The organism is Gordonia sp. AC31 (assembly GCF_031844505.1).
GTDB classification, from domain to species: Bacteria; Actinomycetota; Actinomycetes; order Mycobacteriales; family Mycobacteriaceae; genus Gordonia; species Gordonia hongkongensis.
The window spans coordinates 1-56851 of record NZ_JAUZVK010000001.1; the positions used below are offsets into that span (position 1 = coordinate 1).

Here is a 56851-nt window from a genome sequence, read left to right on the forward strand (position 1 = left end):
TCCGGAGGCGAAAGTCACCAACGGGCCGACCCTGGACCCCTATTCGCGGTTGGGCTCCGAGCAGAACGCGCAAAGCCGACTACAACGAAGTACGAGAAGCGTGTCTTGCTTTGCTCCCGGACGGATTGCGCACACTACAGACGTGCCTGACCGACCAGGCGTGACCGGAAGCGGCTCAGCCGTCTCCGCCCGTGCCCGCGAGACCTACGTGTCCTCACGCCCTTACCAGTGGAAGTCGGCATTGTGGCCAGCGCAGAATCCACGCGGTGGCGAAACCAGCGGAACGGGTTCACAACCCGTCCAGTGTCAGTTCGAGTTCGACCGGGGCCCCAGTCACACCAGAGCATGTCGCGCTCACGGACCAGGTCCTACTCGCCACTCACCAGGACAACACTGGTTCAGTGTCGCCGACGACGATCCCGACATCGCCGTGGTCCACCGTCCGAACCCCGAACAGCCGGTCGAGAAGCTCGTCGGCCGCCAGGTCGGTGTGCGCCTCCCAGCGCCGGACGCGGTGGCGTGCGCGCGACGACGCGATCGTCACCGACGCCGACGGCGTTCCGCCGAAATCCACCGTCACCTGGCCACACTCCCCCGGCGCGACCTCGACGGTGAGCCGTGCGAGCGAGTCGCCCGAGAAGACCACGGACCCGGTGATCTCGAGGACGAATCTGCACCGCGACAGCGTCGACGCGTCCGGGCTACCGGTCCGGATTCGCGAATCGTGCACGCCCAGCTCGGCGAGCAGAGTGTCGGCACGTGCGCCGACGAGCCAGATGGCCGCATCCACGCTGCGACCGTCCGCCCCACGCAGTACGCTGCCGACCGTTCGCATCAGCGACGCCGCGGTGTGTCCCTCGGCCGACATCACCACGACGACGTCGGGGATCGAATACAGGAGTCCGACTGTCCGGGCCGCCGGATCGGTGACGAGCGGCGCGAGCGCCAGGGCTTCGGCGTTCTTCTCCGAGATTCGTTCTGAAACCGGACGCTCGGCCCAGTCGGGACCGTCGTGCCACGCGACCGCTTCGGGTTGATGCGCGAACACCGCTCCCATCATAAACGCCCGGTTCGCGAACTCCCAGTCCTCTCCCCCGTACCGGACGAACGACGGATCGAACCCACCGATGTCGTCGAACAGCTCACGGCTGCAGGTCATCACCGCGCTGATCATGTACTTGTAACCATCCCAGCCAGGGGCCAGGAGATCGGCCGTGCGATCGTACGCGTCGACCAGCCACCCGGGTTCGCACTCATGCGAGCGTTCGAGATGCCCCTGTGCGCACAACCATTCGTGCATCCCATCCGGGCTGACCTCGCCGAGATCAGCATGTTTGCGCCGACCGACGACGAGCGCGTCGGGTGCCGCGGCCGGCAACCGGACCGCGTGGCGGATGTACCCGGCTGTCGGAATCGTGTCCGCGTCGAGGAAACACAGGATCGCGCCGTTGGATGCGGCGACCCCCAGGTTGCGGGCGGCCGCCGCCCGAAAGCCCTTGTCCTCCTGCGACACCACCGTGATCGTCAACCGGGACGTCCACGCGGTGACGTCCGGCGAACAGGACGAACCGTCGTCGGCCACGACCACCTCCAGGCGATCAGCCGGGTAGGTCTGGGCCGTCAACGCCTCCAGGACCAGCGCCAGTTGACGAGGTTGGTTGTAGTACGGGATGACGACACTCACCAGCGGCGTCGGCGCGGCATCGCCGATCAGGTCCCACCGGTTGTCGGGCACGACGGTCCGACCATCACCGAGCCCGACGACCGTCACGCACTCCACCGCCGCAGCAGCCGCTCGTGCTCCAGCCCGACATCGACGGCCGTGGGCGACGGAACCACGGACGGATCGATCCAGGTGCCCGCAGGATGCGCGAACGCATGCTCGATGGCGGCCTGCAGCGCATCGTCATCGTTCGCGTGCATCGTCAGCACGCCCGGGGACCGCGCGGCGAGTTCCTCGGTGTAGGTGGTGCGCGGGACCAGTGGCCTGCGCCCGGCGGAGATCCAGGAGTTGATCGAGCCGGATGCCGACATGTGCCGGTGATAGGCGACGGGGACCGTGACCTCGGCCGACGCCCGCCGGAGTTCGTCGTCGGTCAGGTAGCCGGTGATCTCACACCGCCTACCCATGTCCGCCGCCAGCTTGGCCAGGTCGTCGGCCAGATCCTCGTGTCCGGGAGACGGGGTGCCGAGTGCGACGAAGCCGATTGACGGATCGAGACCGGACATCGCCCGGAGGGTCTCGAGATGTCCCTTCCCGGGATACAGGTAGCCGAGCACGCCGACCGTCGATTCCGCTGTCGCCAAGGGCTTGTCGACCCGTCGGGAGTCGATCATCAGCGGAACGACCTCGACATCGATCGTCGGGTCGACGAATTCGGAGAACAACGACGCCTCGTGACGGCTCGACACGATCACGCCGGTCGCCGATCGGGCTACCGACCGGAAGAACTCGATGCGTGCCTGCATCGACCGCCCGTCCGATGGCTGGGGCAGGTCGTGCAGCGTCACCGAGACCGGTCGGCGCAGACCCGCGATCATCGCGAGCAGATTGTCGCGCGCCTGCAGGGGCGTGCGCCCGAACAGACGATCTGTCACATGCAGGTGCACGAGCGCGCAGTCGGCCAGTCCCGCCGGCAGGCCGGCGCAGGGTGTGCGCATGTGCGCCAACCGATGATGGCCGCCCTCGGCGGTCACCGCGTCGTACACCGACTGCGCATACCGCACCACACCGTGCGACCGGGGCCCGACGAGGAGGTGTCCCAGGGGCCTCGTCATGCCAACCCCAGGATGTCGACGAGCTCGACGTAGCGGTCCAGCACGGCATCGATGAACTCGGGATGGTCTGCGTACCACTGCATCTGACTGCGGTGGACGACCTCCTCGGTCATCACCGCACCGTCGACGTCCCAGGCGATCCGCGCGGATGCGTCGATACCGAGCGCATCGATCACGCGTTGTTCCAGGGGCGCGCGAATGTTGCCGAGCAACTCCCGCGTCGGTGGGATCGGCGCCGACGCCCCGAGTGCATCGAGGATTCGACGACCGAGCGTCAGCAGCACCCGGTTGCCGGGATGGTTGATCGTGTGGGCGGCGTCCGCCCCGGCGTCGAGCAGGATGTCGGAGATCGCGATGTCGCACTGGCGGCGTTCGCGCATCGCGAGCTGTTCCACACTCCAGCGCTCCGCTTCTCGGAGGTGTTCGCCCGTGACGTGGACATCCCATTCGTCGAAAGATCTATGTCCGTCCCGCACGGCCAGGACCGTTCGCAGATCGTGATACGGCACAGCAGCGGGTACCGCGGACGGCTGCGCGGGATGTCGCGCGATGACCTGGAACGGATACAACCCGCCATATCGGATGACCGGCCACACGATGAACCTCGCGGACGGTGCCAGGTCGACCAGGTCCGGTCCACCGATCGGGAGTCCCCGGTAACCGGCGCGCACCGGCTGGGAGACGATCACCGCGGCTCGACGGACGAGGCGTTCGACGTGGTCGACGTCGGAGGACTCGAGTTCGTGGACCGGTGGGACGCGGACGGTACGAAACCGAAGGCCCGGGGAACTCGCCAGCACGATCCGCAACGCTTCGGCCTGGCAGTTTCCCCAGACCAGCAGTAGCTGCCTGTCGTCGGCCAGCGGGGGTTCGGTGACGCCGTAGAAGTCGCCGTAGTGCCTGGTTCGACCGTCGACCGGCACGTCGTCATGCGGAGTCACGGTTGCTCTGAAGTGGTCGAGAGACGCGATGGTCGCTGTGACATCGTCAGTTCTGGCTCCCCTCTGGAAACGCTTCGGCCGTACCCCCGGCTCCCCGTATAGCCGTTCAGCCCGCTAATGAATCATCGACTTGATCACTCCGGGGACCACCGGGACGGCGACGGCCCCGGTGAGCGGGTCACCGGGGCCGTCGCCCAGACGGGAGTCGTCACATCGTCACAGTGTCCGCGCGATGATCTCCTTCATGATCTCGTTGGTGCCGGCGTAGATCTTCTGCACACGATTGTCGGCCCACAGGCGAGCGATCGGGTATTCGTTCATGTAGCCGTAGCCGCCGAACAGCTGGAGGCATTCGTCGGCGACCACCATGGCGCGGTCGCTGGTCCACCACTTGGCCATCGCCACGGTGGGGATGTCGAGTTCGCCCTTGATGTGCTTGGTGATGCAGTCGTCGATGAAGACCCGGCCGATCCGGGTCTCGGTGGCCGCCTCCGCGAGTTTGAACTTGGTGTTCTGGAAGCTGAAGATCGGCCGGCCGAAGGCCGTGCGGTCCTTGGTGTAGGCGATGGTCTCCGAAACTGCCTTCTCCATTCCCGCCACCGACGCCACGGCGATGATCAGACGTTCCTGCGGGAGCTGCTGCATCAGCTGGATGAAGCCCTGCCCCTCCTCGGTGCCGAGCAGATTCGAGGTGGGAACGCGCACACCGTCGAAGGACAGCTCCGAGGTGTCCTGCCCGCGCTGGCCGACCTTGTCGAGCACCCGGCCACGACGGAAGCCCTCGCGGTCCGCCTCGACGAGGATGAGCGAGATGCCCTTGGCGCCCTCGGACACGTCGGTCTTGGCGACGACGATGATGATGTCGGCCTGACTTCCGTTGGTGATGAACGTCTTCGAGCCGTCGATGACGTACTCGTCACCCTGCTTGATCGCCTTGGTCTTGACGCTCTGCAGGTCCGATCCCGTACCGGGCTCGGTCATCGCGATGGCGCCGACGGCCTCGCCGCTGGCCATCTTGGGCAGCCACGTGGTCTTCTGCTCCTCGGAGCCGTACTCCAGGATGTAATGCGCAACGATGCCGTTGTGCAGGCTGACGCCCCACGAGCTGTCGGCGACGCGCGCCTGCTCCTCGATCAAGACGGCCTCGTGCGCAAAGTTGCCGCCCCCGCCCCCGTACTCCTCCGGGATCGACATGCAGAGAAGACCCAGCTCGCCGGCCTTGTTCCACAGGTCGCGGTCGACGTGGTGCTGCTCGATGAACTTATCGGCGTTCGGCTTGATCTCCTTCTCGCAGAAGCTGCGAGCCAGATCGCGCAGGGCGCTGAGATCGTCGTTTTCCCAAGAGGACCGTTCGGCCATGGTGCGAGTACCTATCCACGATTGACAGTATCAATGGCGAGCGTAACAGTGCTTGTTGGCAACGTTACGTTGGGATGACCGGAACGCTTTGTGTCAGCTGGACGCCCCACCACCGCGGAGCACGTTCTTCTGGATCTTGCCCGTCGACGTCTTCGGCAGTTCCGCGAACACGATTTCTTTCGGCACCTTGAACCGGGCGAGCGTCTTGCGCGCGAACTCGACGAGACCCTCAGCGGTCAGGCTCGCTCCGGCGCGCACGCTGACATAGGCGATCGGCACCTCGCCCCATCGTTCATCCGGACGGCCGACGACCGCCGATTCGACGACGTCGGGATGGCTGTCGAGCACCCGCTCCACCTCGACTGACGCGATGTTCTCGCCACCGGAGATGATGACGTCCTTGCTGCGGTCCCGGATCTCGACGTACCCGTCCGGATGCATCACCGCGAGATCACCGGTCCGCAGCCAACCGTCCAGGGTTGCCGCGGCAGTGGCCTCGGGATCGCGGTAGTAGCCGAGCATGACGTTGTTGCCGCGCACCACCAACTCGCCGATGGTCTCGCCATCGGCCGCGACATCGCCTCCTTCGTCGGACACGACTCGGACACGCCCTGCCACGATGTTTCCGATTCCCTGTCGCGCCTTGCGTACGGCGCGCACCTCGTCCGTGGCGTCATCCCACTCCGGCTGCCACTGGTTCACGACGATCGGGCCGAACGTCTCGGTCATCCCGTAGAGGTGGGTGATCTCGATGCCCAACCCGGCCATCCGGGCGAGGAGAGCAGGCGATGGTGGTGCACCTCCCGTCGCGGCCTGGACGACTCGATCGAGCCGAGCCGCCGACGGGTCTTCGGCGATCATGGTGAGGACCGTGGGTGCCGCGCTGAAATGAGTCACGTCGTCGTCGACGAGGTGACGCCAGATGAGTCCGGTGTCGATGCTGCGCAGGCAGACGCTCGTGCCGCCCGCGGCGATGACCGCCCACGTGAAACACCAACCGTCGCAGTGGAACATGGGGAGTGTCCAGAGATACTTCGACCCCGGACCTAGCCCGGAGTGGTAGGCCATCGCCACCGACTGCAGATACGCCCCCCGATGGTGGTACATCACGCCTTTCGGGCGTCCCGTCGTCCCGGAGGTGTAGTTGATCGCGAGCAGACCCCGTTCGCCGGTGTCCCGACGAATCGGGGCGCCCGCGTCTGCGAGCAGACGCTCGTACTCGTCCGAGCCGTCGGCCGAACCACCGATCACCACCCGAATTCCGACTGCTTCGCCGACCGCTCGTGCGCGATCAGCGAACTCGACCGTCGAGACGAGAACCGACGCGCCACTGTGTTCCAGGATGTAGATCAGCTCCGGTTCGGAGAGCCGGACGTTCAACGGCACCAGTACGGATCCGTGAGCGGGCGCAGCACTGTGCAGTTCGAGCATCACGTGCGAGTTCGCACACAACGCGGCAACACGGTCACCGGGACCGACACCGAGCTGTTCGATCACCGCGGTCAACCGCTGCACCCGATCGTGGAACTCGGTGTAGGTGAAGGAACGTGACCCGTCGATCACCGCGATTCGTCCGGCGAATGCCGCAGCGGCTCGATCCAGGAACGTGGCCGGACTGAGTGCGGAGAAGGCGAACTCGGCCGCGGGCGGCACCGGACTCCGGGCGCTGTCGATGTCCGGGTCCGGGCCGTGGTCAGTCACCATCGATCGCCGCCTCTTTCTCCACCTGTTCGATGGCCGCGATGATACTGGGGACCGATGCGTCGACCCAGGTGTTCGCGACGTGCGGCGCCGACGCCGCGGCGACAGCCAGAGCCTCGATCTCGGCGTTCGACGGTTCGCCCATGTCCAGATCGGCCAGCGAGGTCGGGAGACCGAGGGCACGGAGGAAGCTGCGGATCTCGTCGTGGTCGACCTCGGGATCGTCCTCGAGCGCCAGATGGACGAGCAACCCGTAGGCGACGTGGTAGCCGTGCAGGTGCGCCGACGACCCACGACCGACCTGCAATCCTCGCGTCATACAGTGCGCGATCGACAGGCCGCCGTTCTCGTAACCGATGCCCGACAACAGGATCACCGCCTCGACGACCGCCTCGAGCTCGGGGGTGACCTGGTGCGCGAGCGCATCGCGCACTGCAGCCTCCCCGTCGCGCAACAGGATTTGAGAACATCCATCGGCGACCACCTCGCCGATGATCAGCGGACGGGTGCCCTGCGTGGTGACACCGCGCCCTCGCGCACACGAGCGGGCCTCGTACTTCTTCGCGAGCGCGTCCCCGATGCCCGATACCAGAAATCGGATCGGTGCCTTCGCGATCACCTCGGTGTCAACGACGACCGCAGCCGGATTCGCGGGCAGACGACCGAGTTCCGACAGCCGTCCGAACTCGTCGTAGAGCGCGAACACACTGGCGGTGGGGCCGTCATTCGACGCGACCGTGGGGACCGAGACCATCGGCCGTCCGACGGTCTCGGCCACGCCCTTGGCGATGTCGAGCGCCTTGCCTCCCCCGATGCCGACCACCACGTCGCCCTGCCCGGCTGACACACGCGTCAGGGTGTCGGCGATGACGCCGCGCGTCACCGGTCCGGCCACCGGGATCACCTGGGCCCGTAGTTCGGCAGCGGCGAGCGACGCCTCGATACGCGCACCGAACAGTCCCGAGATGTCGGCGTCGATGACGACGATCGGCGCTCCCCCGATCTCGGCCACCACCCCACCGACGTCGTCGAGAACCCCTGGGCCCTGCAGATACTGTTGCGGTGCCGCGAACCGACGGGCGGTGCGGGCGACACCGATCCCGTCCAGCAGAGCGCTCATGCGTGCGGCCAGTTCCCGGTGATCACCGCGTGCGTGATCGCCGTCTCGTCGAGACCGAACAGGGCCTCGTTGTAACCCTGGGAACCGCAGGGGTGGAAGCGATCTCCCAGCCCGATCCTGGTCACCGGCACCGAGATCCCCCGGTCGGCCAGTGTCTCGACGACCGCGCTGCCCAGACCGCCCGAGCGCAAGCCGTTCTCGACCACGATCACCCGACCGACGTCTGCGGCGACTGCGGCGATGGCCTCGGTGTCCAGTGGCTTGATCGTCGGAACGTGCAGCACTGCCGCCGATACCCCGGCCGCCTCCGCGGACTCGGCCGCTCTCAGCGCGCGAGCCGTCATGAACCCCGTCCCGATGACGGCGACGTCTCGACCCGGACGCAGCATCCGTGCGCGGCCGATCTCGAACTCGAAGTCGTCCTCGTCGAACACGACGGGCACCTTGCCGCGCAGGTTGCGGATGTAGAAGGTACCCGGCGTGGCCGCGGCAGCGCGGATGACGTGACGGAGTTCCACCGCATCGCACGGATCGATGACCGTCAGATCAGGGATGGACCGCATCACGACCAGGTCCTCGAGGGACTGGTGTGTTGCGCCATAGGGATTTACGAGCCCCGGCGAACCGGCGACGATCTTCACGTCGGCCTTGCTGTGTGCGCATGACACGGCGATGAAGTCGAGGGCCCGGCGGGTGAGGAATGCTGCGTAGGTCGCGCAGAAAGCGATCTTGCCGACCTTCGCCAATCCCGCGGCCATCATCACCGCGTTCTGCTCGGCCATGCCGGCGTTGAAGTAGCGCTCCGGGAAGCGATCCCGGAACGGGATGATGTCGGAATACTTCGACATGTCGGCACTCAGTCCGACGATCCGCTCGTCGCGGGCACCGAGTTCGGCGAGTTCGGTACCGAAAGGCGCCCGCTCGTAGGGTCCCTCGACGTCGGCGATCTCGCCCATGCCGCCGGCACGGTTTTTGAGCTCAGCCACGATTCTCCTCCAGTTCGGCGATGAGTCCGGTCCACTCGGTGTCGTGGACGCGGACGAAATGTGCCCGTTCCCGGGCGACCAGCGTGGGCACGCCGGTCCCGGGAGTCGTCCGGGCGATCAGCACGCGCGGGACGTCTGCCGGCGCGGCTGCCAGCGCATCGAACGCCCGGACGAGAGCCTCGATGTCGTTGCCGTCGACCTCCTCGACCGCCCACCCGAAGGCGGCCCATTTGGCCGCGATCGGTTCCATGTCGAGCACGATCGGACCGTCGGCCTGGATTCCGTTGCAGTCCACCACGGCGGTGAGGGAGCCGAGACCGAAACTGGCGGCCGACATCGCCGACTCCCAGGTCGACCCCTCCTGCAGCTCACCATCGGAGAGTTCCACGATGATCTTCTGATCCCCACCGTCGAGGCGGAGCCCGAGCGCCATCCCGACACCCTGCCCGAGACCGTGTCCCAGTGAGCCACCGGCGATCTCGACTCCGGGCGTCTCGTCGAAAGTACTCATCGGCAGTTCGCTGCCGTTGAGTCCGTAGTCCGCGATCTGCTCCTCGGTCAGGATGCCCAGTTCGGCGAGCACCGCATAGAGCGCGATCGAGTAGTGCCCGGTGGACATCAGGAACCGGTCCCGGGAGGGCGAGTCCGGATCAGTGGCGTCGAAACGCAACTGCCGGAAGTAGATGACCGCGAGCAGGTCGGCGATCCCGAGCCCCTGAGCGATGTATCCCTCGCCTTTGTCCGCTGCCATTCGCATCATCGCCGACCTCAGCCGGAACGCGGTGTCGGCCAGTTGCGCGGTCGACGGGCGATCGATGTCGTTGTCTACGAGCATGTGTCAGGTGCCCTCTCTGGTCATCTCGGCGTCGGCCGAGTGGAATGTGCCGTCGATGGTGATCCCGCCGTCGACCCGGAGCACGGTGCCGGTGACGAACGACGCGTCCGTCGACGCGAGGAAGGAGGTGGCTGCAGCCACCTCGTCGGGAGAACCGAACCGGCGCATCGGTGTTCGATCTATCAGTCGCTTCTCATCGAGTGTTCCGGTGTCGAGACCCGTCCGCATCATCCCGGTGTCGATGTATCCGGGGGCCACCGCGTTGACCCGGATCCCGTGCGGTCCCCATTCGGCCGCGAGTGTGCGTGTGACACCCAGGACGCCGGACTTCGCGGCGGTGTACGCCAATCGTCCGGGTAGACCGAATGTCGAACCCACCGAGGCGAGATTGATGATCGACGCGTTGGGCGCCTCGCGGAGGAGGACGAAGGCCTCCCGGCTGCACCGCATGGTGCCGCCGAGGTGGACGTCGAGTTCGGCCTGCCACCGGCCGGAATCGATTGCCTCGGCCTGGGTCCGCGAAATGATACCCGCATTGTTGATCAGGACGTCGAGCCGTCCGAACCGCTGTCGCACGGCCTCGACCGCGCGGCGGACGGACTCGTCGTCGGTGACGTCGACGACCAGCGCGGACCCGCTGACGTCGGCGGCCGCCTGATCAGCACGTCCGGCGTCGATGTCGGCGATCACCACCTGGTGTCCGTCGGCCCGCAACCGTCGCGCCATGGCGAGGCCCAGACCCTGTCCGCCACCGGTGATCAGCGCCACCGAGCCGGGGATCGTCACACGTGCCCCGGTCATCGTCCGTACACCTCCCGTACCGTCATGTCGCCCTCGGCCGCGGCGATCTCGTTGGCGTCGTGCGTGGTGTCGAACGGCTCCCAGCGGATCAGCATGCAGATGGCCGCGCCGATCAGCGGCACCGCGACGAAGATGGTGATGGTGGTCGACAGCCCCAGCGACTCCGACATCCGCGGGAACGCGTACAGGCCGACGATTCCGCCGATGCTCTGCGAAATGGTGGCCAGCTGTCCGCCGCGACCACGCAGATCAGACGGGTAGGCCATCGCCGCCATGGTCAGACCTGACACACCGGGGCCCGCCGAGTGGAAGAAGATGAACATCGCCGGGACGATGAACGCCAGGAGCACGGGGAGCGAGTCGAAGAAGACGCCGAGGATCAGGATCATCGCGGCGACTGCCAGGAAGCCGTATTTCGCGGCGCCGTTCGCACCGAGTTTGGAGGCCACCCAGATCGACGCGATTCCGCCGACGATGCCGAACACGTTGAAGACGATGGAACCGAAGGTCGCCTCGCCGAAATTCTCACCGAACAGGCTGAGCGCGATGACCGGCAGGTAGTAGGCGACGGCGTAGTACTGCAACGCCTGCATCATGGTGACCACGTTCGCCAGGATCGTTCGTGCGCGGAATCGCGTGCTGAACAGTTCGGTGAAACGTCGCTCCTTCTTCGGCTCCTCGATGGCCGCGTCGAGATGACCGGTGGGATAGGTGGCCTCGATCCCGTACATCGCCTTCAACGACTTGGTCAGCTCCGGGAGTCTGCCCTTCTTGGCGAGCCAGCGCGGACTGTCCGGCATCAGCGCGAACTGCGCGATGGCGACGACGAAGGCGAACACGGCGGCGGTGACGAGTCCCCAGCGCCAGATGCTCAGTCCGACTTCGAGGTGGTACAGGCCCAGGACGATGGCCAACGCGACGACGGTCGAGATGTACCACTGGGCCTGCCAGAAGTTGAGCAGGTACTGCCGCTTCTTGGGCAGGTTCTCCGACAGGTAGGCCATCGCGACGCCCAGGTCCACGCCGTAGGCGGCGCCGGCGATGCAGCGCGCGAGGACCAGCATCGCGAAACTCGGCGCCGCGGCCATCATCAGCGCAGCGACGACCGCGACGATCTTGGCCACCACCATGATTCGCACTCGTCCGTAGCGGTCGGCGAGCAGACCACAGGTCGCGGCTGCGATGAGGGTCGCGACGTATCCGTACGCACTGACCAGCCCCACGCCGTTGGCGTCGAGGTTGAGCTGCTCACTCATCGGCGCAGTACCGGAGCTGAGTACCGCGAGGAAATAGGCCTCGAAAGCAATGCCGGCGAGTCCGAGCACCAGCATCAACTTGTGTCTGCGGGTCTTGATGTCCTCCGTGTCGACCAGGTCGTCGACCTCGGCGACCGAGGTGAATGCCCGATTCCGGGCAGGGAGTAGTTGGGTCATGAGGAATCCGTTCAGGAGCGCCCGCAGTTCCGACGGCGGGCGTGTCAACAGGTCACTGAATCGAGAAGTGTTGCGATCCAGCGTTTCAGGGACGGTTCAGCGCCTCATGGCGCCGGAACCGTGAGCGGTGAACTAGAGGTGCTTCAGCAGGTCGCCCAGTCTGTCGAGGAGATGGTCGGGTTCGTGATCGGCGAGTGTGTCGTGTCCGTAATATCCGTAGGCGGCACCCATCGTGCGGGTGCCCGCGGCGGCCCCGGAACGTATGTCCTGAGGGCCGTCACCGATGTACCAGGTATGGGCCGGGTCCAGCCCGGCCCGCTCCAGTCCGAGCAGGACGGGGGCTGGATGTGGCTTGCGTTCTCGGGTGTCGTCGGCGGTGACGATGGTTGCGAAGAGGTCGATATCGATGTCGAGGTACTCGAAATCCTTCTGCACCCGACTCATTCGCTTGTTCGTGACGATGCCGACGGTGATGTCGCGGTCGGCGAGCGCGGTCAGTGTCTCGCGCAGTCCCGGGTAGGCCGCCACCCGTTGATACGCACTCGAGATGTAGTGCGCCCCATAGGCACGTTCCAGATCGACCGGATCCCCGTCCGACCACCGGGCGAAGATCTCGGGCGGTCGTGGCGCCATCAGTATGCTCGGGTCCTCGAGTTCCCCGGGCAGCGGCCGGTCGAGCTCGTTCTCGAACGTCGCCCGATAGGCCTCGACGATCGCGAACCTGGAGTCGATGAGGGTGCCGTCGAGATCGAACAGCACCCCGTTCGTTGAAGTGGGAACACCGGTGTCCGCGCGGGCGGAATCGGTCTCTGCGGTGCTCGTCGGGGAACTCATGCCTGCCCCTCCCGGGGGGTGAAGGCGAAGAACTCGCGCGGATTGTCCACGAACACCCGCTCCGCGATATCGGCGGGCAGGCGATCGCGAATCTGCTTGAGCAGACCGGCGATTCCCGGCCCACCTCCGTGGTGGGGCTGATAGGAGGGTCGGCCGAGATCACCGGAGACCATGATCTTGGTGTAACCCTCGTCGAAAAGGCGTCGCACATAGTCGACCCGTAGCTCGTCCGATGGGTATTTCGGCTTGGTCCAGTGATCGAAACCCAGCCAGACCCCGGTCCGCGCGACCTCGCGTAGGTAGCCGAAGTCGAGGTTTCGATCCAGGTGCCCGATGAGGACGTGGTCCGGATCCACGCCCAGATCGGCGAAGCCGTTCGCCTGTAGGTCGCCGAGCGTGCCGGCCTGACAGTGCGTGGAGATCGGTGCACCGGTCATGAGATGCGCTCTGGCGACTGCCTGCTGGACCTTGCGCTCGTCGTCACGGATCTCGTCCGTCCGGCAGGTGCCGAACTTGATCACGCCGGCCGGTGCCGAGGTGTTGTCGATCCCGGCGGTGACATCGGCAACGAACCGCGCGGCGATCTCGTCGATCGATTCCGTGGCAACCGAGTCCGGATAGTAGATCCCCTTCTGATAGCCACTCGCGCTGACGATGTGCACGTTCGAGGCTTGGGCGACCGCCAGCAGTCCGGTTGCATTGCGCCCGTAATCGGCGGTTGTCATCTCGATGAGCGCGCCGCCGCCCAGCCCATCGAAGTCCGCGACCTCGGCGATGGCCGCGTCGACGCGATCGAGGACCATGTCGGGGTCTTGGTCCTGCGCCCACTTGGGCGGGTTCGTGAAGAGGTGCTCATGGCACAGGGTCACTCCGAGATTCTCCGGGGCGATGTCGCCGAGCACGGTTCTGATGACGGGCACGAGTTCTCCGTTTCGGGGTCGAGAAGGGTGAAGGCCGGTCAGGCCGGGGACAGTTGGTCGATGTCGGCGGTGGCGGCCCACACCTCGCGCAACGGCTCGAGAACGGCGCGATAGACCGCGAACGCGTCGTCGTACAGGGCAGCGGTCGACGGATCGGGCTCATGCACTCGTCCGGGCCGGACCAGACAGGTGGTCACGCTGTCGAGGTCGGGGTACTGCCCGGTGGCCACGGCCGCGAGCATGGCCGCTCCGAGCGCGCCGGACTCCGGGACATCGGGAGCCACGATCGTTTTCTGCAGGACGTCGGCAATGATCTGGCTCCACTCGACGCTGCGAGCTCCGCCGCCGGTCAGCCGGATTTCGTTGATCTGCACCGGCATCGCCGCATAACAGTCGCGCACCGACAACGCGGTGCCCTCCATGACCGCCCGCACCAGTTCGGCGGGTGTGGTGTCGCCGCGCAGATCGACGAAGCTGCCGCGCGCATTCACATCCAGGAACGGGGCCGTGGCGCCGGCTGTGTTGAGGTATGGGTGGAACACCAGTCCACGGCACCCCGGTTCGGCGGTACGGGCGAAGTCCCGCACCACGTCCCCGAGGGTCGTCGCACCGCGGGTGATGCGATCGACCTCGGCCGGACAGAACGTGTTGATCACCCAGTCCAGGCACAGCGTCCCGCCCCCGGAATTGGTGATCTGGCGCTGCCAGCGGTTCTCGGGCATGAGGAAGCCAAACCCGACTCCTGCCGGTTCGAGCAGCGGGTGATCGGTGGACGTGCCGTTCATCAGGCTTGTGCCGATGGTCGTGACGGCCTGACCGTCGTGCGCCGCACCGATTCCGATCATGTTCGCCGTCGCGTCGCCGGTGCCGGCACACACCGGTGTCCCGACCGGGAGACCGGTCTCGGCGGACGCTTCGGGGGACACGGTGCCGAGAAGCCCGTCGCTGACCCCGACCGTCGGCAAGCGGGTCGACATCTCTTCGATGCCGAAGGCGGTGAAGAACTCCTCGGACTTGCGCCGGCCACGGAAGTCGCAGGGCGCGAACGAGAGATCGGACTCTTCGGTGGCCACCACGCCGGTGAGCCGATAGTTCACGTAGTCCTTGGCCATGAAGAAGTGGCGGATGGCGTGGTAACGGTCCGGTTCGGCGCGCTTCATCCAGGCCAGCAGCGGGTATGGGGTTCCCGGGATCAACGCGTTCCCGCTGATCGCGAAGAGCGCGTCGAGATGCCCTCGGTCACCGGCTTCGTCGAGGATGCCCGCGGCGCGGGCATCGGGCCAGCAGATCGCACGGCCCACGGGTTCGCCGTCGGCACCCAGGGCCCAGAGACCGCCCATGTGCCCGGTGACGCCGATCGCCACGATCGAGGTCGACGGTTCGAGTTCTCCGACCACGGCCCTGATCGTGGAAGCCACTGTCGCCCAGGTCTTCTCCGGGTCCTCCTCGTGACGCCCGGCGGTCGGGTAGAAACTGGGCGTGCGCGCACCGCATTCGGCGACGAGCTCGCCCGTGGCCAGGTCGACGGCAATCGACTTCAGCGAACTCGTCCCCTTGTCGACACCGATCACGACTGAGCGACTCATCGGGACACCCCTGCGGCGACAGCCGCCACGCGGAGCGCGAGGCGGTCAACTTCGAGCAGCTGATCAGTTGCCGTGTGTCGAACCTGTTCCCCCGCAGCTTCGATCACTCGCACCCCGGAGGCTTGTAGGCGGTGGGCCAGTACCTGCGCCCCGGGATGGTCCGACTCGATCCGAATCTGCAGTTCGCGACCAGCACCGGCCAGGATACGAACCAACGATGTACACAGGCCGCGCCAGACTGCACCGAGCACCTCCTCGGGCGAGGTCTGATACGACAGACCGACCAGGACGTCGCGGCCGTCGACAGCCGCGTAGGTGACGCGGGTCGGGGTCGCCTCCCACTCGGCCACCGTCTCGGCGAACCGGGTCGTCAGGTCGGCGGCCACGTCGGGCGCGAACCGCTCCACGAAGGAGTCCAGCAGGTCCCAGCCGGGACTCGCTAGGGTCTCGACCGATCCGTTTGAACCCCGCACCACCACACGAGCCGGCTGGCCGGCGGCCAAGGTCACCAGAGCGTCGGGAGAATTCGTGTCATTTACAAGGACCTCCGAGCCTTGACTCGGTGTCCGGAATCCGGATAGCGTGTGCGCCATACGGAACGATTGCACGGCTAAGTATTTGTGTCAACCATCACATCATGGTCCACATGTGTCTCATGGCTCGGAAGAGTCGTTCCGACCAGGAACCCAGATGCGATACCCGCCACCACTAGAACCGAATTGATCAGTCCCACATAATCATTCGCGAGGAGATCAGCATGACAACACAGCGCGACCGGTCGGCCGAGATCGACCCGAAGAATCACATCGCATCCATCATCAAGGCGGTCGATGTCCTCGAGGCCTTCAAAGGTGACCGTGCCGAGCTGTCGCTGGCGGATCTGATGAAGAAGTGCGGGTACAGCCGAACGACGATGTATCGAATCCTCAGCACCCTGGAAGTCGCTGGCTGGATCGAACGAACCCGATCCGCGGATTACCGACTCACCCTCCGCGTCTTCGAACTCGCATCGGCGGTCCTGGGCAGCTTCGACCTACGAACCGAGGCCAGCCATGTGATGTCGGAACTGGCGGCGCGGTTCGACGAGCACGTGTACCTCCTCGTCCCGGATGGTGCCCGTGCCGTGTGCCTCGACATGATCGAGAGCAGCCAGCCGATCCGGGTGATGGTCCTGACCGTCGGCCGGTCGCTGCCGCTGTACCTGGGCGGGGCACCCGTCGCGATGCTGGCCGAACTCGAGGACACCGCCCTACCCCAGGTGCTGGACTCAGGTCCGATGTTCACGCCGGCCGGTGACGAGATCACCGAGGAGGAACTGCGCGACCGGCTCGACGAGACCCGCCGGCGGGGCTACTCGATCAGCGTCGGGGACGTGACGCCCGGTGTCGCCGCCCTGGGTGCCTGCATCCGCGACCGAAAAGGAAATGTGGTCGCGGCGTTGAGTATCGGCGGACTTTCCGCGGACATGTCGGACGAGCGTCAGGACGAGATGGCCGCCGCCCTCATGGAGGGTGCGCTCACCGTTTCGCGCCGCCTGGGGTACGCCGGCTGATCGTGACAGTGTCCGTCACCGTCGGAAGAGCTTGTTGCCCAACCACACCAGCGGGTCGTAGGTGCGGTCGACGACTCGCTCCTTCATGGGGATCAACGCGTTGTCGGTGATCTTGATCTGCTCGGGACAGACGTCGGTACAGCACTTGGTGATGTTGCAGAGGCCCAGTCCGTGCTCGGTGCGCGCCGAGTCGCGGCGTTCGGCCACGTCCAGGGGGTGCATGTCGAGTTCGGCGACGCGCATCAGGAAACGCGGCCCGGAGAAGTTCTGTTTGTTGTCCTCGTGATCGCGCACGACATGGCAGGTGTCCTGGCACAGGAAGCACTCGATGCACTTGCGGAACTCCTGCGAACGCTGCACGTCGACCTGCTTCATCCGGTACTCCCCCGGCGCCAGGCCAGGCGGCGGTGTGAACGATTGCACTTCACGGGCTTTGGCGTAGTTGAACGAGACATCGGTGACCAGGTCGCGGATCACCGGGAACGTGCGCATCGGGGTCACCGTCACGACCTCGTCCTCGGTGAACGTCGACATCCTGGTCATGCACAGCAGTTTGGGACGCCCGTTCACCTCCGCCGAACACGATCCGCACTTACCCGCCTTGCAGTTCCAGCGCACCGCGAGATCCGGGGCCTGCGTCGCCTGTAGGCGGTGGATGATGTCCAGCACCACCTCGCCCTCGTTGACGGTCACCGTGTAGTCCTCGAGACCGCCGGCGTCGGTGTCGCCGCGCCAGATCCGGAACTTCGCGTCGTATCCCATGTCAGTCCTCCGAATGCCCCTCGGCTCGCTCGCCACCGGCGCCGGGATGACCGGCTATCTCGGCCGCCGTGTAGTACTTCTCGATCTCGGGGAACTCGAACAGCTCCAGGAGGTCCGGCCGCATCGGCGTCTGTTCCGTACGCACGACGCTGACCTCCGGCACCGCGGCGTCGTCCCCGTCGAGGTCCGCGGTGCACACCAGCAGCGCATTGCGCCAGTTCGAGTCCATGGACGGATGGTCGTCGCGGGTGTGACCACCGCGGCTCTCGGTGCGCATGAGTGCGGCCTTCGCGACGCACTCGCAGACCAGCAGCATGTTGCGTAGGTCGACTGCGAGATGCCAGCCCGGATTGAACTGACGATGTCCCTCGACCTGCATGCCGCCCAGGCGCTTTCGCAGGTCCGCGAGCACGCCGATCGCCTCCTGCATCTCGTCCTCTTTCCGGATGATCCCGACCAGATCGTTCATGGCCTGCTGGAGGTCGGTGTGCAGGGTGTAGGGGTTCTCCGGTTTGCCCTCGGCCGGCGAATCGAAGGGCGCCAGCACGGACGCCGCCGCCCGGTCGATGTCCTCGGCGGAGACCGCGGGACGGGTCGCCAGCGATTCGACGTACGCCGCCGCCCCGAGGCCGGCACGACGCCCGAAGACCAGCAGGTCCGACAACGAGTTGCCGCCCAACCGGTTCGAACCGTGCATCCCGCCGGAACACTCGCCGGCCGCGAACAGGCCCGGAACCCGTGACGCGGCCGTGTCCGGATCCACCTCGATCCCGCCCATCACGTAGTGACAGGTCGGCCCCACCTCCATCGGTTCGGCGGTGATGTCGACGTCGGCGAGTTCCTTGAACTGGTGGTGCATCGACGGCAGCCTGCGCATGATCTCCTCGGCGGGCATGCGGGACGCGATGTCGAGGTAGACGCCGCCGTGCTCGGTGCCGCGTCCGGCCTTGACCTCCTCGTTGATCGCCCGCGCGACCTCATCCCGCGGCAGCAGGTCCGGTGTTCGCCGGGCGCTGTCGTTGTCCGCCAGCCATTTGTCGGCTTCCTCTTCGGTCTCGGCGTACTGACCTTTGAAGACCGGTGGGATGTAATCGAACATGAAGCGCTTGCCCTCGGTGTTCTTGAGAACTCCACCGTCGCCGCGAACGCCCTCGGTCACGAGGATGCCCTTGACGCTGGGCGGCCACACCATCCCGGTCGGATGGAACTGGACGAACTCCATGTTGATCAGGCTCGCGCCGGCTCGCAGTGCCAAAGCGTGCCCGTCGCCGGTGTATTCCCACGAATTCGACGTCACCTTGAACGACTTGCCGATCCCGCCGGTGGCGACGACCACCGCGGGCGCCTCGAACACGATGAAGCGGCCGGACTCGCGCCAATACCCGAACGCACCGGCGATCGCGTCGCCGTCCTTCAGCAGTTCGGTGATCGTGCATTCGGCGAACACCTTGATGCGCGACTCGTAGTCACCGGTGGCGGCGTAGTCCTCCTGCTGCAGCGAGACGATCTTCTGTTGCATCGTCCGGATGAGCTCCAGCCCGGTGCGGTCGCCGACATGAGCGAGTCGAGGATAGGTGTGGCCGCCGAAGTTGCGCTGCGAAATCCGCCCGTCCGCGGTTCGATCGAACAGGGCGCCATAGGTTTCGAGTTCCCAGACGCGATCCGGGGCCTCCTTGGCGTGCAACTCGGCCATGCGCCAGTTGTTCAGGAACTTGCCGCCCCGCATCGTGTCCTGGAAGTGCGTCTGCCAGTTGTCTTTCGAGTTGGCGTTGCCCATCGAGGCGGCACATCCGCCTTCGGCCATGACCGTGTGGGCCTTGCCGAACAGCGACTTGCACACCACGGCCACCGAGTAGCCGCGCTCGCGGGCCTCGATGACCGCCCGCAACCCGGCACCGCCCGCACCGATGACAACGACGTCGTACTCGTAGCGTTCCGGCTCGGTCATCTATCGGGACTCCCAACGTTGAGAACGGCTGCACCACAGGCGTTGTGTTGTCACTCGGTCAACCCACGAACCTCAGGTCCGAGATGGTGTTGCTGGCGACCAGCATGATGTAGAAGTCGGTGAGCACCAAAGTCCCGAGCGTGATCCAGGCGAATTGCATATGCCGGGTGTTGAGCTTGGACACCTGACTCCAGACCCAGTACCGCACCGGATGTTTCGAGAAGTGCTTGAGCCGACCGCCGGTCACGTGGCGACACGAGTGGCACGACACCGTGTAGGTCCACAGCAGGAGCACGTTCACGACGAGGATGACGTTGCCCAGCCCGAAGCCGAAACCGCCGCCTTCACCGTGGAAGGCGACAATCGCGTCGTAGGTGTTGATCACCGAGATGATCACGGCCACGTAGAAGAAGTACCGGTGCGAATTCTGGATGATGAGCGGCAGTCGCGTCTCGCCGGTGTAACGACTGTGGGGTTCGGCGACGGCGCAGGCAGGCGGCGACAGCCAGACCGACCGGTAATAGGCCTTGCGGTAGTAGTAGCAGGTCAGTCGGAACCCGAGCAGGAACGGCAGGGAGAGGAAAGCCAGCGGAATCCACATCGGGAGTTCGGGGAAGGGGGTACCGAAATGACTCGCCCCGGGCACGCACGACTCGCTGAGGCACGGCGAATAGAACGGCGAGAGGTAGTGATAGTCCGCGGCGTAATAGGCGGTGCGCACGAAAGACCGGATCGTCGCGTAGATGACGAAGGCCGCGAGACCCACGACTGTCAGCAGCGGCGACAGCCACCACCTGTCCTGGCGGAGAGTTCGGGCCAGGATTCGCGCGCGGCCCGGAGAGAAGACCCCGACTGTGTCCCGCTCAGTCGCGGGGGCGCTCACTTCGTGCGCTCACGCGAATGAAAGCCCAGCCCTTCGTCTTGCGCACCCAGCCAGGCCGACTCGTCCGACTTGCAGTCAGGCACATAGATAACCTGGTCTCGCCCGACTTTCGTCTGCAGCAGCGGTGGCGGTGCGTGCTCGAAGTCGTGAAGGTCGATCTCCAGCCGATCCAGATCGTTGGACATTCGCCGAACCGCGTCTACATCGCCGTACTGCGTCTGCAGCGTGGTCATGTGATGCCGTAGCGCACCTATACTCCGATGCAGCTCCTTCATCTCGGTCGGTATCATGGCACATCCCTTCCTGCCTATGTGATGAAGAACACAGTACCGGCCGGGCCCGCTGAGTCAACGATGTTGGCGGAACGTGTCGGCTCCCCCGACCGGAGGCCGCCAAATGAACGACGACGACCACGTTCCCGCGCAGAACCTGCCCCGAGCTGAGCAGCGTTGGACCGCATCGGCGTTCGTACTGGTCGCGATGGCGATCCCGTTCCTCTTGCCCGCGCGTTACGCCGCCGGTACCGCTTGGCTGCTACCCGCGATCGAGGGGCTGGTCCTGCTGACACTGATCGTGGTCGACCCCGGTCGCATCGACCGGCCCGGCCGGTGGGTCCGCAGCCTCTCCGTGGGGCTGGTCGTCGCCATCGCCGCAGGTGCGGCGTGGGGAGCGGGACGACTCGTGTGGGACCTGCTGCACGGAGATCCGCAGACCGCGGCGGCGAACCAGTTGCTGGTCGCCGGGGCTCTCGTCTGGCTGCAGACCGTCATCGCGTTCTCATTCCTCTACTGGGAGCTCGACGGCGGCGGTCCGGTGAACCGGCACCTGCGTCCGGCCGCATACCCGGACCTCGCCTTTCCGCAACACCTCGAGCCACGGCTGGCACCATCGGGATGGCGGCCGGTGTTCTTCGACTACCTCTATCTGGCCCTGACCAACGCGACTGCCTTCAGCCCCACCGACGTGATGCCGCTGTCGCGTCGTGCGAAGCTGGCGATGGCGTCACAGTCGCTGTTGTCGATCGTCATCCTCAGCCTGGTGGTGGCCAACGCGGTCAACCTCCTCGATTGACGACCGCGGCACGCTCGCACACCGGAATAGGGTCGGCGACATGACGGTTGTGCCGGCGGGGTCCGGAGGACCAGATCGGAGTCACGATGAGCGAGCCATCTATCGGAACCGTGCCGTCGCGGCAGGTCATCCCGGGTACCGAGCGGCACATCTTCCGAAGCGAGTGGCTCGATTCCCGCCAGTCCTTCCCCGCCACGGGCAACTTCGATCTCGCGGCGAACGCCCACGGAGTCCTGCTGGTGCACAACGACGATCGCGTCGACGCCGGTGAAGGTTTCGACGCCCACTTCCACCGGGACGCCGAAATCGTCACGTGGGTACTCGAAGGTGCTGTCACTCATCGTGATTCGTTCGGCAACACCGGCGTGATCACGCCGGGCGTCGCGCAGCGGATGAGCGCGGGCCGCGGGATCACCCACACTGAGGCGAATGCTTCACGGCGCAGCGAGAACCGGGACCTGCGCGTCGTGCAGATGTGGGTGGCGCCCGAGCACGGCGGAGGTGAACCCGGCTACGCCGAACGCGACTTCAGCGCCGATCTCGCGACCGGCGGGCTGGTCACGGTGGTCTCCGGCAGGCCCGAACACGCGGGCACAGATGCGATCTCGATCGGCAACCCGTTCGCGGCACTGCACGTGGCCCGGATCGGTTTCGGGCAGTCGGTCACTCTTCCCCCGGCACCGTATGGACATCTCTACGTGGCGCGAGGCGGTGTCGAGTTGGACGACGGCATGCGACTCGTCGAGGGTGATGCGCTGCGCACCATCGATGAGGGCGCGGTCAGTGTCACCGCGACGTCCGAGGCCGAGATCCTGTTCTGGGAGATGCACACGACGTTCAACCGTGACCTCTGACCACCCGTCGGGCCGAACTGGACGCGGAAAGGGAACGCGATGTTCGTTCCCTGAGATGACACGGCGACTGCGAATGCGCAATCACCGGACGATGGCGCCCCGAAGGTACTGGTCCAGAATGCGCCGGATGTCGACTGCCGGGTTGATGGCGGTGCGGTAGAACACCAGTGAATCCGTGATCGCGAGCAGATCTTCGACCTCGACGCCCGTATTCGGCAGGCCGGCACCGGCGAGCGAACGCATCGCCACCAGTCGTGCCACGTCCTCGACGTCGGACCGACCGGTCAACCTTCGGCGAATGGCCGGCAGATCGTCGAGCTCGAGGATGAGCGCGTAACGGGCGCGCATGTCGTCGTGTCTGGCAGCGAGGGTGTCGACCAGTTCCGACAGCGATCCGGCCAGTTCGTCGACCGGAACCCGTCCGTCGTGGTCAACCCCTTCACCCGTCATCACCAATGCCTCGGTGTCGATCCGGGTACGGGCCGCCAGTGCGTCGACGATGAGCTCGATCAGCGCGATCCGGGTCCTCGCATGGTAGGAGGTCGACCCCAGCGGCAACCGCGCCTCCCGATCGACAGCCCGATGGGTGAGTGCGCGGACACCGTCGCGGGCGATGATTCGGATGCCGGCATCGGCGATGACATCCCGACGCCCGCCTCCACTGGTCGAATCCGCAGACATGCGCGAGATACTACAGATGTAGCGGATCGTCCCGTAGTCTCTACATGTGTAGAGCCCGATGCATCGCGGTGGACGGAGACGCCAGTGGAAATCGATTTCGTACCCGACCCAACGCTGTATCCCTTCGAGTCACGATGGTTCGAATCGTCGGTCGGACGGCTTCATTACATCGACGAAGGCGTCGGGCGAGCTGTCCTGATGTGTCACGGGTCCCCCACCTGGAGCTTTCTCTATCGGCACATCGTGACCGGGCTGCGCGATCGTTTTCGCTGCGTCGCCCTGGACCTCCCCGGCTTCGGGCTGTCCACTCGCCCCGACGGGTTCGGCTACACCATCGCCGAGCTGACAGTTGTCCTCGGCGAGCTGATCGACCACCTCGCCTTGGACGACTTCGTCCTGGTGGGTCACGACTGGGGTGGACCCATCGGACTCGGTGCGGCAGTCCCCCGCGCCGAACGCGTGGGCGGGATCGTTCTCGCGAACACTGCATTCTGGCCGATCGATCCGCTACCGAATCGATTGTTCAGCGCGGTCATGAGCAGTCGTCCGTTGCGACAGTGCATCCTCGAACAGAATCTGCTCGTCGAAGGCGTACTGCTCGGCAGGTTCGGGCCGACCTTGACCAACGCGGAGGGCGAGCACTATCGCCGGGTGCAACCGAGTCCCGACGCCCGGTATGGACTCTCGGTCATGCCCGGCGAGATCCGCTCGGCGAGACCACTCCTCGAGCAGTTGGCCGCGGATGTCCCACTCCGTCTGGGCGATAGGCCGGCACTCGCCGTATGGGGGATGGGGGACATCGTTTTCCGGCCGCGACACTGCCTCCCGAAGATTCGCGCGGCCTTCTCCGACCTGGAGGTCGTCGAGCTCCCGGACGCCAAGCACTTCGTGTCCGAAGACGCTCCCGAGACGATGAGCGCGGCAATCGCCGCGCGATTCCGCGATCGGTGACGAGCTTCGGCGACCGTTTCTTCGTTGAACTGCACAGGATTTGCCATAACGCTGCCGGTTTCCGGCGGCACGGCTACTGTGTGAGCCACTCGAAGGGCGAGGTACTGTGCGCGCCTCGCCGGCCAGGTCACCGAGCGAAAGGACGTTCATGCCTTCCCCGTCGCCCGCAGCACGACTCGCGGCTGAGTTCTTCGGAACATTCTGGTTGGTCTTCGGCGGATGCGGCAGCGCGATCTACGCCGCCAAGCAGATCGCCCAGTCCGAGGACGGCCAGGACACCTTCCAGGTCGGAATCGGGTTCCTCGGTGTCTCTCTGGCTTTCGGTCTCACCGTCGTGACGATGGCCTACGCGGTGGGGCACGTCTCCGGCGCACACTTCAATCCCGCGATTACGCTGGGCGCCGCCGTCAGCGGCCGGCTCTCCTGGAAAGAGCTGCCCACCTATTGGGTGGCGCAGGTCGTGGGTGGCCTGTTGGCCGGCCTCATGCTGTTCCTCATCGCCAAGGGCCAACCCGGGTTCGAGGCCGAGGGCAACATGGCCGCCAACGGGTTCGGCGAACACTCCCCCAGCAACTACTCGCTCACCGCGGTCCTCATCGCGGAGATCCTGCTGACGGCGTTCTTCCTCATCGTGGTCCTCGGCGCGACCGACCGACGCGCTCCCGCGGGCTTCGGCCCGCTGGCCATCGGCCTGTGCCTCACGCTCATCCACCTGATCTCGATCCCGATCAGCAACACGTCGGTCAACCCGGCGCGTTCGACGGCGGTCGCCTTCTTCAACGGCAACGGCGCACCCGGTCAGTTGTGGGCCTTCTGGCTGGCGCCGCTGATCGGCGGACTGATCGGCGGTCTCCTCTACCCGCTGCTGTTCCAGAACGGGAAGCGCGCGGCAGCCGAACCAACACGGACCGAGACCGCCGACGCCTGATCGTGGCGATGGGCCGGTTCGAGGACGCCCCTGCCGTGCGACTGATGAACCCGAATGCTCGGAGCGGGCCCAACTACTGCTCCCTGAGGAGGCCGGAGCTTGCGGAGGCCGTCACGAAGGGGGCTGGTGAGTCGGGTTGCGAAGACCCTTCGTGACGCGCCTCCTGCAAGCTCCGGGCGCTCCTCAGGGAGCAGGGGGCAGGGCGTCCTTTCAGATCAGGGAGCAGGGGCCGGTCGTCGACCTCGACGCGCTCCTTCGTCGCTCGCTCGGCCCGGCGGCTTGCGCTCCGCACACCTCAGGGAGCGAAGGGAGGCCCAGTAGGCCCTCGATTCAGGACGGCGCGACCACCCGCAGGGCCTCTCGCCCCGAGTGCAGCCGGGAGATGTTGTCGGTGATGTCGCGCACCCGCCCGACGAACGTGTCACGGGTGACGCCCGAGATGTGCGGGGTCATCAGCACGTTGGGCAGTTCGCCGAACGGCAGGCCCGACGGGTCCGCTCGATCGCTGCCCGTCGGATAGCGATACCAGACGTCGAGCGCTGCTCCGCCGACCAACCCGTCCCGGAGGGACTCGTACAGATCCTCCTCGACGACGAGCGGGCCGCGGCCCACATTGACCAGCACACCCCCGGGCCCGAGCCGCCGCAGGTGGCCGGCGTCGATCATCCCGGTGGTACTCGCTGTCAGCGGCGCGGAGACCACCACGACATCGGATTCGTCCATTAGACGATCGAGATCAATGGTGTCGCCGTACCATTCGAGCCCGGTATCGTCGGCGACCCGGCCGGACCCGGTCACCGCACAGGCCCGTGCGCCGAAGGCACCCATCAGGTCCGCGGTTCGTCGACCGATGTGGCCGAAACCCACGTAGCCGATCATCGCGCCACGCAGAGTCCGCGGCTGTTCCACCCCGTCGCGGTACACCGCCGAGGCCCACAACCCTTGGCGTAGCGCGGCGTCCTGGCCGAGGAGACCTCGGCGCACCGTGACCACCGCGGCGGCGATGTACTCGGCGATCGAATCCTCGTGGTGAAAGGTGTTGGCCACCTCGGTGTTCGCCGCGAGGTCACCGAAACTGACCTTGTCGGTGCCGGCGCCACCGGTCAGCACCAGCCGCAGACCGGATCCCGCGCGAGCCATCGCCGGGGTCACCCTACCGCCGACGTAGACGTCGGCGTCGGCCAGATCGGCCACGAGCGCGGCCTCGTCGAAGGCCGCGTGCCAGGACGTGTCCACACCCGCGGGCAACAGGCTCTCGAACAACTCGCGGTGCGGCACGAAGTTCCGTTCACCCACCACGACTTTCAGGTCGTCGCCGCGCGTTTCCGCCACGACCTCAGCTCCGCACGAGCGCGGGTCGTTTGCTGTCGAAGGTCCAGTCCGGGATGAGGAACTGCATTCCGATCGCGTCGTCCCGCGCCCCGAGCCCTTCGGAGCGGTACAGCTGATGAGCGGCTTCCACCTGCTCCATGTCGAGTTCGACGCCGAGACCCGGCCGGTCGGGAACCGTGAGGTGACCGTCGACGATCTCGTACGGCTCGGTGGTGAGGCGTTGTCCGTCCTGCCAGATCCAGTGGGTGTCGATCGCGGTGATCTCGCCCGGCGCGGCGGCCGCGACGTGCGTGAACATGGCCAGTGACACGTCGAAGTGGTTGTTGGAGTGCGATCCCCAGGTGAGCCCCCAGGCATCACACAGCTGCGCGACGCGCACCGAGCCGGCCATGGTCCAGAAGTGCGGATCGGCCAGCGGGATGTCGACCGCATTCGTGCGGATCGTGTGCCCCAACTCGCGCCAGTCGGTCGCGATCATGTTGGTCGCGGTCGGCAGTCCGGTCGCACGCTTGAATTCGGCCATCACCTCACGGCCCGAGAACCGACCCTCCGGTCCCACCGGGTCCTCGGCGTAGGCGACCACATCGCGCAAGCGTCCGCCGATCCGGATCGCCTCCTCGAGCAACCAGCCGCCGTTGGGATCGAGCGTCACCCGGGCCGTCGGGAAGCGTTCGGCCAGCGCGGTGACGACGTCGGCCTCCTCGTCGGGCGACAACACTCCGCCCTTCAGCTTGAAATCGGCGAAGCCGTACCGCTTCTGGGCCGCCTCGGCGAGCGCGACCACGCCGTCGGCATCGAGGGCCTCCTGATGGCGTAAGCGCATCCAGTCGTCGGTCTCACCGGCACCGTCGGCGTAGTCCAGCGTTGTCCTGGTGCGATCCCCCACGAAGAAGAGGTAGCCGAGCGCGGCAACCCGATCGCGTTGCTGTCCCTCGCCGAGCAGCGCCGCCACCGGCACACGGAGGTGCTGGCCGAGGAGATCCAACAGTGCCGATTCGACGGCGGTGACCGCGTGGATCGTGATGCGCTGATCAAAGGTCTGGTCGCCTCGGCCACCACGGTCACGATCGGCGAACGTACGCCGGATGTCTTGCAGGACCGCGTTGTACTCGCCGATACCGCGACCTTCGACGATCGGTCGCGCATCGTCGAGCGTGGTGCGGATCGGTTCGCCGCCCGGGACCTCACCGACCCCCTGGTTGCCTTCGGAGTCGGTCAGCACGACCAGGTTCCGCGTGAAGAACGGGGCGTGTGCGCCGGACAGGTTGAGCAGCATGCTGTCTCGTCCCGCGACGGGGATCACCCGCATCTCGGTGACCACCGGGGTCGTCGTGGACGTCGATGTGGCTGTCGTCATGGTGATTCCTTTCAGAAGTGTCAGAAGAAGATCTGCTGGCCGATGAGCAGTGCCGCGCCGACGGCCGACACCGTGATCGACACGGTGCGGAGCCGATCCCGGTCGAGTACCCGGTTGACGGCGCGGGAGGCGATGAAGCCGAGGACGACGACCGGTGTCAGGGCGAGGAACGCCCAGAGGATCTCGGCGCTCACGCTGCCGGTCGCGGCGAGCGCTGCCATCGACATCAGGCTGCCGACGAGGAAGAACGCACTCATGTTGCTACGCACGTGCGCGTTCTCCTCGCCGGAGTACACCAGCGCCATCGGGGGGCCGCCGATCGACGTGGCCGTGCCGAGCAATCCGGAGGCCGCGCCCGCGGTGGCCAGGTTGCGGCGTACCGGTGCCGGCCGCCAGCCGACGGAGGCGATCACGACGCCGCCGAGCACGACCGCCGCCAACAGCAGTGACAGACCGCGGGTGGGCAACCAGACCAGCAGCAGGGCGCCGGCGACGGTCCCGGGGACCCGACCGGCCAGAGCCCACCCGGTACCGCGGAAGTCCAGGCTTCCCCGCTCGCGGATCACCACCAGCAGCGTGACTGTCGTCGCTGAAGCGATCAGCATGCCGGGAAGCAGTGTCGGCGCCACCAGGGCGACCACCGGCGCGGCGAGCATGCCCATCCCGAAACCGATGGATGCCTGCATGCAGGACGCGAGGAACACGGCCACCGCGATGGTCACGCATGCCACGACGCTCACGCCAGTACGGCCTTCGTACCGCCGGGCGTGTTCACGCCGCCGACGCGGGCATGCCCAGGCCGACCCGTCCGCGGGGGTGATAGCACTCGGCGATGTGTCCGGCCTCCTGCCGATCGGTGACGGCCGGCGGCAGCGCGGCCGCGCAGACGTCGGTGGCGTGTGCGCAGCGCGTCCGGAACCGGCAGCCCGACGGTGGGTTGAGAGGCGAGGGCACCTCGCCGCTCAACAGGAATCGCTCGCGGCGGTTGTCGGCGTCGAGCGTCGGTGCCGCGGACATCAGCGCCTCGGTGTACGGGTGCGCAGGATGGTCGAACACGGCTTCGGTACTGCCTGTTTCGACGATCCGGCCCAGGTACATCACCGCGACCCGGTCGGCCACATGACGCACCACCGACAGATCGTGCGAGATGAAGATGTAGGAGATGTCGAGCTCCTGCTGGAGTTCGTTCAGCAGGTTCAGCACCTGCGCCTGTACCGAGAGGTCCAGCGCCGACACCGGCTCGTCGCAGATGATCACCTCGGGATCGAGCGCGAGCGCACGGGCGATTCCCAGGCGCTGGCGCTGACCGCCCGAGAACTCCTGCGGGCTGCGGTGTTCGTCGCTCGGCCGCAACCCGACGAGATGCAGCAGTTCACGGACGCGGGCGGCCCGGTCACGCTTGCGCGGGTACAGGTCCTTGTGGGTACGCCACGGCTCGCCGATGATCTCGGCCGCGGTCATCCGATTGTTCAGCGAGGCATACGGATCCTGAAAGACCATCTGCACCTTGCGGCGCAGGGCGAGCAGGTCCTTGCCCTTGAGCCGGTAGGGGTCGGTGCCGTCCCAGCGAACGGTGCCGGTGTCGGGCCGCTCGAGCATCATCAGCGTTCGGGCGAGAGTGGACTTGCCGCAGCCGGATTCGCCGACCAGACCGAGTGTCTCGCCGCGGCGGAGATCGAGATCGATCCCGTCGAGCGCCCGGAGTTGTTTGCGGCCGCCCTTGCCGGACACCGCGAAGGTCTTTCCGACGTCGCGTACTTCGAGGACCCGGCTCGAGTCGAGCGGGGCCGCGGCACCGCGCGCCTTGTCGAGGCCGGGCGTCTTGTCGAGGCTGGTCGTCTCAGGCATTGTCGATCTCCTCCGAGAAGTGGCAGGCAGCGGCCCGGTTGGTGCCGGTGGTCGTCAGCGTCGGCCGTTGCTGCACGCACTGCGCGCGGGCCAGCGGACACCGCGCCTGGTACACACAGCCAGTCGGGATCGAGTGCAGGTCGGGCGGCGTACCGCCGATCGACTTGAGATCGGCCCCCCGTTCGGCGCTGACGGGAACGGAATCGAGCAGTCCCTTGGTGTACGGATGCTTCGGACTGCCGAACACCTCGGCCACCGGTCCGGTCTCGACGACGTTGCCCGCGTACATGATCGCGACGCGGTCGGCCTGCTCGGCGACGAGCGCGAGGTCGTGGGTGATCAGGACGACCGCCATGTCGTGTTCGGCCCGGAGGCGCCCCAGCAGAGCCATGATCTGGGCCTGCACTGTCACGTCGAGAGCGGTGGTGGGTTCGTCGGCGAGCAGCACCTTGGGGCTCAACGCCACCGCCATCGCGATGAGCAGACGTTGCCGCATCCCACCGGAGAACTGGTGCGGGTAGGAGTCGACGCGCGACTCCGGTTCCGGGATGCCCACGTGCCGCATCAGTTCGATCGCCTCGAGGCGGGCCTTCTTCTTCGACATCCCGCGATGGATGCGGAACGGTTCGGCGAGCTGGGTCCCGACCGGGTACACCGGGTTGAGGGCGGTCAGCGCGTCCTGGAACACGATCGCGAGTTCGGTGCCGGCCATCTCGCGCCGCTTCGACGCGGGAGCGGAGACGAGGTCGACGGAGTCGAGGACGATCGATCCGTCCGAGACCGAGGCGATCGGGTCGAGCAACCCGACGAGCGCCTGTGCGGTCATCGACTTGCCACACCCGGATTCGCCGAGCAGGGCCAGGGTTTCGCCGCGGCGGGCCCGGAAGGAGACGTGGTCGACCGCCCGCACGGTACCGGTGGGCGTCCGCAGATCGACGGTCAGGTCGACGACGTCGAGTGCGACCCGGTCGTCGGTGCCGGCGTCGGGCCGGTCGAGGGCAGGAGCACTCATCGCAGCGCCTTTCGTGAGGAGAAGAACCGCTTGCGGGCGTTGGGGGTGGTCAGCCGCCACCGCTGGCCGGGATCGGTCGCGATGCGCGCCCACGCGGCCAGCATCGTGGCCGACACGGTTGTGATGACGATCGCCAGGCCCGGGAAGAACGACAGCCACCATGCGGTCTGCAGGTAGGTCCGGCCCTGCGACACCATCAGTCCCCAGCTGATGTCGGGCGGCTGGATTCCGATGCCGAGGAACGACAGGGACGACTCGGCGAGCATCACGTAACAGAAGTCGAGCGTGGCCACCGTAAGCAGCGTGGGCAGCAGGATCGGCAACACGTGCCCGCGGAGGATGGCGCCGCTACTCGCACCGAATGTCCGTGCCGCGTCGACGAACACGCGGCTCTGGAGCTCGGCCGACTCCGCGCGTGCGGTCCGCAGGTAGATCGGGATGCGGGTGATCGCCAGGACGGCGATGATGTTCGCGGCGCTCGGCGAGAACACGTACAGGATAACGACGGCGAGCAGCAGAGACGGGAAGCTCATGATGACGTCGGCGATGCGCATCGCGGTGGTCTCCCGCCAGCCGCGGTGATATCCCGCCCACATGCCGATCGCCGAGCCGACGACGCACGAGATGATCACCGCAGGAAGGGAGACCATGAGCGTGGTCTGACAGGCGACGATGAGCCGGGCAAGCATGCTGCGCCCGAGCGGGTCGGTGCCCAGGACGTTCATCCACCCGGTGTCGAGGTTGAACGGCGGGAGATTCGACTCGTCGAGATTCTGGTCGGTCGCGGCGTCGCCGACGAGCCATGGACCGAAGATCGCGGTCAGCAGGATGAACGCAAGGATACCGGCCGCGACGGTCGCGAACTTGTCACGGAACAGCAACCGCCACAGCGGCATCTGACCGGCGGGCACCTTCTTGGTGGCGACGGAGTCGCCGGTGATGTCGGTCGAGGCGACGGGACTCGTCGTGTCGACGGGATCGGTGACTATGGACATGGTGTCGGTACTCCTCTGGTCGCCGGCGACTAGACCGTGGCCTTGTCACGAACGCGGGGGTCAAGCAGGGCGAGACCGGCGTCGATGACGATGTTCAGGATGAAGATGCTGATGGCGGTGAGGAGCACCGCCGCCTGCAGGACCGCGAAGTCGCGTTGCAGGATCGAATCGATCATCAGCTTGCCGATGCCGGGCCATCCGAAGATGGCCTCGACGATGACCGCACCGTTGATCAGGCCGACCGCGAGATCGCCCGCGACGGTGAGGGCGGGTGCGGCCGCGTTGCGCAGGGCGTGATGGGTGACGATCCGCAGATCCCCGGCGCCCTTGCTGCGTGCGACCTTGACATACGGGGCCGCCAGCGCGGAGACCATGGCCCCGCGCACCACCTGGGTGAGCACGCCGAGCGGTCGGATCATCAGGGTCGCGATGGGCAGTACCCAGGCCAGGGTTCCGCCGGTGCCCGATGTCGGCAGCCAGCCGAAGACGACCGCGAAGATCCAGATCCCGGTGATCGCGAACCAGAAGTCGGGGACGCTGGCCGCGGTCATCGACAGCAGGCTCGAGAAGCGGTCGGCGAGCGAGTTCGGTCGGTAGGCCGCCCAGCAACCGATGACGATCGAGCCGAGGACGGACAGCACGAGCGTGACGAAGGCGAGCTGCAGAGTCGCCGGGAACGCTGCGAGCGCCATGCTCGCCGCCTGCTGACCGGTCTTCAGTGACTCACCGAAGTCGAGGTGGAAGACGCCGGCGAGGTAGTCGGTCATCTGTTGCCAGATCGGTTTGTCGAGCCCGTTCGCGGCGGCGAACTCGGCGCGCTGCTCCGGGGTCGCGGAGACCGGGAGGTAGAGATTGGTGGGGTCGCCGGTGAGCCGGGCCATGAAGAACACGCCGAACAAGACGATGATCAGCGGGATCAGGCTGGTGAACATCCGGCGCCGGAGGAAGGTGAGCATCGGTCATCGCCTCTGTTTCAGTCGTTCTGGGCTGGCGCGTGGGTCATCTCGGCGAGACGCATCTCGTCACCGGTGGCCGAATTGGGCCGGTAGGCAACACGATTCGCTTTCGCGAGAACTGCTTGCATGTGTGCGATATACGCGTACTGGCGGATCTCGCGCGGCTCGGTGGCCAGCACCGCGGCGAGTGCGTTCTGACGGGCCGGGCCGGTGAGGGCCTCGGCGGCGCGGATCTGTTCGTCGTAGGCGGCTGTGCCGTAAGTGCTCTGGTAGCCGTCGGACAGCATGTACTGGTCGAGGGTGAATTGGGTGTCACCGGCCTGGTTGCCGTGCATGATCATCAGCAGCACAGGCCCCGACCCGGGTACGAAAGGCCTTGTCTGATACTGCATCTGACCTGATGTGTCCATCATCTCGATCTTGACGTCCAGCCCGATCTTGCTGAGCGTGAACTGCAGGTTCTCGATGGTCTCGTTGATCTTGGGGAACTGACCGGTTCGGCCGATGAGGCGGATGGTTCGGTCGACCGGGACACCATCCGCCCGTGCTTCGTCGACCAACCCTTTCGCACGGTCGAGGTCGTACGGCGTCGGGGTGAGCTGATCGTTGTAGCCGACGATGCCTTTGCCGACCAACTGCGCTGCCGGCGTGCCGAGGCCCTGGAACAGCGCGTCGACGATGCCGGCGCGATTGACGGAGAGGTCGATGGCCTCGCGCACCCGATAGTCGTTCAGCGGGGCATCGGTGGCCTGCATCCGCAGCGCGGTCGTCTCGTTGTTGGTGTAGGCGATACCCAATTCGCCTGCGCCGTCTTCCGGCCCCAGTGACGTGGCGACGTCCGCCTCGTCGTTGGTCACCATCGCGGCACGGACGCTGCCCTCGGCGCGCCACTGGTACACGGCGCGGGTGAACTCCGGCGCATCGCCGTGATAGTTCGGATTCGCCTTGAGCGCGACCCGCTGTCCGGAATCCCAGAAGTCCACCATGTAAGGGCCGGTTCCGATCGGCACCCGCACCTTGTCGTCGGCGACGGTGGTACGCGGGACGATCTCGATGAAGGAGAGACGCAGCGGAAGGATCGGGTCGGGTGTCTCCGTGCGGACCTCGATGGTGTCGGGGTCGACCACAGTCACCTCGCGGGTGGTGTCGTCGAAGACGTAGCCGTTGACGTCACAGCCGATCGCGCCGTTGAACGTGCGGCGAATCGAGAACGCGGCATCCTCGGCGTCGAACGGCTGCCCGTTGCTGAACCGGATACCCGTGGCCGTGGTGAAGCGCCATACGTTCGGTTCGACCTGGGTCCATTCGGTCGCGAGACTCGGCTCGAGCGCACCACTGTCGGGGTTCCGTTCGATGAGCGGCTCGGTGATGTTGGACCGCACGACGACGCCGGTCGCCGTCAGCGAGGCATCGCAGGGTTCCAGCGTGGGCGGCTCTTGGGGCAGGACTATGCGCAGGGTGTCCGGGGAAGCGCTCTCGCCGGCTGTCGTGTTGGCGACGCTGCAACCACTGGCCGCGAGCGCGGCCACCGCGGACAGGACCAGCAGACACCCGGCGGGGCGCTTCCGGGATCGCAGATGTGCGATCTGCATGGGGACCTCCGATGAGAGAAAGACTGCGAGTGATCTCGCGGTGGGCTCGACCGCGTTTGTGACGGTAGACACACGCTATGAGCGTCGCGATGACGGCGTCAACAGCACAAAAGCCCAGCAAAAGGCCGTTTCGACGGGTTTTGGCTCCGTCCGGGGAGTGCCAGGCGGAGCGCGTGCGAGACCAGAAACAGCCGCTGACCTGACGGTTCTCCTGACCGACGTGCCAGACACCGAATCGACGACGCCGCATCCATACTGTTTGAGTATCGATCCATGTTATTTGCGTGTTGGACAGGTATCCGTGAGCGCTTCTAGCGTGGAGTCATCCACCGAAGGACCGGTCTGTGTCCTGCACTCCTGGAGGTCAAGCATGACGAGCAGTACGGCCGGCACCGCGACGGCAACGGAAACCATTGGACTGAAGGACCTTTCGTCGTTCCACGGCTCTGTTCTCCGCGTCGGCCCGCTGAAGCCCTCGCTCGAGGAGCGTCTCGAAGGTACCTACGGCGCCCCGCGACTGCCCGATGACCGAGAGGCGCGGAAGGCCTTCCTCGCGCGCAACGCCGACGCAGTGACCGCGGTCGTGACCTCGGGACGAACCGGGGTGGACGCCGGCTTGATGGCCGAGCTCCCGAACCTCGGCGCCATCGTCCATTTCGGCGTCGGTTACGACACCACCGACGTCACCCGTGCCGCCGAGCTCGGCATCGGCGTCAGCAACACCCCGGACGTCCTCACCGACTGCGTCGCCGACACCGCAGTCGGACTACTCCTCGACACGATGCGCGGACTCGCCGCGGCCGATCGGTTCGTCCGGGCCGGCCGCTGGCCCGTGGAAGGCAACGTTCCGCTCACCCGGAAGGTCTCCGGCACCGACGTCGGCATCCTCGGGCTGGGCCGTATCGGCTCGGCGATCGCCCACCGCCTGACCGCCTTCGGGTGCCGGATCGCCTACCACAACCGCCGTCCCATCGACGGCTCACCGTATCGCTACGCGGCGTCGCCGGCCGAGCTCGCCACCCGCGTCGACGTACTGATCGTGGCCGCCGCCGGCGGTGCCGACACGCGCCATCTCGTCAACCGGGACGTCCTCGAGTCGCTGGGCGCCGACGGCTTCCTCATCAATGTGGCGCGCGGCAGCGTCGTCGACGAGGACGCCCTCGTCGACGTGCTGCGGCGCGGCCGACTGGCCGGCGCCGGGCTCGACGTGTTCGCGCACGAGCCGGAGGTGCCCGAGGCGCTGCTGGCCATGGACAACGTCGTACTTCTCCCCCACCTCGCGAGCGGAACGGTCGAGACACGTGCCGCCATGGAGGAACTCACCCTCGCCAACCTCGAGACCTTCCTGCGTACCGGTGACCTGTCGACACCGGTCGTCGCACCGAATCACGCTCTGCGAAAGGACATCTGATGTCTGTCGTCCTCAGCTACCTACCGACACCCGAGGGGCGCGGCGCACTCCCGTTCGGCTTCGCCGAGGCCCGCATGCGCGGCACCGGCGTCGTGATCGTCGCCGATGGTGACAACGCCTCGTCGCCGGAGTTCCTGGTCGACCTGGAGAACGCGCGCGAGGTGGCTCAGGCCGGTGACGTCGACTACCGTGTCGCCGAGAACGATCCGGGCCTCTCGCACGCCGACCAACTCATCGACGCATCGTACGACGACGCAGCGGAGCTCCTGGTGATCGGCCAGCGCAGGCGTTCACCGGTCGGAAAACTGCTGACCGGCAGCGTCGTCCAGCGTGTGCTGCTCGACGCACAGTGCCCGGTGGTCGCGGTCAAACCGCCCGTGCGCGCCGCGGTCTGATCGGGCTTTTCCACCGCAACCACTGCTGGTCGAGCAGCGTCGAACGAGCGAAGCGAGTCCGCCGCGCCCGTCGAGGCCACCGAGGTGAGGTCGTCGACGAGTTCAGGTGCACAGCCGACGAACTCGATCGAGGTCGCCGTCAGATCCATTCACGTTCGGGTAGAACATCTCTCATCAACCGCGCGAGTGCCGGGTTGGTGTTGTCCGCGCGCCAGGCGACGTTCATCTGCACCGGACGATCGCGGATCGCGGTCACCTCTTTGAACACCACCCCGTCGGGATGCATCGTCATCGCCGATTCCGGCACCAGCGCCATCCCCAGCCCGGAATGCACGAGGACCAGCATCGTGTGCACCTGCGTCACGTACTGGACGTAGCGTGGCGAGGCCCCCACCGCAGTGAATGTGCTGATCAGCAGTTCGTTGAAGTAGCGCGCGTCCGTGGGCGAGTACATGATGACCGCCTGGCCGTCGAAGTCCTCGATCGCCAGGTGCTCGACGCCGGCGAACTCGTGATCGGCAGGCAGTGCCGCGACGAGCCGCTCATGATGCAGCGGACGGGAATTCACGCCCGGCCGCGAGATCGGCGGCCGCACGATACCGAGGTCGAGGTCGCCGCGGACCAAGGCCTCGACCTGGGCGACGGTCACCATCTCCCGCAGCACGAGGCGCACGTCCGGCAGTCTCTCACGGGCGGTCTGCATGAGCCGGGGCAACACCGCCCGCGCCGAGGCACCCGTGAAACCGATGTTCACGGTGCCCAGGTCGCCCGCAGGCACCCGACGCACGGTCAGGGCCGCCCCCTCGGCGAGCGCGACGATCCGCCGCGCGTCAGGCAGGAAGGCCGCCCCGGCCGCCGTCAGCGACACCGCACGACTGCTGCGCTCGATGAGCTGAACTCCGAGTTCGTGTTCGAGCTGCTGGATCTGGCGACTCAACGGCGGCTGGGTCATGTGCAACCGCTCGGCCGCTCGGCCGAAATGCAGCTCCTCGGCGACCGCGATGAAGCAGGACAGGCGCGACAGAGAGAACATCGATCCACTTTCGGCATCGTAACCCAGCAATCTGCGGGGTGGTGTGGATGACGCTAGACCACTTCTCGGCTGTCGGTCGAGGGTTCGTTCACCACCGCGGGCTGGTGTTCCGGAAGCCCGGATCGATGGACTGCATGTAGCCGGTGTCGTCGCGATCCCGGATGCCGCAGTCGAGGTATTGCTGGTGCAGGGCCTCCAGCGCCTCGTCGTCGAGTTCGACGCCCAGACCCGGGCCGGTCGGGACCGTCACCGCACCGTCGACGATGTCCAGCACACCGGGCTTCACCACGTCCTCGGTCTTCCAGGGCCAGTGTGTGTCGCAGGCATACGTGAGGTTGGGCGTCGCAGACGCCAGATGCACCATCGCGGCGAGGCTGATACCCAGGTGCGAGTTGGAGTGCATCGACAGCGCCAGCCCGAAGGTCTCGCAGATGCCACCGAGGAGACGCGACCGCTGCAGGCCGCCCCAGTAGTGGTGATCGGACAGGACGACCGAGACCGACCGCTTGCGCACCGCCGGTTCGAGGTGATCGAAGGCGACCACGCACATGTTCGTCGCGAGCGGCATGGACGCCTGCTCGGCGACGCGCGCCATACCGTCGAGGCCCGGGGTCGGGTCCTCCAAGTACTCGACGATGCCCTCGAGTTCCGCCGCAACGCGCAGCGAGGTCTCCACGGTCCACGCCGCATTGGGGTCCAGGCGCAACGGGATCCCGGGAAACTCGGCGTGCAGCGCCTTGATGGCGGCGATCTCTTCGTCGGGCGCGAACACGCCGCCCTTCAGTTTGATCGCGGTGAACCCGTAGCGGTCGATCATCCGGTGCGCCTGCCGGATCAGGCCGCTCGGATCGACGGCCTCGCCCCACTCGTCCGGCAGTCCGTTGGTCCCGGCCGCGCCGGGGTGGGCCGCCCACTTGTAGAACAGGTAGGCGCTGAACGGCACCCGGTCCCGCACGCGGCCGCCGAGCAGATCACTGACCGGCCGACCGAGGACCTTGCCCTGGATGTCGAGACAGGCGACTTCGAACGGCGAGAAGACACGATCGGTGGTGCTGGCGGTGGTGATCATCCCGGCCACTCCGTCGCCGCCGGTCACCGACAGGGTCGAGACCCGCAGGTCGATGGCATCGCGCAGGTTGTGGAGCGCGAAGGCATCGAGTCCGATGATCGCCTCGGCGGCGGCCTCCATCCGCGCGAGATGAGCGGTGTCGGCGTAGGTCTCGCCGAGCCCGCGGATTCCGCCGGCCGTCTCGATCACGATGATCGCCCGCAGTGCGTAGGGCTGGTGCACACCCACCGTATTGAGCAGCGGCGGGTCGACGAAGGCAACCGGGGTGACCGTGACCTCGGTGATCGTGGTGTCGGTCTTCGGACTCGACACGGTTCGGGTCCCGACCGGCACCGACTGGAAGGTGTTCGTCGACATGAGTTCTCAGACCGTGGCCTGCGCGGCGAGCGTCGTCGCGAGGACGGCGCGCCCGGCGGCGGTGATCCGCTCGAGCTCGGCCTGGTGCTCCGGTGTCGGCTGGACCAGCGGCGCGCGCACCGGACCCGCTTCGATGCCCTCCATCGTCACACCGTGCTTCACGAGTGCGACCGCATATCCCGGCACCCTGTTGCGTAGCCGGACCAAGGGGTGGAAGAAGTCGCGCAGCAGCGCCTCGGTCAGCTCGACGTCGCCGTTCTCCAACGAGTTGTAGAACGCCAGCGCCAGTTCCGGGGCGAAAGCGAACGTCGCCGACGAGTACAACGTGACACCGATGGCCCGGTAGGCCTGCTGGGTGATCTCGGCGGTGGGCAGGCCGTTGAAGAACAGGAACTCCTTGCTGTCCCCGAGTGCTTCCTTGACCGCGATCACGATGCGCGACACGTTGTCGAGGTCACCGGTGCCGTCCTTGAACCCGATGACCGTCGGCAGCTTGGCGACCTCGATGGCCGACGCCTCGTCGAACACGGCGTTGCCGCGGTTGTAGACGATGAGCGGCAGATCCGTGGTGGCCGCGACCGACCGCGTGTACTCGGCGAGGCCGGCAGGCGGCGTCGTCACCAGGTACGGGGGCAGGAGCAGGATGCCGTCGGCCCCATTGGCCTTCGCACTCACCGCGAACTCGCGGGCCTGGACGAGGGAGCCGCCGGCACCGGCGAACACCGGGACGCGACCGGCGACGGTCTCGACCGCACAGCGGACGATCCGCCCGAACTCCTCGAGTCCGAGGGCGTGGAATTCGCCGGTGCCGCAGGCGACGAACACGCCGCCGGGGCCGGCGGCAACCCCGCGGTCGATGTGTTCGGCGAGGCGACGGTAGTCCACCTCTCCGCTGCTGCCGAAGGGTGTGACGGGAAAGAACAAGACGCCGTTGAGCATTGGGACTCCTTGGATGGGGTGAGGATCAGTCGCGGATGAGTTCGCCGTCGACACGGCGCCAGATCTGTTCGGGGTTTCCGTCGGCAATGGGGTCCGGCAACAGCGTCGTCGGAACGTCCTGATAGGCCACCGGCCGCAGAAAACGCTCGATGGCGAGCGACCCGACGCTGGTGCTACGGCTGTCGGAAGTGGACGGATAGGGTCCGCCGTGGACCATCGCGTGTCCGACCTCGACGCCAGTTGGCCACCCGTTGAAGAGGATTCGCCCGGCCTTGAGTTCGAGTGCCTCGAGAAGCACCCGGGCGTCGTCGAGGTCGGAGTCCGCGGCATGCACGGTCGCGGTGAGCTGACCTTCGAGCTCGGCGGTCACCTCCCGCACCTGCTTGAGGTCGCGACACCGCACCACGAGGCTCGACGACCCGAAGATCTCCTGCTGCAACGTCTCCGAAGCGAGAAAGGTCTCGGCCCGCGTGCCGAAGAGCGCGGCGGCGCAGGTGTTCGGACCCGTCGCTTCCGCCGATCGGGCGAGAACCTCCGCGGCCGAACCGAACTCCTCCACGCCGGAGGCGTAGCTCGCGGCGATCCCCGGGGTCAGCATCGGCGTCGGCGTCGAGGCGGCGATCGCCTCCGCGGCAGCGGCGATGAATGCATCGAGATCGGGACCGTCGACCGCGATGACCAGGCCGGGATTGGTGCAGAACTGTCCCGAACCCATCGTCAGCGAGCCGACGAATGCGCGGCCGAGGCCGGCGGCATCGGCACGCAGCGCCCCCTCGAGTGGGTAGACCGGGTTGATCGAGCTCATCTCCGCGTACACCGGGATGGGTTCGGTTCGCGACGCCGCAGCGGCGACGAGAGCCGTTCCGCCCGAGCGCGACCCGGTGAAGCCCACCGCCTTGATGCGCGGGTCGGTCACGAGGGCGATACCCAGGTCGGGCCCGCTGCCGTAGAGCAGGGAGAAGGTGCCGGCAGGCATTCCGGTGGCGGCCACCGCCTCGGTGATCAGACGTCCCACCAGTTCTGATGTGCCGGGATGGGCGTCGTGGGCCTTCACCACCACGGGACATCCGGCGGCCAATGCCGACGCGGTGTCGCCGCCGGCGACCGAGAACGCGAGCGGGAAGTTACTGGCGCCGAACACGGCGACGGGTCCGAGCGGCACCTTGCGCTGCCGGATGTCGGCGCGCGGCAGCGGCGTCCGATCCGGCCGTGCGGGATCGATCCGGGCGCCGTGCCAGCTGCCCTCGCGCAGCACCGAGGCGAACAACCGGAGCTGACCCGACGTCCGTCCCACCTCACCGGTGATCCGCGCCGCCGCGAGTCCGGTCTCGGCCACGGCACGCTCGACGAGGACCTCGGTCGACGCATCGAGGTTGTCCGCGATCGTCGAGAGGAACCGCGCCCGTTCTTCGGACGAGGTGGCGCGATACGGTCCGAACGCTTCCGCGGCCGCAGCGGTGGCACGGACGACGTCAGCTGGGGTTCCGTGTGTGTACGCGGGCAGGAGACGAGTGCCTGTCGTCGGGTCCACGCCGTGGACGGCCTTCCCCGCGCCGGTCACCCGCTCACCCGCGATGATCAGTTGTCCGGTGAGGTCCTGCGTCGTCAGCGGTGCGGGGTGCTGCGCAATGGTCATCGTGGTCCCATCCGTTGTGCGTTGGCATTCCGCCGAGGTGGCCCGGCAGCGGCGGCGCCACGTGAGAGCTGTCATCTGCTCTCGATGGCGGGTCGCCGTCGGCGCGGCTGTGCGGTGAGCTCGGCCTTGTCCCGACCGTAGAACTCACGATCCATACATGTCCAAGTCAAATATGGACGTCTTCAATGCTCGGAGTGAATCGACCCAGGTGACCGGTTCAGTCGGGACGCGCTCGCTCGTCAGCCCATACGCCATCCGGCCGGCCCACGCCGGACCGCGTACCAGACCAACAGCAGTCGACAGTGGGACAATCACTGCGCCGAATCCGACATACCGCACAGCGCCAAGCCACGGCGAGCGCCGGCTGCCGGAGCGGGCACACCACCCATTCGACGAAAGCGGAATCCAGAACCGATGAAGCGCATTCGCCTCCTCGCCGTCATGGCCCTGGCCATCACGGCACTCACCGTCTCCTACGGCACCGCACACGGCGCTCCCGCGCCCGCCGCGCCGTCCCACTTCTCCAGCGCATCCGCCGACGGGACCTCCATCACCTCCCAGCTCCGCAACGCGACGTTCGTCGCAGGCGAGCAGGAACTCCGGGTCGTCGACTCACACGGACGGACCATCGAGCGGATCGGACTGGTGCTGCCGTTCGACGGCGCCGCTGTCCCGATGCGCGCGAAGGTCTCCGCCGACCGCACCCAGGCGACGTTCACGCCGATCCTCACCCCCGAAGCCCGCGCGGCGATCGCCGCCGGCGTCCGCCCGGCCTCGGCCAAGAAGGACCGCGCCTACCAGCAGATGATCTGGCACATCACCAACGGGTGGAACCGCGGCGGCAACGTCACCACCGCCATCGGCGCGCTCGCCGGCCTCATCATCGGCTGCATCATCATCGTCGGCTGCGTCTGGGGTGCGGGCGTCGGCGCGGCCATCGGAGCGGTCATCGGCATCAACAACGGCGACCCCCGCGCCGGGCAGTCGATCCTGAACTGGATCAACACTCCGTAAGACCAGCGAGCAGGGCCTCGCTACTCGGGTCCCAGATGCTGCAGAATCCCCAACTCCGCGTGCGGGGTTGGGGATTTTCTGCTTCTTCCGGCTTGCGGACGCGCGTTCGGCGGTGGGCCCGGCATGCACCGTGCCCTAGAAGGTCGGCGGCCGTCAGTGACCGTGTCGGCAATCGGCGCCGAACGCCCGACCCGGTCAAGCGCGCTTCTCGACAATGCGGAGCGCGTGTCCAGTCCGGTGGCGACGTCGCTACCTGGCCGCTGAGATGCAGCAGACCAATGAGTTCTCACGTCGCCGAGCCCCTCGATGACCCGCCGAACCTGACCGGCCCGGGCCCGATGATGGGTTGATCGATGTACGTCACGGCTCGTTCCGTCAACGAGTTCACCGCCGCGCACACTGGTGGAGGTCGGTGCGGGCTCTCTCGACCCACGTGCTCCCGCCGACAATTCGTCGCCGAAAAAACTTTCCGCGAACCGAGTTCGGCGCACCGCGAGACGGGGTTTGCCCGGACGACTGGACATCGACCCGACGTCTATCGACTTCAACCGACCCGAACCCGTCGACGACCTCCGGCATCGGATCGGACGGAGACCGCCGGATACCTGTCCGACCACGACCTCACCACCCAGGACCCGGCGGGTCACCGCGACCAGAGAACACCGGGTCGTAGCCCCGCCGCGCACTTACCCGCGGGGCGCCACAAGAGAGCCTCACCGGAGCAGGCCGAGACCCGCCGGCCGGCCACACCCGAGGGACACGCCCTCAACAGCCAACGCGCCCACATCGGTACCTGAAAAGGGCGTCACCGACGCAACAGTTGCGGTAGGCGACGTCACGGTGACACAGCTGTTCCACCTCGAACCCTGCCGACTTTCCGCCCGGGTAGGCGGCACGACGGCTCCCCCGGTCCTACGTATGCCTGCACCATCGAGGCGACCGTTTCGACGACCCAGTCAGTGTCTCGGCGACAGCCATTCCCGCATACTCAGCGGCATCTGAAATCGCTGAGCGCTGAGCCGGACGATACCCTTCGGCCCCCAACACATATCGCCGTTACCTTCCGCACGCCGGCCACGCCAGTCCGGTCGCCTCCTGGGACGTCGAGACTGCTCCACCAGCAAAAAATGCGCGCCCGTCCGGGCGTACTCGAAAACTGGAGTGACTTGAACCGGCCACTGACCACGAGAAGCGCACAGTCAACGCCATCAGACGCACAGTGAACGAAATATGCTGCACAGTAGATGAATTCGCGGTTCTCGGCTTGTGGAATTTCCTCGAAATCGAACGGATGTTCCTGTACTGTGGAGTCATGCCAGAGCTCGCCACTCTCCTCGATCAGCTCATCGAGACCACCCCGCCCGCCGACGACCCAACCGGCAGAGCAACATTCGACTCCCTCGACACGTGGCGTCTGATCCGCAACCTTGCTGACCATCAGATCGCCACGCACGCAGCGCAACTCGACGCCCTCGGTGTCGCACAGAAGGCCGGAAGCACCACCAAGAAACTGCTGATCGAGTCAGGCCACGCACCGGCCGCCGCGCACCGCACCATGCGAAGCGTCGATGCGTTGCCGGGGTTGCCTGCGCTGTCTCGTCATGCCGCTGACGGGCGGCTGTCCGGCGAGGTCGTCGATGCCATCGTCCGCGGCATGAACGAGATCGAAAAACGGTGTGGTGACGCTCTTCCCGAGGGGGAACGCTCCCGGTATGAGATCGAACTCATCGCCCAAGCACTATCCGGTGCAACACCGACCGAAGTGCTCAAGCATGCTCACGCCATCAGCAACGCCCTCGCCGACGCCTCTGACGCCGGAACCCCAGCGTCGGACGATGCACGCTTGAACTCGGTGAACGCGCACACCACCGACGACGGCCGCGTCGAGGTGCGTGCCGACCTCACCCAGGTCGTGGGTGAGAAGTTCCTGGCCATGATCGACGAACGGTCCTGCCCACGGCCCGAACCCGACGGCGCCGAGGATCGACGCACCGCAGAGCAGCGTCGCGCCGACGCTTTCGAGTTGATCCTCGACCAAGCAGCGATCGGCGCGAGCATCGACACCGTCGGAAGCCCACGCACCCAATTGATGCTGACGATCCCCGCGACCGGAGACCTCGCAACACTGCCGTGGACCGGAACCGTCAGCCAACCTACAGCCCGACAGGTCTCATGTGACGGATCCTTGACCGAGATCATCCTCAATGGCGAAGGCGTGCCGCTGCAGATGGGCCACACCCACCGCTTGTTCCCGGCGCACCTGCGCAAAGCAATGATCGTCCGCGACGCCTGCTGCATCAAATGCGGTGCGCCACCGTCACATACCCAGGTCCACCACATCAAGCCGTGGGCCGACGGCGGACCCACCGACCTCGACAACGGCTGCCTGCTCTGCCAACGCTGCCATACGCAGGTCCACCACCACGGCTGGGACATCGTGATGGGTTTCGACCGACACCCTTGGCTCGTCCCACCCCCCAGTATTGACCCACACCGCCGACCGTTACCCGCCTACAACCGACGCACCATGCGCCTCGACGACGCCGCCTGACTCCACCCTTCCGACACACACCTCACGCGCCGCACCCGGGCCAAACCCGGGACCGCATCTGTACTTTGACAACTCCACAGCGGAACACGACCGACCCGCTCCCACTCGACCTGTCGAGCGGGAGCGGGTTCCGGGCAGCCGAACCCGAACTCGGCGGCGACCACAGGAACAGGCCTCGGACCAGCACCACGACAGCGAGCAGCGCTCCGCCCCTGCGGAGCCGTGATGGGCAAGACCTCGGCCGTGGCCATGGACCAGCTCAAGGTGCTCGTGTTCACCAACGTGCGAACCGACGGGGTCGACTCGACGACCGAGATGAAGGACAGGGTGGTCTCGAAGACCCCGGCAGCGGCGAGCGACCTTCCTGCCGCCCAGGTCCCCGTCGGACGTCCCCGCACCAACGCTTCTTTACAAATAGACGTCAATGTCTAGACAACGGACATTGTCGCGGTTAATGTCTAGTAGCGTAGAACACAGCCCGCCCAGACAGGAGCGCGTATGAGTACCGCACCGACCCCGTTCACCGCGGACGACTCCCCCGCCGAGTGGAAGGACCGCAAACGCCATCTCTGGCTGCTCGGCCTGATCCCGCCGACGTCGATCTTTCTCGCAATGGGTCTCGTCGCCGGCTTCAATGCGATCGGCCACGGTTTCGACGTCGTGTCGCCGGTGTGGTGGTGGATCGGACCGCTACTCGTCTACGTTCTGCTCCCGATCCTCGACGTGTTCTTCGGGCCCGACGGATCGAATCCGCCCGAAGAGCTGATGGAGCAGCTGGAGAACGACAAGTACTACCGCTACTGCACGTACGTGTACATCCCGTTCCAGCTCGCGAGTCTCGTGATGGCCTGCTACCTGTGGACGGCCGACGACCTCAGTTGGCTCGGCATCGACGGCGGGCTCGGGCTCGCGTCGAAGATCGGGCTGGCGCTGTCGATCGGCGCGATGGGCGGGATCGGAATCAACACCGCTCACGAACTGGGGCACAAGAAGGACGATCTGGAACGCTGGTTGTCGAAGATCACTCTCGCCCAGACGTTTTACGGTCACTTCTACATCGAGCACAACCGTGGGCACCACGTGCGGGTCGCGACGCCCGAAGATCCGGCCAGCTCCCGTTTCGGAGAGTCGTTCTGGCGCTTCCTCCCCCGTAGCGTCTGGGGAAGCCTCACGTCCTCCGTCGAGCTCGAACGCAAACGCCTCGAGCGGGCGGGCAAGCCCTTCTGGCATCCGAGCAACGACGTCCTCAACGCATGGGCGATGTCGATCGTGCTGTGGGGGGCGCTCACCGCGATCTTCGGCTGGGAGATCCTCCCCTTCCTCGTGATCCAGGCCGTCTACGGTTTCTCACTGCTGGAGACCGTGAACTACCTCGAGCACTACGGTCTACTCCGCCAGAAGACGCGGACCGGCCGCTACGAGCGGTGCACGCCCGAGCACAGCTGGAACTCCGACCACATCTGCACCAACATCTTCCTGTACCACCTCCAGCGCCACAGCGATCACCATGCGAACCCCACCCGGAGGTATCAGACCCTGCGCAGCTTCGACGGCGCGCCCAACCTGCCGAGCGGATACGCGAGCATGATCACGCTCGCCTACTTCCCACCGATCTGGCGGCGTGTGATGGACAAGCGGGTGCTCGACCACTACGACGGAGACGTCGAACGGATCAACATCGCACCGCACCGCCGCGAACGCGTCCTGGCCGAGCACGGGGTGTCGCCGCGATGAGCACCTTCCGTTGTCCGGTCTGCGATTACGTCTACGACGAGACCGTCGGCGCTCCCCGGGAGGGCTTCCCGCCCGGCACCCCCTGGGCCACCATTCCCGACGACTGGCCGTGCCCCGACTGCGGCGTGCGGGAGAAGATCGACTTCCTCGGCGCCGGGAGCGAAGCGAGCGGGCCGGATGAAATCAGCGAAGGGAACTCTGTGCGATGAACTTCAAGCTCTTCCGTTGTGAGGTCTGCGGTTTCGAGTACGACGAAGAGCTCGGCTGGCCGGAGGACGGCATCGAGCCGGGCACCCGCTGGGCCGACATCCCCGACGACTGGAGCTGCCCGGACTGCGGTGCTGCCAAGGCCGATTTCGAGATGGTCGAGGTGGCCCGTCCGTGAGCGCCGGCACCACCCGGGGCGGTTCGGTGGTGATCGTCGGCACCGGCGTCGCCGGCATCACGGCTGCGGAGTCGCTGCGTTCCAACGGTTTCGACGGGACAATCACCGTGTTCGGGAAGGAGCCACAACTCCCCTACCGTCGAACGGCGCTGAGCAAGAACCTCGTCGACGGCGACCTGACGGACGCCAAGATCACGCTCCGTCCGCCCGGGTACTGGTCGGATCGGGGCATCGAGATCGTGACCTCGACGCGCGTCGCCGACGTCGACACCTCGTCGCGGCGGGTCTGTCTCGCCGACTCCTCCCAAGTGGATTACGACGCGCTGGTCCTGGCCACCGGAGGGCGTGCCCGGCGACTCCCCGGCACGACGTCGTCCCCGCTCGCCCTGCGCACCCGGCACGACGCGGCGGAGCTCCGGCACGCGATCCAGGACGGGCCGGTGATCGTTCTCGGCGGCGGACTGATCGGACTGGAGATCGCCGCAGCCGTGGCGTCGACCGGAGACGGTTCGCGCGTCACCGTCATCGAGCGCGAGACGTCGCTGTTGTCGCGGGTCGTTCCGGCAACGGTGGGCGAGGCGGTGGCGACCCTGCACCGGGAACGCGGGGTGCAGATCCTCACCGGCGTGGTGCCCGCCACGATCACCGCCGAGTCCGTGGCGTTGGCGGACGGGCGGACGTTGACCGGAACGGTGATCAGCGCGATCGGAATGGAGCCCGATCTCGAATTACCGCACAGCGCAGGGATTCCCGTCGATGCGGCCGGGATCGTCGTCGACGATTTGCTGCGAACCCGAGTCCCCGGCGTCTACGCGGCTGGCGACGTCGCAGCGCGGCCCCATCCGTTGACGGGCGCACCGATGCGTGCCGAGCAGTGGCTCACCGCGACCGAGCACGGCAGACTGGTCGCCATGACGATCGCCGCCGACCTCGGGCTGGACACCGGCATCAGCACTGCGGTACCGCGTGTGCCACTGGCCTGGACGATGCAGTACACGACCAACATCCAGATCGTCGGGTGGCCGACATCGGGAGATCGTGTGGAGGTCGACCTGGACGACTCCTGCTCTGTCGTGCGGGCTTTCGCCGGCAGTCGTCTCGTCGGCGCGGTCTGCCTGGGCAGGGGCGGCTCGGGACGAGCCCTGCGCGCCGAGATCGAGTCATCTCTCCAGCCGGTCGGTGCGCGCGGATGACGACTCGCAACTATGCGCAGGACAGCAAAGCCCTGCTGCACAACTCGCTGCTCGACGGACTGCACGACCTGCTGCTGGACCGGGACTGGGCGGCGGTGCGCATGTCCGATGTGGCCGCCGCGACGGGGGTCAGCCGCCAGACCGTCTACAACGAGTTCGGTTCCCGGTACGGCCTCGCGCAGGGCTACGCGGTGCGGTTGGCGGGCCGTTTCGCCGGCCATGTCGCAGACTCCTTGGCGAGTTCCGTCGACGACGTCACCGAGGCCTTGCACAAGGGGTTCGGTGAATTCTTCGCCGGAGTCGCCACCGACCCGCTGATCGCCTCGCTGCTGTCCGGCGAGGCCAAACCCGATCTGATGAAGCTGATCACCACCGATGCGGCACCGATCATCACCACGGCCGCCGACCGGCTGGCCGAGGCCTTCCGCGAGTCCGAGTGGCTGTCGATGCCGGAGTCCGACGTCGTGCGGATCTCGCGCGCGATCACCAGGATGGCGCTGAGTTACATCGCGATGCCCCCGGAGGGCGATCGCGACGTCGCATCCGACCTCGCCGAGGTCATCGCCCCCGCCATCGAGGCGGCCCGCACGCGGGTGTGACGTCAGCGCCGCAGCAGGTTCCGCGTGCCTCGACGGATCACCGCGCGGTAGATGCGGTCGATCGTGCCGATCCGCGCGTCCTCCGGGTCCACGAGTTCGTTCTCCGCGATGACAGACTCCTCGCCGTCGATCGTCTCGTGATCGAATGCCTCGAGTGTCCGGCCCGGGCCGGTCAGCCGATCGACCGCCCCGACGAGCGAATTCTCCTGTGCCACGGCATCGTCGAACACCTCGTGGTCGGCGCCCAGATGCTCGGACAACAACCGCGTGCGCATGGACAGGATCGTCTCGCGCAGGTCGCCGTCGGCAGGGTCGTTCGGATCGGCCTCGATGGCGACGTCACACTCGCTGTCGAATCCGAGCGACCGGTTGTTGAGGTTCGAGGACCCGATGCGCAGGAGGACGTCGTCGACGATGAGCACCTTGGCGTGCACGTAGATCGGGTCCCCCTCGGCGGTCACCGGGTAGAAGGCACGGAATCTGTCGTACTTGTCAGCGCGCCACAGGAGTTGCAGGAGCTTGTGCCGCGCACCGTCCATGGCGAGCCGTTCCATTGGACTGTCCGCATGCCTCGGCAGCACCAGGACGATCTCGGGCCCGTCGGGCTCGGCGAGCCGTTCCGCCAGCGCGTCCGCGACCTCGCGCGCCGCAAGGTACTGGCTCTCTATGTAGATCGTGCGGCGGGCCGCGGCGAAGGCCGCACGGTACAGGCGCCGGATCTCCTCGACCTGGGGCCGGTCGTCGTACTGCGGAATCGTCCGGGCCACCGCGACGTCGCAGTCGGTGAACGTGACGTCGAGATCCGTCGGCCAGATGTCGGGGCCGTCGGTGTCGACGAGGGGTTTGAGGCTTTCGCCGGTGGCGGCCTCCCACCGGTCGAGAGCGACGGACGCGACCACGCGCGCGGCGTCGCCGTCGAGGGCGACCGTGGCGTCATGCCAGGGCCCATGCGGTCGGCCATCGGGGTCCCGGCGGAACTCGTTGTGCGACAGATGTTCCGAAGTGTCCCACCGGTTCACCGTCATGTCGATGCCGCCACAGAACGCGAACTGGTCGTCGATCACCGCGATCTTCTGATGATGCGCGGCGGAGACCGGGTGGGCGGCGTCGATCCGGTAGTGCAGACGACGGCCGGTGAGCAGATCCTGGACGAAGGGCGGCGCGACTCCGCGCAGGATGCCGGTGAACGCGCCGGTGCTCCAGCGCAGGACGTAGATCTCCAGTTCCGGACGGTTGTCGATGAGCCACCGCAGGAAGTTCCCGAGCACGTCGGGGACCTCGTCGTCGGCGGTCCGCGGATCGAGCCGGATCCGGGTGTCCACGTCCCAACCGATGAGGACGATGCGGCGCCGGGCCTGCAGCAACGCCGACTTGGCGTGCAGGAAGTAGTCCGCCGCGTCGACGATGCATGCGACGCGGTCGGCGGTCGCGATCTCCCGGCACGTGTCCCCGGCACGCAGGATCGGCTCGTGATCTGACTCGTCCACCGCGTTCGCTCCTTGAATCGCCTTGGCCCCCCGACCGGCGCCCATTGTGCCAAGCGCGCATGTCGCCCGCGCGGGCGAGGCGCCGGGCGAACGCCGGCGGGGACGAGGAACGAGGCGCGGCCACGGCGCCGATGCCTACACTCGTCGAGGTGAGCGCCGACACGACTGCCGACCGACCCGCAGACGGTGCGGGCATGCGCCCGGTGCGTCGACGTGGTCGGCGGACGGTGATCGCCGCGGCGCTGGTCGTGATCGTCGTCGCGGGCGTCGGTCTCGTCGCGTGGCGGGCCGTACCCGAACGGTGGTTGCCCTGGGACACCGCCGAGTTCCCGCAGGTCGACGCGTCCGAGCTGACTCCGGATCAGCTGCGGATCGTCGAAGCGGTTCGCCACGAACACGCCGTTCAGCGCCCGGGGACGTTCTACTCCGAGGGTGTCGACGAGCCGTGGTGCGCGAACTTCGTGAGCTGGATCATGCGTTCGGCGGGTCGCCCGCTGGTCAACCCCAACTCCGGCCACTGGCGCATTCCCGGCGTGTACACACTGCAGGAGTACTACGAGGCAGACAACCGTTTCGAGGCCGTCGGTGACTACACGCCCCGGGTGGGCGACGTCGTGCTCTACGACCGGTCCTCCCGATTCGGCCAGCACACCAACATTGTCGTCGCAGTCGACGGCGACACCGCGGTCACGGTGGGCGGCAACGAGATGGGCCGCATCCGCATCCACTCGCTGGACTGGCAATCCGACGGCGGTGTCCTCGGCTTCGGACGCGTCCTGCCGGAGTGACGATGACAGACTTCACGGGATTCACCGAAGCCGCACTCGACTTCTACGACGACCTGGAGATCGACAACTCCAAGGCGTTCTGGGAAGACCACAAGGACGTCTATCGTTCCGCGGTCGCCGAGCCCATGCGAGCCCTCACCGACGCGCTGGCCGACGAGTTCGGCCCGGCCAAGATCTTCCGGCCGTATCGCGACGTCCGATTCTCGAAGGACAAGACGCCGTACAAGACCCACCAGGGCGCATTCGTCGCCGTGGCCCCGGCCACCGGGTACTACGTGCAGATCGGCGCACCGGGTGTTCGCGTCGGCGCGGGCTTCTACGAGGCCACCCCGGCCCGGCTCGCCGAGATTCGGAAGTCCATCGACCACGACCGCAGCGGACCCGAGCTCGAGAGCCTGCTCCGGCGGCTCACGGGGGACGGCTGGGAGATCGCCGGGGACCGGCTGAAGACCGCACCTCGCGGGTACGACGTCGCTCACCCGCGGATCGAACTACTTCGCCACCGACCGCTGTCGGTGGGGCGGGACTACGGATTCGACCAGATCATCCATTCCGCGGAACTCGTCGATCGGGTGCGGCGGGACTGGCGGGCGACGGTCCCGCTCGTCGAATGGATCGCGGTCCACACCGGTAGCTGAGAGCCCGCACCGACCGGTCCGCGCGACACATGGAAACGATCAGACGGCGACTTCGACGGTTGGCGCGCGCGTGCGACGGGAGGCGGGTGATACTGGTCGCCGACCGCGTCCGAGATCCGAGGACGATCACAGGCACCCGGGTGGACCTCCGATGACGATCCGAGTTTGTGACCCCGATGCCCGAGGAGCACCGATGACCGACACCGTCCACTACGGGCACATCTTCCATCTCGCCGGCAGTCCCGCGATCACCGAGGCGGTGGACGCGCTGGTATCGATACCCGACGGAGCTCTGGTGGTAGGCGACGACGGCACGATCAAGTTCGCCGGCGAGAGATCCGAGCTCCCTTCCGAATTCGCGAGCGCGGAGGCGCACGAGCACCCGAGCGGGTATCTCATCCCGGGCTTCGTCGACACCCACATCCACTTCCCGCAGACCTACGCCGGCGACTCCTACGGCGGCGGGCAACTGCTCGAATGGCTCAATCTGTGCATCTTCCCGTCCGAATCCAAGTTCGCCGACCCCGAATTCGCCCAGGCCGCTGCGGTCGAGTTCACCCGGCGACGGGTCGCCGCGGGTACGACGGCGATGATGGTGTTCGGTTCCGCCTTCCCCCACGCCCAGGATTCCCTGTTCACCGAGACCCAGAAGGCCGGGCTGCGTATCGTGGCCGGCCGCGGCATCCAGACCGTCGGCGGTGACACCGCCAAGCCGCTGCTGACCTCGGAGGAGGAGGCCATCCGCCTCACCCGGGCCGAGATCGACAAGTGGCATGCCGCCGACACCGGCGACTACCGGACCGCGTTGCTGCACGTCGCGATCGTGCCGCGGTTCTCGCTGTCGGTGACCACCGAGACGCTGAAGAACCTCGGCGACCTGTACGACGAATACCGCGAGCAGGGCGTCTACGTCCACAGCCACCTCAACGAGAACAACCGTCCCGGCACCGGAGAGGTGGACACCACCAAGGAGGTCTACCAGGTCGACTCCTACCTCGACACCTATGACGGGAAGTTCCTGCCCGGATCGCAGGTCGGCGGCAAGAGCCTGCTCGGTCCGCGGACCATCCTCGCGCACTGCGTGCACTGCCAGGACGCCGAACTCGCGCGCATGGCCGAGACCGGTACCTCGATCTCGCATTGTCCGGTGTCGCAGTTGTTCCTCGGATCCGGCACGATGCCGTGGAAGCGCACCGTGGCGGCGGGTGTAAACATCTCCGCCGGAACCGATTTCGGCGGCGGCGACGAATGGCTCGTCCCGCGCGTACTCGGAGATGCCTTCAAACAGCACATCACCGAGCCCGGAGACGCCGGGGTGTCGATGCACCCGGCCGAAATGCTGTTCATCGGGACCGTCGGCGGGGCCCGGGCACTCGACATGGAGAACCGTTTCGGCAACTTCGATGAGGGCAAGGAAGCCGACTTCCTGGTCATCGAACCCATGGACGCCTTGAAGTCCACGCTGGAGAACGCCGTCCGGTCCGACGATGCCGATCTCGCCCGCGACCAGACCCTGTTCGGCCTGCTGATGGGCCTCCGCGAATCGTCCATCGCCGAGGTCTACGTCCAGGGGCGTCGGGTCACCGTCTGACCGACGGCCCGACGCCGACGACCGGCAGGATACGACGATCGTCACCACCCACGACGCCACAAGCACCGCGATCATCGCGGTGTCGGTCTTCCACGCCCCCGAAACCGGCGATTTCGCGGAGTGGGCCGCGACGCTCGCCGCATCGGCCACCGACTCCGACGGCTGTCTGGGTGTAGCGATCTCGGCGGTGACCGACGGACATTTCGATCCGGCGGTCGCCACCACCTTCGTCGACGAGGACGCCCTGGACCGTTGGCTCGACAGCTCGGGTCACCGCGCGGCGCTCGATGCCGGACGAGCGCACGGTTGGCTACCGGCGACGCCCGTGCTCGAACTCGTCGACGGCCGGTCGCCACCGCCGGGAGTCGGCGCCTTCCGTCACGACATCGTCGCGGGCGCGGTCGGCGACTTCGTCGCCGCGCAGCACGTTTTGGTCCAGGCGGCAAGCGAATTCGGCGGGTACGAGGGAACCGCCCTGTTCGTCGACGAGCAGCGCGAGACATCGCTGTCCGTGTTGCGGTTCCGCACCGACCGGCAGCTCGCGGCCTGGGTGTCGTCGAGCCGGCGCAGCGAAGCGCTCGCCGGGTTGCGCTCGAGTCTCACCCACGACTTCGAGACGATGGCGAGCACCACCGCGTTCGGTACCACCGTGCGCACCGACCGCGGCCGAATCCTGAAGACGCCGAACTGGAAGTCGGCGATGATCGTGCTGCTCGTGCTCTATCCGACGGTGATGACCCCTGTCGCGGTTTCTCGGCCCTACGCTCGATCGGCTCGGCGCGCAGCCATGGCTCGCGTTGTGGCTCAGCCAGGTCGTCAGCGTCACCCTGATGCAGTGGTGGCTGATGCCGTGGGCATCACGCCCGTTCCGGCGATGGCTCGACCCGGTCGAGGGGAGCAACTGGCGCAGCAATGTCGCGGGGGCGGTAGCAGTTCTGCTCGTCTACCTGCTGTGCCTGACCGTGTTCGCCAACGTGACGTGGCTGCAGTGGTGGGATTACGCCGACGCATGACGTCGGCTCCCCTGCCGGGGTCACCCGACGATCCCGTCGACATACAACCAGTGGCCCTTCGACCGGATGAACCGGCTGCGCTCATGCAGTGAGCCCCGCTCCGCGCCGGCTCGGTAGTGGGCGGTGAAGGTGACCTCGCCCTCGGTATCGAACGGTGAACCTCCCCTCCTCGACTCGATGTCGAGGCGGTACCAGCGCATCGACTCGTCCAGCTCGAGGGTGGCCGGGCGGGTGTCGGGGTGCCAACTGGCGAGCAGATGATTCCGATCCCCCAGCGCGAAAGCGGTGAAACGCGAACGCATCAACGCCTCCGCCGTCGGGGCGGCGCGCTCACCGGCAAGTACCGGCCCGCAGCAGTCGCCGAGGACGAGACCCGACAGACACGGGCATCTCTCGGAGACGTCTCGGTTTACCGATTCACTGGTCACCTTTCGATCTTAGGGGTACACAGGAAGAGCGGGCGGCCGAGCACCGGAGCCGCCGCAGCCATACCCGAAGGTTCTCACGATTGGAGCGATTCCCTTGTCGGACAACGTGTATCGAGTAATCGAAGTGGTCGGGTCCTCGACCTCCGGCACCGACGACGCCATCCGCAACGCGATCGCTCGCGCCTCGTCGACCGTCAATCACCTCGACTGGTTCGAGGTCACCGAGACCCGTGGCCACATCGAAGACGGCCAGATCGCGCACTTCCAGGTCACATTGAAGGTCGGTTTCAAGATCGAGGGATCCGGCGACACCACGTAGTCGGACCTGCGATTGTCTCGGCGCGTTCCTCATGCCTCGGATCTCGAGGCCGTGAGGAACGCGCCGATCCGTGCGGCGACGGTCTCCGGATCGTCGAGCATGGGCAGGACCGCGGCGCCCGGAATCGGCACGTAGCGGCCACGGGGTAGGAGTTCGGCGAGTCGCGGTCCGTGGGCCGGCGGCATCACGCGGTTGTCTGGCGACCACAGCACGAGCACGTTTCCGTCGAAGTCGGCGAGCGCCTCGGTACGACGGATGAGTTCGCCGGCGTCGAAATCGGTCGTCGCATACTTGGTGACGTCGCGGCGAATCCGGGGATCGGTCAAGACCGGATCGGTCCACCGCCGCATTTGCGCGGGGTCGACCGGACCGTTGACCATCCAGCCCCACAGCATGGGCAGGCGACGAAGCCATCCGATCCGCAATTGCCGCGCCGCCAGGGTGATTCCACCCGGCAGGCGCACAGCAAGGGTGGCCATCTTGCCCGGTAGACCCGGTGGGAAGTTGTCGAACGCCTCACACGGGAGGATGACCATCCGGCCGACTCGCCGGTCGAGGCCGAGTGCGGTCAGGAAAAGCGAACCGCCCCAATCGGAGTGGACAAGCGTCACATCGTCGAGGTCGAGTGCGTCGAGGACGTCGGCGACGAGTCTGACCATGCCGTCCATCGACAGGTCGGCAGTCACATCGAGGGGAATTCGGTGCGATCCCAGTGGCAGAACCGGCCGGATATATCGAAAACCACTGGGCAACAACGGGATCACCGCATTCCACACCTCATGGTCCATCAGCAGACCGTGGAGGAACACAACCGGCGGGCCGGCACCGTCATCGGCGTACTCGACGACACCGGCCGGAGTGTCGAGGCGTTTCATCGCCGTCGGCCGATACTCACTCGTCGCGTAGCCGTCCTGACTCATACCGATCTCCTCCAGAGGAACTGTTCGAACAGACGCCGGTCTTTAGAACGATCACTCTAGAACAGATGCTCTAGAATGACCAGGGTGAAGACGGACGAACGCATCGTGGTCGCGATGACCGAGCTGCTCCGTAGGCAGGGATACGCCGCGACCGGGATCAAGCAGGTCGTAGACGCCGCCGACGCGCCCATCGGGTCCATTTACCACCACTTCAGCGGCGGCAAGCGAGACGTCGCCGAGGCCGCGCTGCGTCAGTCCGGCGCCGCGTACGGGGAACTCGTCGGGATGCTGCTCGCCCCCTACGACGACATCGCGGCGGGTATCGAGGCGGCCTTCGGCTCGGCCGCTGAGACCATCGCCGAGAACGAATGGCTCAACATGTGTCCCGTCGCCACCGTCGCAGGCGAGATCGCGGACACCGAGCCGGCACTCCGGACGGCGGCTGCGGAGGTGATCGACGCGTGGGTCGAGAAGGGCACGGCACTGTATCGAACCCGTGGACTCGCCGAACCGGACGCGCGAGCCCTGATCCTCGCCGTGGTGGCCTCCCTCGAAGGGGCCTTCATCCTCGCCCGCACACAGCGGTCCACGGCCCCGATCGTCGCTGCCGGCCGGGCGATGGGCGCGTACGCGCGATCGCTGACAGCCGACACGGAGTCCACCACCGGCGCCCCCACCTGACGCTGCTCGTTCGGCATGCGCCTCCCCGACACCGAACCTAGACTTCGGAGGACCATGACGCGCAACCATTCCCATCCCGGCCCGGGTTCCCGATGAGGTACACCCAGACGATCGCCGGCACCACACACGAGTTCGACGGCCTCGTCGAACTCATGGCGAAGGCCACCCCACGCCGGTCCGGTGACGAGCTCGCCGGTTGCGCCGCGGGTTCCGATGCCGAACGAGCCGCTGCCGCTTGGCAACTCGCCGACGTGCCGTTGAGCAGGTTCGTCGATGAACCGTTGGTGCCGTACGAGTCCGACGAAGTGACCCGGCTGATCGTCGACACCCATGACCGAACCGCGTTCGCCGAGATCGCCCACCTGACGGTCGGCGGGTTCCGGGACTGGCTGCTGGAGATCGCCATTCGTTCCGACGCAGGAGAGCGACTCGCCCGCGTCGGCCCCGGCCTCACTCCCGAGATGGTGGCGGCCGCGTCGAAGATCATGCGAAACCAGGACCTGATCCTGGTGGCCGCGGCGGCGCGGGTCACGTCGGCGTTCCGTACGACCATCGGCCTGCCCGGCCGGATCGCGACACGGCTACAGCCGAACCATCCCACCGACGACCCGCGAGGCATCGCCGCGGCGACCCTCGACGGCCTGCTCATGGGGT

55 protein-coding genes and 1 pseudogene (1 of these 56 cut by a window edge) are annotated in these 56851 nt (G+C 66.8%); 22 read left to right on the forward strand and 34 right to left on the reverse strand.

The window, feature by feature from the left end:
- Positions 1-379: 379 nt before the first annotated feature.
- From Q9R39_RS00005 to Q9R39_RS00070, 14 genes are all read right to left on the reverse strand, one after another.
- Positions 380-1771 carry a glycosyltransferase family 2 protein gene (locus tag Q9R39_RS00005; protein ID WP_058251873.1) on the reverse strand — a complete coding sequence of 464 codons (1392 nt, stop codon included), beginning with the start codon at positions 1769-1771 and terminating at the stop codon, positions 380-382.
- Entirely contained in the window at positions 1768-2778 is a 1011-nt protein-coding gene (locus tag Q9R39_RS00010; protein WP_078113190.1) for a hypothetical protein, read from the reverse strand. The genes Q9R39_RS00005 and Q9R39_RS00010 overlap by 4 nt, the downstream gene beginning before the upstream one ends.
- Positions 2775-3719, reverse strand: coding sequence for a WcbI family polysaccharide biosynthesis putative acetyltransferase (locus Q9R39_RS00015; RefSeq protein WP_058251825.1), 945 nt, complete (start codon positions 3717-3719; stop codon positions 2775-2777). Before Q9R39_RS00015 ends, Q9R39_RS00010 begins: the two co-directional genes overlap by 4 nt.
- A gap of 216 nt (positions 3720-3935) precedes the next feature.
- Positions 3936-5078, reverse strand: coding sequence for an acyl-CoA dehydrogenase family protein (locus Q9R39_RS00020; RefSeq protein WP_058251824.1), 1143 nt, complete (start codon positions 5076-5078; stop codon positions 3936-3938).
- A gap of 93 nt (positions 5079-5171) precedes the next feature.
- The gene (locus Q9R39_RS00025) at positions 5172-6782 is read right to left on the reverse strand and encodes an AMP-binding protein (protein ID WP_091344346.1); all 1611 of its coding nucleotides are present in this window, start codon (positions 6780-6782) and stop codon (positions 5172-5174) included.
- Positions 6772-7899: a glycerol dehydrogenase gene (locus tag Q9R39_RS00030; RefSeq protein WP_058251823.1), complete on the reverse strand. Its 1128-nt coding sequence runs from the start codon at positions 7897-7899 to the stop codon at positions 6772-6774. The genes Q9R39_RS00025 and Q9R39_RS00030 overlap by 11 nt, the downstream gene beginning before the upstream one ends.
- Positions 7896-8885 (reverse strand): transketolase family protein, encoded by a 990-nt coding sequence (locus tag Q9R39_RS00035; RefSeq protein WP_058251822.1) that lies wholly within the window; start codon positions 8883-8885, stop codon positions 7896-7898. Before Q9R39_RS00035 ends, Q9R39_RS00030 begins: the two co-directional genes overlap by 4 nt.
- Positions 8878-9720: a transketolase gene (locus Q9R39_RS00040; protein ID WP_078113193.1), complete on the reverse strand. Its 843-nt coding sequence runs from the start codon at positions 9718-9720 to the stop codon at positions 8878-8880. The genes Q9R39_RS00035 and Q9R39_RS00040 overlap by 8 nt, the downstream gene beginning before the upstream one ends.
- Positions 9721-9723: 3 nt before the next feature.
- A complete protein-coding gene (locus tag Q9R39_RS00045) occupies positions 9724-10521 on the reverse strand; it encodes an SDR family NAD(P)-dependent oxidoreductase (protein WP_058251820.1) in 798 nt (265 codons plus the stop codon).
- Entirely contained in the window at positions 10518-11954 is a 1437-nt protein-coding gene (locus tag Q9R39_RS00050) for an MFS transporter (protein ID WP_058251871.1), read from the reverse strand. Before Q9R39_RS00050 ends, Q9R39_RS00045 begins: the two co-directional genes overlap by 4 nt.
- A 132-nt stretch (positions 11955-12086) precedes the next feature.
- The gene (locus tag Q9R39_RS00055; RefSeq protein WP_078113194.1) at positions 12087-12788 is read right to left on the reverse strand and encodes an HAD family hydrolase; all 702 of its coding nucleotides are present in this window, start codon (positions 12786-12788) and stop codon (positions 12087-12089) included.
- Positions 12785-13708 carry a phosphotriesterase gene (locus Q9R39_RS00060; protein WP_078113195.1) on the reverse strand — a complete coding sequence of 308 codons (924 nt, stop codon included), beginning with the start codon at positions 13706-13708 and terminating at the stop codon, positions 12785-12787. The genes Q9R39_RS00055 and Q9R39_RS00060 overlap by 4 nt, the downstream gene beginning before the upstream one ends.
- 38 nt (positions 13709-13746) lie before the next feature.
- Positions 13747-15294: an FGGY-family carbohydrate kinase gene (locus Q9R39_RS00065; protein WP_078113196.1), complete on the reverse strand. Its 1548-nt coding sequence runs from the start codon at positions 15292-15294 to the stop codon at positions 13747-13749.
- Positions 15291-15803: a hypothetical protein gene (locus Q9R39_RS00070; protein ID WP_078113197.1), complete on the reverse strand. Its 513-nt coding sequence runs from the start codon at positions 15801-15803 to the stop codon at positions 15291-15293. Before Q9R39_RS00070 ends, Q9R39_RS00065 begins: the two co-directional genes overlap by 4 nt.
- 248 nt (positions 15804-16051) lie before the next feature.
- Here Q9R39_RS00070 and Q9R39_RS00075 point away from each other — a divergent pair, with 248 nt between their 5' ends.
- Entirely contained in the window at positions 16052-16846 is a 795-nt protein-coding gene (locus tag Q9R39_RS00075; protein ID WP_078113198.1) for an IclR family transcriptional regulator, read from the forward strand.
- Positions 16847-16861: 15 nt separating this feature from the next.
- Here Q9R39_RS00075 and Q9R39_RS00080 read toward each other — a convergent pair whose 3' ends face one another.
- Genes Q9R39_RS00080 through Q9R39_RS00095 form a run of 4 tightly spaced genes read right to left on the reverse strand, consistent with a single transcriptional unit; the run spans position 16862 to position 20729 of the window.
- Positions 16862-17608 carry a succinate dehydrogenase/fumarate reductase iron-sulfur subunit gene (locus Q9R39_RS00080; protein WP_065632377.1) on the reverse strand — a complete coding sequence of 249 codons (747 nt, stop codon included), beginning with the start codon at positions 17606-17608 and terminating at the stop codon, positions 16862-16864.
- A 1-nt stretch (position 17609) separates the two neighbouring features.
- Positions 17610-19556 carry a fumarate reductase/succinate dehydrogenase flavoprotein subunit gene (locus Q9R39_RS00085; RefSeq protein ID WP_078113199.1) on the reverse strand — a complete coding sequence of 649 codons (1947 nt, stop codon included), beginning with the start codon at positions 19554-19556 and terminating at the stop codon, positions 17610-17612.
- A 58-nt stretch (positions 19557-19614) separates the two neighbouring features.
- On the reverse strand, positions 19615-20439 hold the full coding sequence (locus tag Q9R39_RS00090) for a hypothetical protein (protein ID WP_078113200.1): 825 nt from the start codon (positions 20437-20439) through the stop codon (positions 19615-19617).
- Entirely contained in the window at positions 20436-20729 is a 294-nt protein-coding gene (locus Q9R39_RS00095) for a hypothetical protein (RefSeq protein ID WP_078113201.1), read from the reverse strand. Before Q9R39_RS00095 ends, Q9R39_RS00090 begins: the two co-directional genes overlap by 4 nt.
- A gap of 106 nt (positions 20730-20835) precedes the next feature.
- Between Q9R39_RS00095 and Q9R39_RS00100 the strand changes: the two genes are divergently transcribed.
- Both Q9R39_RS00100 and Q9R39_RS00105 read left to right on the forward strand, forming a co-directional pair.
- Positions 20836-21510 carry a DUF1345 domain-containing protein gene (locus tag Q9R39_RS00100; RefSeq protein ID WP_078113202.1) on the forward strand — a complete coding sequence of 225 codons (675 nt, stop codon included), beginning with the start codon at positions 20836-20838 and terminating at the stop codon, positions 21508-21510.
- An 86-nt stretch (positions 21511-21596) separates the two neighbouring features.
- Positions 21597-22364, forward strand: coding sequence for a pirin family protein (locus Q9R39_RS00105; RefSeq protein WP_078113203.1), 768 nt, complete (start codon positions 21597-21599; stop codon positions 22362-22364).
- An 81-nt stretch (positions 22365-22445) separates the two neighbouring features.
- Here the strand turns inward: Q9R39_RS00105 and Q9R39_RS00110 are convergent, their stop codons facing one another.
- Entirely contained in the window at positions 22446-23045 is a 600-nt protein-coding gene (locus tag Q9R39_RS00110) for a TetR/AcrR family transcriptional regulator (RefSeq protein ID WP_078113204.1), read from the reverse strand.
- A gap of 84 nt (positions 23046-23129) precedes the next feature.
- Here Q9R39_RS00110 and Q9R39_RS00115 point away from each other — a divergent pair, with 84 nt between their 5' ends.
- Both Q9R39_RS00115 and aqpZ read left to right on the forward strand, forming a co-directional pair.
- On the forward strand, positions 23130-23996 hold the full coding sequence (locus tag Q9R39_RS00115) for an alpha/beta fold hydrolase (protein ID WP_078113205.1): 867 nt from the start codon (positions 23130-23132) through the stop codon (positions 23994-23996).
- A gap of 148 nt (positions 23997-24144) precedes the next feature.
- Positions 24145-24924 carry an aquaporin Z gene (aqpZ, locus tag Q9R39_RS00120; protein ID WP_078113206.1) on the forward strand — a complete coding sequence of 260 codons (780 nt, stop codon included), beginning with the start codon at positions 24145-24147 and terminating at the stop codon, positions 24922-24924.
- A 330-nt stretch (positions 24925-25254) separates the two neighbouring features.
- On the opposite strand, the gene Q9R39_RS00125 is transcribed toward aqpZ, so the two are convergent.
- The 8 genes from Q9R39_RS00125 to Q9R39_RS00160 are packed head-to-tail and all read right to left on the reverse strand — an operon-like array spanning position 25255 to position 34016.
- The gene (locus tag Q9R39_RS00125) at positions 25255-26256 is read right to left on the reverse strand and encodes a 2-hydroxyacid dehydrogenase (RefSeq protein WP_078113207.1); all 1002 of its coding nucleotides are present in this window, start codon (positions 26254-26256) and stop codon (positions 25255-25257) included.
- 4 nt (positions 26257-26260) lie between these two features.
- Complete coding sequence (locus tag Q9R39_RS00130; protein WP_078113208.1) at positions 26261-27613, reverse strand: enolase C-terminal domain-like protein; 1353 nt, start codon at positions 27611-27613, stop codon at positions 26261-26263.
- A gap of 20 nt (positions 27614-27633) precedes the next feature.
- Positions 27634-28353: a sulfite exporter TauE/SafE family protein gene (locus tag Q9R39_RS00135; RefSeq protein WP_078113209.1), complete on the reverse strand. Its 720-nt coding sequence runs from the start codon at positions 28351-28353 to the stop codon at positions 27634-27636.
- Positions 28354-28384: 31 nt separating this feature from the next.
- Positions 28385-29461: an ABC transporter ATP-binding protein gene (locus Q9R39_RS00140; protein ID WP_078113210.1), complete on the reverse strand. Its 1077-nt coding sequence runs from the start codon at positions 29459-29461 to the stop codon at positions 28385-28387.
- Positions 29454-30473: an ABC transporter ATP-binding protein gene (locus tag Q9R39_RS00145; RefSeq protein ID WP_058251804.1), complete on the reverse strand. Its 1020-nt coding sequence runs from the start codon at positions 30471-30473 to the stop codon at positions 29454-29456. The genes Q9R39_RS00140 and Q9R39_RS00145 overlap by 8 nt, the downstream gene beginning before the upstream one ends.
- Complete coding sequence (locus tag Q9R39_RS00150) at positions 30470-31468, reverse strand: ABC transporter permease (RefSeq protein ID WP_058251803.1); 999 nt, start codon at positions 31466-31468, stop codon at positions 30470-30472. Before Q9R39_RS00150 ends, Q9R39_RS00145 begins: the two co-directional genes overlap by 4 nt.
- Before the next feature lie 29 nt (positions 31469-31497).
- Entirely contained in the window at positions 31498-32424 is a 927-nt protein-coding gene (locus Q9R39_RS00155) for an ABC transporter permease (protein ID WP_058251802.1), read from the reverse strand.
- A 17-nt stretch (positions 32425-32441) separates the two neighbouring features.
- Positions 32442-34016, reverse strand: a complete 1575-nt coding sequence (locus Q9R39_RS00160; RefSeq protein ID WP_058251801.1) for an ABC transporter substrate-binding protein — start codon at positions 34014-34016, stop codon at positions 32442-32444.
- A 370-nt stretch (positions 34017-34386) separates the two neighbouring features.
- Between Q9R39_RS00160 and Q9R39_RS00165 the strand changes: the two genes are divergently transcribed.
- Both Q9R39_RS00165 and Q9R39_RS00170 read left to right on the forward strand, forming a co-directional pair.
- Complete coding sequence (locus tag Q9R39_RS00165) at positions 34387-35427, forward strand: 2-hydroxyacid dehydrogenase (RefSeq protein ID WP_058251800.1); 1041 nt, start codon at positions 34387-34389, stop codon at positions 35425-35427.
- Positions 35427-35822 carry a universal stress protein gene (locus Q9R39_RS00170; RefSeq protein WP_058251799.1) on the forward strand — a complete coding sequence of 132 codons (396 nt, stop codon included), beginning with the start codon at positions 35427-35429 and terminating at the stop codon, positions 35820-35822. Before Q9R39_RS00165 ends, Q9R39_RS00170 begins: the two co-directional genes overlap by 1 nt.
- 139 nt (positions 35823-35961) lie before the next feature.
- Here Q9R39_RS00170 and Q9R39_RS00175 read toward each other — a convergent pair whose 3' ends face one another.
- The 4 genes from Q9R39_RS00175 to Q9R39_RS00190 form a co-directional block, all read right to left on the reverse strand.
- A complete protein-coding gene (locus Q9R39_RS00175) occupies positions 35962-36855 on the reverse strand; it encodes a LysR substrate-binding domain-containing protein (RefSeq protein WP_058251798.1) in 894 nt (297 codons plus the stop codon).
- 88 nt (positions 36856-36943) lie between these two features.
- Positions 36944-38281 (reverse strand): glucarate dehydratase family protein, encoded by a 1338-nt coding sequence (locus Q9R39_RS00180; protein WP_311276937.1) that lies wholly within the window; start codon positions 38279-38281, stop codon positions 36944-36946.
- 6 nt (positions 38282-38287) lie between these two features.
- A complete protein-coding gene (locus Q9R39_RS00185) occupies positions 38288-39220 on the reverse strand; it encodes a 5-dehydro-4-deoxyglucarate dehydratase (RefSeq protein ID WP_211540459.1) in 933 nt (310 codons plus the stop codon).
- Between the two features lie 25 nt (positions 39221-39245).
- Positions 39246-40856 (reverse strand): aldehyde dehydrogenase (NADP(+)), encoded by a 1611-nt coding sequence (locus tag Q9R39_RS00190; RefSeq protein ID WP_211540460.1) that lies wholly within the window; start codon positions 40854-40856, stop codon positions 39246-39248.
- A 414-nt stretch (positions 40857-41270) separates the two neighbouring features.
- Here Q9R39_RS00190 and Q9R39_RS00195 point away from each other — a divergent pair, with 414 nt between their 5' ends.
- The 8 genes from Q9R39_RS00195 to Q9R39_RS00230 all read left to right on the forward strand — a co-directional run bounded on the left by Q9R39_RS00195 (position 41271) and on the right by Q9R39_RS00230 (position 48332).
- On the forward strand, positions 41271-41870 hold the full coding sequence (locus Q9R39_RS00195; RefSeq protein WP_068971945.1) for a hypothetical protein: 600 nt from the start codon (positions 41271-41273) through the stop codon (positions 41868-41870).
- Between the two features lie 1291 nt (positions 41871-43161).
- On the forward strand, positions 43162-44421 hold the full coding sequence (locus Q9R39_RS00200; protein WP_058251794.1) for an HNH endonuclease signature motif containing protein: 1260 nt from the start codon (positions 43162-43164) through the stop codon (positions 44419-44421).
- 225 nt (positions 44422-44646) lie between these two features.
- Positions 44647-44853 carry a hypothetical protein gene (locus Q9R39_RS00205; protein WP_058251793.1) on the forward strand — a complete coding sequence of 69 codons (207 nt, stop codon included), beginning with the start codon at positions 44647-44649 and terminating at the stop codon, positions 44851-44853.
- 66 nt (positions 44854-44919) lie between these two features.
- A complete protein-coding gene (locus Q9R39_RS00210) occupies positions 44920-46155 on the forward strand; it encodes an alkane 1-monooxygenase (RefSeq protein WP_058251792.1) in 1236 nt (411 codons plus the stop codon).
- Entirely contained in the window at positions 46152-46364 is a 213-nt protein-coding gene (locus Q9R39_RS00215) for a rubredoxin (RefSeq protein WP_211540866.1), read from the forward strand. The genes Q9R39_RS00210 and Q9R39_RS00215 overlap by 4 nt, the downstream gene beginning before the upstream one ends.
- Positions 46361-46540 carry a rubredoxin gene (locus tag Q9R39_RS00220; RefSeq protein ID WP_058251790.1) on the forward strand — a complete coding sequence of 60 codons (180 nt, stop codon included), beginning with the start codon at positions 46361-46363 and terminating at the stop codon, positions 46538-46540. Before Q9R39_RS00215 ends, Q9R39_RS00220 begins: the two co-directional genes overlap by 4 nt.
- Positions 46537-47733, forward strand: coding sequence for an NAD(P)/FAD-dependent oxidoreductase (locus Q9R39_RS00225; protein WP_211540863.1), 1197 nt, complete (start codon positions 46537-46539; stop codon positions 47731-47733). The genes Q9R39_RS00220 and Q9R39_RS00225 overlap by 4 nt, the downstream gene beginning before the upstream one ends.
- Positions 47730-48332, forward strand: a complete 603-nt coding sequence (locus Q9R39_RS00230; RefSeq protein ID WP_065632366.1) for a TetR family transcriptional regulator — start codon at positions 47730-47732, stop codon at positions 48330-48332. Before Q9R39_RS00225 ends, Q9R39_RS00230 begins: the two co-directional genes overlap by 4 nt.
- Before the next feature lie 2 nt (positions 48333-48334).
- On the opposite strand, the gene Q9R39_RS00235 is transcribed toward Q9R39_RS00230, so the two are convergent.
- Complete coding sequence (locus Q9R39_RS00235; protein ID WP_249146445.1) at positions 48335-49864, reverse strand: phospholipase D-like domain-containing protein; 1530 nt, start codon at positions 49862-49864, stop codon at positions 48335-48337.
- Between the two features lie 149 nt (positions 49865-50013).
- Here Q9R39_RS00235 and Q9R39_RS00240 point away from each other — a divergent pair, with 149 nt between their 5' ends.
- From Q9R39_RS00240 to Q9R39_RS00255, 4 genes and pseudogenes are all read left to right on the forward strand, one after another.
- Positions 50014-50607 (forward strand): CHAP domain-containing protein, encoded by a 594-nt coding sequence (locus Q9R39_RS00240; protein ID WP_058251867.1) that lies wholly within the window; start codon positions 50014-50016, stop codon positions 50605-50607.
- A gap of 2 nt (positions 50608-50609) precedes the next feature.
- Positions 50610-51245, forward strand: a complete 636-nt coding sequence (locus Q9R39_RS00245; protein WP_211540857.1) for a DUF2461 domain-containing protein — start codon at positions 50610-50612, stop codon at positions 51243-51245.
- Between the two features lie 193 nt (positions 51246-51438).
- Positions 51439-52836 carry an amidohydrolase family protein gene (locus tag Q9R39_RS00250; RefSeq protein WP_058251785.1) on the forward strand — a complete coding sequence of 466 codons (1398 nt, stop codon included), beginning with the start codon at positions 51439-51441 and terminating at the stop codon, positions 52834-52836.
- Between the two features lie 79 nt (positions 52837-52915).
- Positions 52916-53849, forward strand: a pseudogene (locus Q9R39_RS00255) (antibiotic biosynthesis monooxygenase).
- A gap of 20 nt (positions 53850-53869) precedes the next feature.
- Here the strand turns inward: Q9R39_RS00255 and Q9R39_RS00260 are convergent.
- Positions 53870-54277, reverse strand: a complete 408-nt coding sequence (locus Q9R39_RS00260; protein ID WP_058251783.1) for a YchJ family protein — start codon at positions 54275-54277, stop codon at positions 53870-53872.
- Between the two features lie 94 nt (positions 54278-54371).
- Between Q9R39_RS00260 and Q9R39_RS00265 the strand changes: the two genes are divergently transcribed.
- Positions 54372-54596, forward strand: coding sequence for a dodecin (locus tag Q9R39_RS00265; protein ID WP_058251782.1), 225 nt, complete (start codon positions 54372-54374; stop codon positions 54594-54596).
- Positions 54597-54625: 29 nt separating this feature from the next.
- Here the strand turns inward: Q9R39_RS00265 and Q9R39_RS00270 are convergent, their stop codons facing one another.
- Positions 54626-55516, reverse strand: a complete 891-nt coding sequence (locus Q9R39_RS00270) for an alpha/beta fold hydrolase (protein ID WP_078113215.1) — start codon at positions 55514-55516, stop codon at positions 54626-54628.
- A gap of 75 nt (positions 55517-55591) precedes the next feature.
- On the opposite strand from Q9R39_RS00270, the gene Q9R39_RS00275 reads away from it, so the two are divergent.
- Both Q9R39_RS00275 and Q9R39_RS00280 read left to right on the forward strand, forming a co-directional pair.
- Complete coding sequence (locus tag Q9R39_RS00275; RefSeq protein WP_058251781.1) at positions 55592-56197, forward strand: TetR/AcrR family transcriptional regulator; 606 nt, start codon at positions 55592-55594, stop codon at positions 56195-56197.
- A gap of 92 nt (positions 56198-56289) precedes the next feature.
- Positions 56290-56851, forward strand: partial view of an ethanolamine ammonia-lyase subunit EutB gene (locus Q9R39_RS00280; RefSeq protein WP_058251780.1) — the start only. The gene runs 848 nt beyond the window's last position; 562 of the gene's 1410 nt are visible here — the first part of the coding sequence; the start codon lies at positions 56290-56292; its stop codon lies beyond the right edge, outside the window.

Bases quoted from the DNA above. Each gene is read 5' to 3' on its own strand.
- Q9R39_RS00075 (WP_078113198.1), top strand. From the start codon at position 16,052: ATGACAACACAGCGCGACCGGTCGGCCGAGATCGACCCGAAGAATCAC.
- Q9R39_RS00165 (WP_058251800.1), top strand. From the start codon at position 34,387: ATGACGAGCAGTACGGCCGGCACCGCGACGGCAACGGAAACCATTGGA.
- Q9R39_RS00250 (WP_058251785.1), top strand. From the start codon at position 51,439: ATGACCGACACCGTCCACTACGGGCACATCTTCCATCTCGCCGGCAGT.
- Q9R39_RS00030 (WP_058251823.1), bottom strand. From the start codon at position 7,899: ATGAGCGCTCTGCTGGACGGGATCGGTGTCGCCCGCACCGCCCGTCGG.
- Q9R39_RS00045 (WP_058251820.1), bottom strand. From the start codon at position 10,521: ATGACCGGGGCACGTGTGACGATCCCCGGCTCGGTGGCGCTGATCACC.
- Q9R39_RS00155 (WP_058251802.1), bottom strand. From the start codon at position 32,424: ATGCTCACCTTCCTCCGGCGCCGGATGTTCACCAGCCTGATCCCGCTG.
- Q9R39_RS00245 (WP_211540857.1), top strand. From the start codon at position 50,610: ATGACAGACTTCACGGGATTCACCGAAGCCGCACTCGACTTCTACGAC.
- Q9R39_RS00065 (WP_078113196.1), bottom strand. From the start codon at position 15,294: ATGAGTCGCTCAGTCGTGATCGGTGTCGACAAGGGGACGAGTTCGCTG.
- Q9R39_RS00175 (WP_058251798.1), bottom strand. From the start codon at position 36,855: ATGTTCTCTCTGTCGCGCCTGTCCTGCTTCATCGCGGTCGCCGAGGAG.
- Q9R39_RS00230 (WP_065632366.1), top strand. From the start codon at position 47,730: ATGACGACTCGCAACTATGCGCAGGACAGCAAAGCCCTGCTGCACAAC.
- Q9R39_RS00270 (WP_078113215.1), bottom strand. From the start codon at position 55,516: ATGAGTCAGGACGGCTACGCGACGAGTGAGTATCGGCCGACGGCGATG.
- Q9R39_RS00185 (WP_211540459.1), bottom strand. From the start codon at position 39,220: ATGCTCAACGGCGTCTTGTTCTTTCCCGTCACACCCTTCGGCAGCAGC.
- Q9R39_RS00100 (WP_078113202.1), top strand. From the start codon at position 20,836: ATGAACGACGACGACCACGTTCCCGCGCAGAACCTGCCCCGAGCTGAG.
- Q9R39_RS00095 (WP_078113201.1), bottom strand. From the start codon at position 20,729: ATGATACCGACCGAGATGAAGGAGCTGCATCGGAGTATAGGTGCGCTA.
- Q9R39_RS00215 (WP_211540866.1), top strand. From the start codon at position 46,152: ATGAGCACCTTCCGTTGTCCGGTCTGCGATTACGTCTACGACGAGACC.
- Q9R39_RS00145 (WP_058251804.1), bottom strand. From the start codon at position 30,473: ATGAGTGCTCCTGCCCTCGACCGGCCCGACGCCGGCACCGACGACCGG.
- Q9R39_RS00190 (WP_211540460.1), bottom strand. From the start codon at position 40,856: ATGACCATTGCGCAGCACCCCGCACCGCTGACGACGCAGGACCTCACC.
- Q9R39_RS00220 (WP_058251790.1), top strand. From the start codon at position 46,361: ATGAACTTCAAGCTCTTCCGTTGTGAGGTCTGCGGTTTCGAGTACGAC.
- Q9R39_RS00200 (WP_058251794.1), top strand. From the start codon at position 43,162: ATGTTCCTGTACTGTGGAGTCATGCCAGAGCTCGCCACTCTCCTCGAT.
- Q9R39_RS00180 (WP_311276937.1), bottom strand. From the start codon at position 38,281: ATGTCGACGAACACCTTCCAGTCGGTGCCGGTCGGGACCCGAACCGTG.
- Q9R39_RS00055 (WP_078113194.1), bottom strand. From the start codon at position 12,788: ATGAGTTCCCCGACGAGCACCGCAGAGACCGATTCCGCCCGCGCGGAC.
- Q9R39_RS00040 (WP_078113193.1), bottom strand. From the start codon at position 9,720: ATGCTCGTAGACAACGACATCGATCGCCCGTCGACCGCGCAACTGGCC.
- Q9R39_RS00050 (WP_058251871.1), bottom strand. From the start codon at position 11,954: ATGACCCAACTACTCCCTGCCCGGAATCGGGCATTCACCTCGGTCGCC.
- Q9R39_RS00240 (WP_058251867.1), top strand. From the start codon at position 50,014: ATGCGCCCGGTGCGTCGACGTGGTCGGCGGACGGTGATCGCCGCGGCG.
- Q9R39_RS00275 (WP_058251781.1), top strand. From the start codon at position 55,592: ATGACCAGGGTGAAGACGGACGAACGCATCGTGGTCGCGATGACCGAG.
- Q9R39_RS00020 (WP_058251824.1), bottom strand. From the start codon at position 5,078: ATGGCCGAACGGTCCTCTTGGGAAAACGACGATCTCAGCGCCCTGCGC.
- Q9R39_RS00085 (WP_078113199.1), bottom strand. From the start codon at position 19,556: ATGACCGAGCCGGAACGCTACGAGTACGACGTCGTTGTCATCGGTGCG.
- Q9R39_RS00160 (WP_058251801.1), bottom strand. From the start codon at position 34,016: ATGCAGATCGCACATCTGCGATCCCGGAAGCGCCCCGCCGGGTGTCTG.
- Q9R39_RS00205 (WP_058251793.1), top strand. From the start codon at position 44,647: ATGGGCAAGACCTCGGCCGTGGCCATGGACCAGCTCAAGGTGCTCGTG.
- Q9R39_RS00195 (WP_068971945.1), top strand. From the start codon at position 41,271: ATGAAGCGCATTCGCCTCCTCGCCGTCATGGCCCTGGCCATCACGGCA.
- Q9R39_RS00130 (WP_078113208.1), bottom strand. From the start codon at position 27,613: ATGACGACAGCCACATCGACGTCCACGACGACCCCGGTGGTCACCGAG.
- Q9R39_RS00235 (WP_249146445.1), bottom strand. From the start codon at position 49,864: ATGGGCGCCGGTCGGGGGGCCAAGGCGATTCAAGGAGCGAACGCGGTG.
- Q9R39_RS00025 (WP_091344346.1), bottom strand. From the start codon at position 6,782: ATGGTGACTGACCACGGCCCGGACCCGGACATCGACAGCGCCCGGAGT.
- Q9R39_RS00140 (WP_078113210.1), bottom strand. From the start codon at position 29,461: ATGCCTGAGACGACCAGCCTCGACAAGACGCCCGGCCTCGACAAGGCG.
- Q9R39_RS00010 (WP_078113190.1), bottom strand. From the start codon at position 2,778: ATGACGAGGCCCCTGGGACACCTCCTCGTCGGGCCCCGGTCGCACGGT.
- Q9R39_RS00110 (WP_078113204.1), bottom strand. From the start codon at position 23,045: ATGTCTGCGGATTCGACCAGTGGAGGCGGGCGTCGGGATGTCATCGCC.
- Q9R39_RS00105 (WP_078113203.1), top strand. From the start codon at position 21,597: ATGAGCGAGCCATCTATCGGAACCGTGCCGTCGCGGCAGGTCATCCCG.
- Q9R39_RS00210 (WP_058251792.1), top strand. From the start codon at position 44,920: ATGAGTACCGCACCGACCCCGTTCACCGCGGACGACTCCCCCGCCGAG.
- Q9R39_RS00170 (WP_058251799.1), top strand. From the start codon at position 35,427: ATGTCTGTCGTCCTCAGCTACCTACCGACACCCGAGGGGCGCGGCGCA.
- Q9R39_RS00080 (WP_065632377.1), bottom strand. From the start codon at position 17,608: ATGGGATACGACGCGAAGTTCCGGATCTGGCGCGGCGACACCGACGCC.
- Q9R39_RS00150 (WP_058251803.1), bottom strand. From the start codon at position 31,468: ATGTCCATAGTCACCGATCCCGTCGACACGACGAGTCCCGTCGCCTCG.
- aqpZ (WP_078113206.1), top strand. From the start codon at position 24,145: ATGCCTTCCCCGTCGCCCGCAGCACGACTCGCGGCTGAGTTCTTCGGA.